The organism is Parabacteroides sp. AF18-52 (genome assembly GCF_003479145.1).
Classification (GTDB): Bacteria; Bacteroidota; Bacteroidia; order Bacteroidales; family Tannerellaceae; genus Parabacteroides; species Parabacteroides faecis.
In genome coordinates this window covers 57,672-115,342 of record NZ_QUGR01000013.1, presented here as the reverse complement: position 1 = coordinate 115,342, position 57,671 = coordinate 57,672, and the positions used below count along the sequence as shown (strand labels likewise).

The 57,671-nt window shown below is 40.1% G+C and carries 35 protein-coding genes and 1 tRNA gene (1 of these 36 only partly in view); 25 read left to right on the top strand and 11 right to left on the bottom strand.

Translation table 11 applies throughout. The features are described from left to right. Positions 1 to 11: 11 nt before the first annotated feature. From dinB to DWX23_RS18955, 12 genes are all read left to right on the top strand, one after another. Positions 12 to 1,103: a DNA polymerase IV gene (gene dinB / locus DWX23_RS19010; protein WP_370450107.1), complete on the top strand. Its 1,092-nt coding sequence runs from the start codon at positions 12 to 14 to the stop codon at positions 1,101 to 1,103. 38 nt (positions 1,104 to 1,141) lie between these two features. Continuing rightward, the gene (locus DWX23_RS19005; RefSeq protein ID WP_122375610.1) at positions 1,142 to 1,735 is read left to right on the top strand and encodes an RNA polymerase sigma factor; all 594 of its coding nucleotides are present in this window, start codon (positions 1,142 to 1,144) and stop codon (positions 1,733 to 1,735) included. Between the two features lie 74 nt (positions 1,736 to 1,809). Further along, positions 1,810 to 2,799 carry a FecR family protein gene (locus DWX23_RS19000; protein ID WP_122375609.1) on the top strand — a complete coding sequence of 330 codons (990 nt, stop codon included), beginning with the start codon at positions 1,810 to 1,812 and terminating at the stop codon, positions 2,797 to 2,799. A 283-nt stretch (positions 2,800 to 3,082) separates the two neighbouring features. Beyond that, positions 3,083 to 6,451 (top strand): TonB-dependent receptor, encoded by a 3,369-nt coding sequence (locus tag DWX23_RS18995; protein WP_158607099.1) that lies wholly within the window; start codon positions 3,083 to 3,085, stop codon positions 6,449 to 6,451. Positions 6,452 to 6,470: 19 nt separating this feature from the next. Beyond that, positions 6,471 to 8,183, top strand: coding sequence for a RagB/SusD family nutrient uptake outer membrane protein (locus DWX23_RS18990; RefSeq protein WP_158607098.1), 1,713 nt, complete (start codon positions 6,471 to 6,473; stop codon positions 8,181 to 8,183). A 106-nt stretch (positions 8,184 to 8,289) separates the two neighbouring features. After that, on the top strand, positions 8,290 to 9,639 hold the full coding sequence (locus tag DWX23_RS18985; protein WP_122375606.1) for an alpha-L-fucosidase: 1,350 nt from the start codon (positions 8,290 to 8,292) through the stop codon (positions 9,637 to 9,639). A gap of 16 nt (positions 9,640 to 9,655) precedes the next feature. Continuing rightward, on the top strand, positions 9,656 to 12,721 hold the full coding sequence (locus tag DWX23_RS18980) for a glycoside hydrolase family 2 TIM barrel-domain containing protein (protein ID WP_122375605.1): 3,066 nt from the start codon (positions 9,656 to 9,658) through the stop codon (positions 12,719 to 12,721). A 191-nt stretch (positions 12,722 to 12,912) separates the two neighbouring features. Then, on the top strand, positions 12,913 to 13,506 hold the full coding sequence (locus DWX23_RS18975) for an RNA polymerase sigma-70 factor (protein ID WP_122356087.1): 594 nt from the start codon (positions 12,913 to 12,915) through the stop codon (positions 13,504 to 13,506). 70 nt (positions 13,507 to 13,576) lie between these two features. Further along, the gene (locus tag DWX23_RS18970) at positions 13,577 to 14,596 is read left to right on the top strand and encodes a FecR domain-containing protein (RefSeq protein WP_122375604.1); all 1,020 of its coding nucleotides are present in this window, start codon (positions 13,577 to 13,579) and stop codon (positions 14,594 to 14,596) included. Between the two features lie 351 nt (positions 14,597 to 14,947). Beyond that, complete coding sequence (locus DWX23_RS18965) at positions 14,948 to 18,052, top strand: TonB-dependent receptor (protein ID WP_158607097.1); 3,105 nt, start codon at positions 14,948 to 14,950, stop codon at positions 18,050 to 18,052. 29 nt (positions 18,053 to 18,081) lie between these two features. Further along, complete coding sequence (locus DWX23_RS18960; RefSeq protein WP_158607096.1) at positions 18,082 to 19,611, top strand: RagB/SusD family nutrient uptake outer membrane protein; 1,530 nt, start codon at positions 18,082 to 18,084, stop codon at positions 19,609 to 19,611. A gap of 71 nt (positions 19,612 to 19,682) precedes the next feature. Next, positions 19,683 to 22,052 carry a TIM-barrel domain-containing protein gene (locus tag DWX23_RS18955; RefSeq protein ID WP_122375601.1) on the top strand — a complete coding sequence of 790 codons (2,370 nt, stop codon included), beginning with the start codon at positions 19,683 to 19,685 and terminating at the stop codon, positions 22,050 to 22,052. Positions 22,053 to 22,168: 116 nt separating this feature from the next. Here the strand turns inward: DWX23_RS18955 and DWX23_RS18950 are convergent, their stop codons facing one another. Continuing rightward, entirely contained in the window at positions 22,169 to 26,482 is a 4,314-nt protein-coding gene (locus DWX23_RS18950; protein WP_158607095.1) for a cellulase family glycosylhydrolase, read from the bottom strand. A 251-nt stretch (positions 26,483 to 26,733) separates the two neighbouring features. Between DWX23_RS18950 and DWX23_RS18945 the strand changes: the two genes are divergently transcribed. The 11 genes from DWX23_RS18945 (at position 26,734) to DWX23_RS18890 (ending at position 40,525) form a co-directional block, all read left to right on the top strand. Beyond that, entirely contained in the window at positions 26,734 to 27,294 is a 561-nt protein-coding gene (locus DWX23_RS18945; RefSeq protein ID WP_122375599.1) for an RNA polymerase sigma-70 factor, read from the top strand. Positions 27,295 to 27,370: 76 nt separating this feature from the next. After that, positions 27,371 to 28,306, top strand: coding sequence for a FecR family protein (locus DWX23_RS18940; RefSeq protein WP_122375625.1), 936 nt, complete (start codon positions 27,371 to 27,373; stop codon positions 28,304 to 28,306). A gap of 202 nt (positions 28,307 to 28,508) precedes the next feature. Further along, complete coding sequence (locus DWX23_RS18935) at positions 28,509 to 31,748, top strand: TonB-dependent receptor (RefSeq protein ID WP_158607094.1); 3,240 nt, start codon at positions 28,509 to 28,511, stop codon at positions 31,746 to 31,748. A 13-nt stretch (positions 31,749 to 31,761) separates the two neighbouring features. After that, entirely contained in the window at positions 31,762 to 33,429 is a 1,668-nt protein-coding gene (locus DWX23_RS18930; protein ID WP_122375597.1) for a RagB/SusD family nutrient uptake outer membrane protein, read from the top strand. Positions 33,430 to 33,513: 84 nt separating this feature from the next. Beyond that, positions 33,514 to 35,307, top strand: a complete 1,794-nt coding sequence (locus DWX23_RS18925) for an FAD-dependent oxidoreductase (RefSeq protein ID WP_122375596.1) — start codon at positions 33,514 to 33,516, stop codon at positions 35,305 to 35,307. 255 nt (positions 35,308 to 35,562) lie between these two features. Next, on the top strand, positions 35,563 to 36,939 hold the full coding sequence (locus DWX23_RS18920) for a site-specific integrase (RefSeq protein ID WP_122375595.1): 1,377 nt from the start codon (positions 35,563 to 35,565) through the stop codon (positions 36,937 to 36,939). 208 nt (positions 36,940 to 37,147) lie between these two features. Then, positions 37,148 to 37,441, top strand: coding sequence for a helix-turn-helix domain-containing protein (locus tag DWX23_RS18915; protein ID WP_075559899.1), 294 nt, complete (start codon positions 37,148 to 37,150; stop codon positions 37,439 to 37,441). Beyond that, a complete protein-coding gene (locus tag DWX23_RS18910; RefSeq protein WP_158607093.1) occupies positions 37,434 to 38,441 on the top strand; it encodes an AAA family ATPase in 1,008 nt (335 codons plus the stop codon). The genes DWX23_RS18915 and DWX23_RS18910 overlap by 8 nt, the downstream gene beginning before the upstream one ends. Before the next feature lie 786 nt (positions 38,442 to 39,227). Then, positions 39,228 to 39,527: a hypothetical protein gene (locus tag DWX23_RS18900; RefSeq protein ID WP_075559896.1), complete on the top strand. Its 300-nt coding sequence runs from the start codon at positions 39,228 to 39,230 to the stop codon at positions 39,525 to 39,527. 377 nt (positions 39,528 to 39,904) lie between these two features. Beyond that, the gene (locus tag DWX23_RS18895; protein ID WP_122375592.1) at positions 39,905 to 40,264 is read left to right on the top strand and encodes a hypothetical protein; all 360 of its coding nucleotides are present in this window, start codon (positions 39,905 to 39,907) and stop codon (positions 40,262 to 40,264) included. Between the two features lie 12 nt (positions 40,265 to 40,276). Beyond that, positions 40,277 to 40,525, top strand: a complete 249-nt coding sequence (locus DWX23_RS18890; RefSeq protein ID WP_122375591.1) for a hypothetical protein — start codon at positions 40,277 to 40,279, stop codon at positions 40,523 to 40,525. Positions 40,526 to 41,018: 493 nt separating this feature from the next. On the opposite strand, the gene DWX23_RS18885 is transcribed toward DWX23_RS18890, so the two are convergent. The 9 genes from DWX23_RS18885 to DWX23_RS18845 form a co-directional block, all read right to left on the bottom strand. Beyond that, positions 41,019 to 41,092, bottom strand: a tRNA-Ile gene (locus DWX23_RS18885). Positions 41,093 to 41,172: 80 nt separating this feature from the next. Further along, positions 41,173 to 42,298, bottom strand: a protein-coding gene (prfB, locus tag DWX23_RS18880; protein ID WP_122356055.1) for a peptide chain release factor 2 whose coding sequence is annotated in 2 segments (ribosomal slippage) — positions 41,173 to 42,234 and positions 42,236 to 42,298 — 1,125 coding nt in all. Because the reading frame shifts where the segments join, the coding sequence is not laid out codon by codon here. Positions 42,299 to 42,350: 52 nt separating this feature from the next. Beyond that, positions 42,351 to 44,159 carry a long-chain fatty acid--CoA ligase gene (locus tag DWX23_RS18875; protein WP_122375590.1) on the bottom strand — a complete coding sequence of 603 codons (1,809 nt, stop codon included), beginning with the start codon at positions 44,157 to 44,159 and terminating at the stop codon, positions 42,351 to 42,353. Between the two features lie 307 nt (positions 44,160 to 44,466). Beyond that, the gene (locus tag DWX23_RS18870) at positions 44,467 to 47,277 is read right to left on the bottom strand and encodes a sugar-binding domain-containing protein (protein ID WP_122375589.1); all 2,811 of its coding nucleotides are present in this window, start codon (positions 47,275 to 47,277) and stop codon (positions 44,467 to 44,469) included. A gap of 39 nt (positions 47,278 to 47,316) precedes the next feature. Beyond that, a complete protein-coding gene (locus DWX23_RS18865; RefSeq protein WP_122375588.1) occupies positions 47,317 to 48,663 on the bottom strand; it encodes a DUF3863 domain-containing protein in 1,347 nt (448 codons plus the stop codon). Between the two features lie 82 nt (positions 48,664 to 48,745). After that, positions 48,746 to 50,410, bottom strand: coding sequence for a RagB/SusD family nutrient uptake outer membrane protein (locus tag DWX23_RS18860; protein ID WP_122375587.1), 1,665 nt, complete (start codon positions 50,408 to 50,410; stop codon positions 48,746 to 48,748). A gap of 11 nt (positions 50,411 to 50,421) precedes the next feature. Beyond that, on the bottom strand, positions 50,422 to 53,691 hold the full coding sequence (locus DWX23_RS18855; RefSeq protein WP_229801141.1) for a TonB-dependent receptor: 3,270 nt from the start codon (positions 53,689 to 53,691) through the stop codon (positions 50,422 to 50,424). A 314-nt stretch (positions 53,692 to 54,005) separates the two neighbouring features. Continuing rightward, positions 54,006 to 54,962 carry a FecR family protein gene (locus DWX23_RS18850; RefSeq protein WP_122375585.1) on the bottom strand — a complete coding sequence of 319 codons (957 nt, stop codon included), beginning with the start codon at positions 54,960 to 54,962 and terminating at the stop codon, positions 54,006 to 54,008. A 66-nt stretch (positions 54,963 to 55,028) separates the two neighbouring features. After that, complete coding sequence (locus tag DWX23_RS18845) at positions 55,029 to 55,595, bottom strand: RNA polymerase sigma-70 factor (protein ID WP_122375584.1); 567 nt, start codon at positions 55,593 to 55,595, stop codon at positions 55,029 to 55,031. Positions 55,596 to 55,847: 252 nt separating this feature from the next. Between DWX23_RS18845 and DWX23_RS18840 the strand changes: the two genes are divergently transcribed. Then, positions 55,848 to 56,174 carry a PadR family transcriptional regulator gene (locus DWX23_RS18840; RefSeq protein ID WP_122356051.1) on the top strand — a complete coding sequence of 109 codons (327 nt, stop codon included), beginning with the start codon at positions 55,848 to 55,850 and terminating at the stop codon, positions 56,172 to 56,174. Positions 56,175 to 56,186: 12 nt separating this feature from the next. Beyond that, positions 56,187 to 57,284, top strand: coding sequence for a PspC domain-containing protein (locus DWX23_RS18835; RefSeq protein ID WP_122356049.1), 1,098 nt, complete (start codon positions 56,187 to 56,189; stop codon positions 57,282 to 57,284). Between the two features lie 212 nt (positions 57,285 to 57,496). Here the strand turns inward: DWX23_RS18835 and DWX23_RS18830 are convergent, their stop codons facing one another. Next, positions 57,497 to 57,671 carry the 3' end of an HIT family protein gene (locus DWX23_RS18830; protein WP_122375583.1) on the bottom strand. Its footprint extends 221 nt past the window's final position, so only the last 175 of its 396 coding nucleotides appear in the window; its start codon lies beyond the right edge, outside the window; its stop codon occupies positions 57,497 to 57,499.

The window sequence follows — 57,671 nt, the reverse complement described above, 5'->3', positions numbered from 1 at the left end:
CGGAACGTAAAATCATACATATAGATATGGATGCATTCTATGCATCGGTTGAACAACGGGACAATCCGGAACTGCGTGGAAAAGCGTTGGCTGTCGGCTATTCGGAAGAACGAGGTGTGGTCGCCGCTGCCAGTTACGAAGCGCGTAAATACGGTGTCCGTTCCGCCATGTCTTCACAAAAAGCCAAACGGTTATGTCCGAACCTTATCTTTGTTCCGGGCAGAATGAGTGTGTACAAAGAAGTGTCGCATCAAATCCATGAGATCTTCCATGAATATACGGATATCATCGAACCCCTCTCGCTGGATGAAGCATTTCTCGATGTCACTGAAAACAAAAAGCAAATACCTTTGGCCGTCGATATCGCCAAAGAGATCAAACAACGGATACGACAGGAATTGAACCTGGTTGCTTCAGCAGGCGTATCTTACAATAAATTTCTGGCAAAAATAGCTTCCGACTACCGGAAGCCGGACGGCCTTTGTACGATCCATCCGGCACAGGCCCTCGACTTTATCGCCCGGCTACCGATCGAATCATTCTGGGGAGTCGGTCCGGTCACTGCCAAAAAGATGCATACGCTAGGTATTCATAACGGAGAAAAACTTAGGGAATGTTCACAGGAAATGCTTACCCGTCAATTTGGGAAAGCAGGTATCCTGTATTATGAATGTTCCCGTGGAATAGACCTGCGCCCGGTAGAAGCCATACGTATCCGTAAATCCGTAGGATGCGAACATACGCTGGAAAAAGATATTTCCCGCCAGTCGTCCGTCATTATCGAACTTTACCATGTAGCGACCGAACTGATCGGCCGCCTGCAACGAACAGGTTTCAAAGGGAACACACTGACATTAAAGATTAAATTCCACGATTTCACCCTAAAAACAAAAAGTATTACCCAATCTCGCGAACTGACTACTTTAAACGATATCCTCCCCCTTGCCAAGCAACTGCTGAAAGAAGTCGATTACGAAACAAACCCGATCCGGCTACTCGGCCTTTCTGTTTCAAACCCGCAGGAAGAACGGGAAGAAACCGTTAAAAAAGAACGGTGGGAACAATTAAGTTTAGAGTTTAGTGATTGGAAAGTTTCGTATTAAAGTTATATTTGCATAAAATCTAAAAGAGATACTATTATATGCACAAGCGGTTCCTCTCCATATCCGGGCAAACCGATGACGAGTTACTTATTCTTTTGCAAAAAGGAAATGAGAGGGCCTTTACTACGATCTATGAACGGTATCATAAATTGCTTTATGTCGTTGCTTTCAAATATTTAAAGGATAACGATACCGCCAAAGATGCCGTCCAGCAAATATTCCTGAAACTTTGGGAGTCGCGTACACTTCTCAACATTCAGATCAACCTAAGAAATTACCTGTACACCATGTTGAAAAACTATCTGTTGAACGAGATCAGGAATAACTATAGTGCGTTAGAAAAAAATTATGAACTGGCACAAGAGACAATCGAGTATGAAAACGAAATACTGGAGAGACTGGAAGAAAAAGAAATGAACGAACAGTTATACCGGGCTATCGGCGACCTGCCGGAACAGAAGAGAGCCGTCTGTCTGTACAAACTGAAAAAAGGATTATCCAATCAGGAGATTGCTGAAAAAATGCAGATATCGATACCGACAGTCAAAACCCATTATTCTCAGGCCATCAAACTGCTCAGGGAACATTTCGAGAAGTTGTTAATCCTATTACTCTTCTCCCTTTTCTCCTAAAAAAGAAAAAAGAATAATAGAGACTCATACCAACAGTCCAGTTATGTGTCAATTAAGAAAACAGGAATAAGAAAATGAAAACACCAGATAAACATATCATCGACAGAACACTCGACAATACCGCCACTCCGGAAGAAGCACGCCAGGTAATCCGCTGGTTCTCCACTCCCGAAGGCTCTCGATATTTGTCGTCGCTAATGGATGAAGATATGGAAAAGATACAGCCCGGCAACGAAGAACTGTATGCAGAACGGTCCATTCCTACAGACGAAATGTACCGGTTCATCATGAAGAAAATCCACCTGCAACAAAGAAAACGGATCATTTTCCGTGCAGCCGCCATTCTCATTCCATTACTGTTGTTCCTCGGGCAATTCTGGTACATAGATAAACGTATCGATCTTTTCACCGATTCTGGTTACGAAGAAATATATGTACCTAAAGGTGAACGCATGCAACTGATCTTCCAGGATGGTTCGCGAGCCACCCTCAATGCCGAAACACGTATTAAATATCCCCGGAAATTCGGCTTTTCCGAGCGTAAAGTGGAGTTGGAAGGGGAAGCATTCTTCGAGGTTTCCCCGAACAAGGACCGCCCGTTCATTGTCGATATGAAAGATGTCAATGTTAAAGTACTGGGTACCACATTCGATGTAAAGGCATACGCAACCGATCCGGATATCTTTGTTACTCTGGAAACAGGGAAAGTGGTACTGGCAAACAATTCCAGTTCATTAGCTCATATGAAACCGGGAGAGAAAGCAACGTACAACCGGAAAAGCGGCGTTTGTAAAATATCCCGCCCGGAAAACATAGAGCACACTTCTGCCTGGAAGAATAATCAGATTATATTCAATAATACTCCCTTATCTGAAGTCATAGCAACCTTGTCACGCTGGTATAATGTGGAATTCACAATTGCCGACTCATCGGTGCTCTATTACAACTATACATTAACCTCGACAGACCAGGATATCAAACAAATCTTTAAAGATCTCGAGAAAATAACTCCGGTACAATTCATTGAAGAAGAAGGTATTATAAGAATAGAACGAAAAAAATAAAACTTTTTACATTTTTCACTCATACTTTTTCTGCCACCGTGTGTCTACTATATAAAGAGAGATCATCAACTTGTTTAACCTTTAAAAATAGAGAGCATACATGAACGACACAACATAACAAACTCAAAAAATAACCGGAAATGTCCCCACATTCCCGGTTATCCGCGTACCGAAATTCAAATTAATTTCTAATACATAAATTCATTTCAAAAGTATGAAAAAAAATTGTTCGTGCCTCATCCCCAGGCACCTTTTAATATTAATTGAGAAAATCCCGAATGCAATGAAACTGACATTCTTATTTCTGGTCATCTCCTTGTTAACTTTTACAGCAGAAGCTTCTGCTCAGCGGGTTTCTATGTCACTCAACAACGTCAAGGTTGAGAAAGTGTTATCTGTCATCACCAAACAGACTGGCTTGAGCATAGCATACAGTAAGCAGATCGTCAATCTGGACAGAAAGGTAAGTATTCAGGTTGAAGATGCAGATGTTGCTTCGGTCCTAGAAAAACTGGTTGCTAATACCAATCTGAATTACGAGATCAAAAACAATAAAATCTATTTGTTCGAAAAACGGACTGTAACTGCAACACCTGCTGCTGCCCAACAAAAGAAACAGATAGCCGGAACTGTTACGGACAGTAGAGGTGAACCTATTATCGGCGCTAATGTCGTGATCAAAGGGACCACAACAGGTACGATCACGGATATCGATGGTCATTTCGACTTTGAAGTGCCTGACAATGCAGTACTACAGGTTTCATACATCGGCTACAAATCATCTGAAGTTCCTGTTAATAATCAGAATTTACTAGCCATTCAGTTGAAGGAAGACCAGCAGGCTCTTGAAGAGATCGTTGTGGTTGGTTATGGCGTACAAAAGAAAGTCAATCTGACCGGTGCTGTGACACAGGTTACAGCTAAAACATTGGATAGCCGTCCGATCACGAGCGTAGGTCAGGGGTTACAAGGCGTTGTTCCCAACCTGAACGTAGACCTGGGTGACGGTAGTCCGGGTAAAGCAGCAACATTCAACATCCGTGGTAAGGTTTCATTGAATGATTCCAATCCACTTTGCCTGGTCGACGGTGTACCTATGGATATAAACTTGTTAAATCCGGAAGACATCGAATCATTATCTGTCTTAAAAGATGCCGCTTCTGCCGCTATCTACGGCGCACGTGCCTCTGCCGGTGTCATTCTTGTTACCACCAAAAGTGGAAAAAACAATAAAGACGGAAAAGTCCGCGTTTCATACACCAACAATATCCAATGGAGTAAGCCGACTCGTATCCCAGATATGGTAAACACATTGGAATATATGGAGGCCAACAATGAATCATCCGAAAGAACAAATGGTATCGGTTCAAGACCATATCAGGATTTCTGGATGGAAGCTGTACGTAAAAGAATGGAAGATCCCGCCAATAATCCGTTGACGCTGAATATAGACGGCCTGCTTTATTACTGTGACAATGAAAATTACTATGACGCAGTATTGAGAAATGCATCTCCCAGACAAAAACATACACTAAGTGTTTCAAGAGGAACGGAAAAGACTAATTTCTATCTGTCTGCCGGATATATGAACGAGAACGGATTGATCAAACTGAATCCGGACGATTATAAACAATACAATATCAATATGAGCATTAACACCGAAATCAATAAATATTTATCCGTCGGTGGTTCATATAAACTGAATAAAGGTAATATCGACGAACCGCATGTCAGAGACAATATCGGCTCAATCTGGTATTCATTGCCCGGAACTCCTCCCTACCGCCCGATACAGCGCGAAGACGGTCACTATATGGGGCAGGTCACAGCCTATCTGGCCCAGGCAGGTCGTCGTCTGACAGATAAGATGGACAACTGGATCTCATTCAATGCTACATTGAATCTTATGCCGGGATGGTTTGTAAAATCAGACTTTTCCTATAACCGTTATTCAGAATTAAAGAAATCGCACCTGACCAAAGTAACGGAAGCTGCAGAAAGAGAGGATCAGTACTGGATCAAGGACGATACAGGTATCGATATGGAATCCAAACATAACGATCAATACATATTTAATGTATTTACCCAATACGATAAATCGATCCGTGACCATAATTTCACTGCATTATTAGGTTTCAACCAGGAATGGAAAGAAGATCAATACCACAAATCCACAAGAAAAGATCTGATCAGTGAAAATATCCCGGAAATCAACTTAGGAACCGGAAGTGAATACGCCACCGGCGAACATAGCCACGAAGCGATAAGAGGTGCATTCTTCCGTCTGGGATACAACTGGAAACAACGTTACTTGTTCGAAGTAAACGGACGCTATGACGGTTCATCCAAATTCCCCAAAGATTACCGATATAAATTCTTCCCTTCTTTCTCCGGTGCATGGAGAATTTCAGAAGAAGCATTTATGAGCAATACGAAAAGTGTTATCGACGATATGAAAATCAGATTATCTTACGGTACGCTCGGTAACCAGCAGGTTAGTAATACTTTATTCTATTCTTTGCTGAAAAGTGAAAAGATCGACTGGTTATTCGGCTCAGGGCAGAACATAGACCGTCCTACAGGTGTCAAAGTGGGTGACCTGGTAAACTTCACACCGACCTGGGAGAAAACAACGACTATCAACGTCGGCTTGGACATCGCCCTCTTCTCTAAATTAAGCGGAACTTTTGATGTCTACAACCGTAAAACAACTGACATGTTAACTGCCGGTCTGTCATTGCCGGATATCCTGGGAGCTACACCTCCTAAAACAAATGCGGCCGATCTTGAAACAAAAGGATGGGAATTATCCCTAACCTGGAGAGACGAGCTTAAAAACGGATTACGTTACGATATCAGTTTCAACCTGGCGGATAACTTCTCCAAGATCACTAAATTCTCCTCTAACGAGAAAAAACTGTTCGGTAAAGATAATGCCAACAACGAACGGTATTACGTAGGACAGACATTGGGTGAAATCTGGGGCTTTGACACAGACGGAATCTACCAGTCGGAAGAAGAAGTAAAAGCCGGCCCCGACCAAAGTGCTTTATATTCCGGAAAATGGGAACCGGGAGACGTCAGATATAAAGACCTGGACGGAGACGGCAAAATCACTTACGGAGAAGGAACTGCCACTAATCCCGGCGACCAGAAAGTAATCGGTAACAGAAACCCCAGATTCATGTATGGTATCAACGGTAACTTGGAATATAAGGGATTCGACCTGAACATCTTCTTCCAGGGTGTAGGAAAACGAGATATGGAATTTACCAACTTCCTATTCTGGGGCCCTATCAAACAAGGTAGTACTCAAATTACCAGGGAACTGTATGAAAACACATGGAGAGAAGATAGACGAGATGCTTATTATCCTTCTATCAAAAACGCAAGTTACAACTCACTGGTACAAAGCCGCTATATCCAGAATGCGGCTTATATCCGATTGAAAAACCTGACAGTCGGTTATACATTGCCTGCACAACTGACTAAAAAGATTCTATTCGACAAGATACGTCTTTACGTCAGCGGACAGAACCTGTTCGAATGCACACCGATGGTAAAAACATTTGACCCGGAAACAACAAAATCTGCCGGTGATGCATATCCGTTCTACAGAAGTTTCTCTTTTGGTATTCAAGTTAATTTGTAATTTTAGGAGATCACTATATATGAAAAAAAATATTCTGACATCAGTACTCAGTCTGTTACTGATAACAAGTTGTAACGATAGCTTTTTAGATAAAAGTCCTTTGGACAAATTAAGCGAAGACAAGTATTTCCAGACGGAAAACGATTTAAATACCTATAGCTTATCTTTCTATCCTTTACTGGAAGGATACGGGAAAAACTTTGAAAAGGCAGAAATGCTTTCCCGCGATGAGATGTCCGACAATATGGCTCCCAGCACAGCGAATAATGTTGCCGCCGGACTACACTTAGTCCCCAACTCCAATTCAGACGGCGATATAGGAAAGATCTGGCAGTGGGAAACACTCAGAAATGTAAACTATTTCCTGGCAAGATGCTCCAGAGCCGATGTCAGTCCGGAAGTCCTGGCCCAGTATCAGGCTGAAGCCCGTTTTTTCAGAGCTTATATTTACCTTCCTAAAATTAAGGCTTATGGTAATGTTCCCTGGATCAATAAGGATTTAACGGTCAATGACGAAGAGTTATTATACAGTAGCCAGATGCCGCGGTTCGATGTAGTCGATTCGGTACTTGCCGATATCAATTTTGCCATACAATACTTGCCGGAGAAAGGGAAAGAAGCCACTGCCAAAATAAACAAAGATGTTGCATTGGCATTCAAAGCCCGTTTTTGTCTGTATGAAGGTTCTTTCAGAAAATATCACGGCTTGGGACAGGAAGAAGAGATGTTACGTGAAGCACTTGCCGCAGCCAAAGAGCTGGTGGAATCCAAACGTTATGCGCTATACACTACCGGTAACCCGCAAAAGGATTATCAGGATCTTTTTATCCAGGATGATCTGGACGGTAATCCCGAAATGATCTTTTACCGCCATTATGTATTGGATAAACTGACTCACAACATGGTGTGTGCCACAGCCGGAAGCATGACAAAAAGCCTTATTGAAAGTTTCTTATGTGCAGACGGAACACCTGTTGCATTGAATAAAGACTATTCGGATGAAACAATGCAGGATGAACTGAAAGACCGCGACCCGCGTTTACAACAGATATGTATCTATCCGGGAACCACACAACATCAGGCGAATATCGGCAAACCGGGTATCCCGGGAACAGCCAGCAACAATACCTCTACGGGGTATCAGTTGCTGAAATACTACCGCGAAGACCAGGTGTTGATGAATGCACGCAACTATACGGATGCTCCAGTATTCCGCTATGCAGAAACATTATTGATCTATGCGGAAGCTGCTGCTGAATTAGGTTTGTGCGATCAGACTGTACTGGATAAAACAATCAATGTATTAAGAGATCGTGCCGGAATGCCTCATCTCTCCGTAAACGTAGGATTCGAGGACCCGGTTATCAAAGAGTTGTATCCTAATGTGTCGAACCTGATCCGTGAAATCCGTCGTGAACGCCGTGTCGAACTGGCATGTGAAGGATACCGCTATGACGACCTGATGCGTTGGAAATGCGGAAAGCTGTTGGAAAGACCTTTTCTGGGAATGCATTTCGTACAAAGCCAGTATCCGGAAGTAAAAGCACGGAAACACGGTGACACGTCGACAACCGATTTCAGTATTACCCTGGACAAAAATGGCTATATAGATGTTTATCAGTCTAAATACCCGCAAGGTTTCACTTTCAATGAAGAGAAACATTACTATATGCCGCTGCCGTTGGATCAAGTGACTATGAATACCAACCTGAAACAAAGTCCGGGATGGTAATTGTAAAATCATAACAGAATATGTTCGGGAGTATTTGGTTTCCTTATAAAAGAAAGATAAATACTCCCGATCTTTTTTAATAAAAGGCAAAGATTACAAAGGTCATATGAAAATAAAACATTTACTGGCACTTCTATTATGTTGTGCCGGATTACTGGCATTTGCCCAGACTGACGATGTTGCCGCTGCACAACATACGATCCTGGGACAAAATTCAGCCCAGGCCGGTGTATCTGTATCGACCAGAAATACGCACCCGGATGCACAATGGTTTCCGGAAGACGGATTCGGATTATTTATACATTTCGGTCTTGCTGCGGTTCACGGAGGAATAGACCTCTCCTGGGGTATGTATGCCAATAAATCCTGGGAAGACGGAGAAATAACACCTGCTGCTTACTGGGAACTTGCCGATCAATGGAATCCGACAAAATTCAATGCAGAAGAAATTGTTAGCAACGCAAAAAAGGCAGGTTTCAAATACATTGTATTCACCACCAAACATCACGACGGTTATACGCTGTGGCCCAGTAAATATGGGGAACTGGGGGTAAAACAAAAGATGAAAGGAAGAGACCTAGTGAAAGAGTTTACAGATGCCTGCCATAAATATGGATTAAAAGTAGGGTTATACTATTCGCCGCCCGATTGGTATTTTGACGCACCTTATATAAATTGGGATTACTCAGGAAAAACAGTAATGGACATCAATCATCAGGTAATCTCGCGGTTGCCAGCCAAACCTGCCGACCACGACCAGAAAAGAAGAACGATGGTTGCCAACCAAATGAGGGAATTACTTACTCAATACGGAAGGATCGACCTGTTCTGGTTTGACGGAGGAAGCGGAGAAATTTCAAACGATGAGGTCCGGAAATTACAACCGGGTATCGTCATCAACCGCCGAAACGGAGAACCCGGCGACTATGGAGACTCGGAAGGTTCTCTCCCCACCAAAAGATTTACAGGTTGGTTCGAAACGAACGATCCGTGCTGGCCCAGCCGCTGGTGGAGCTATTCTTCGAGCGACCGTATGGACAGCGGGGCCGATGTAATAGAAAAACTGATCATACTGCGTGCCTGGGGTGGTAATTTCCTGGCAAATATCGGACCTTGTGCAGACGGTTCCATACCTGACGAGGCATCACTCGCCTGGAAAGAGATCGGGAATTGGATGGCTCATTCCGGTGAGTCCGTTTATAATGTGACCGGTGGTTCCTTTCCGGAAAAAGCCAATCAGCCGACTACCTTGAAAAAAGGCATTGTCTATGTACATGCTTTCCCGAACTTCCACAAGAGAATTATCCTGAAAGATGTAAAGTCGTCTCCTGAACGAGCCATATTATTGCGTACAGGAGCTTCGGTCCCCTTTTCCTTCATCAACGGAGAAGTACACATACAAATTCCTCCAGCCATGCGTTCTCGTATGGTTGATACAGTAAAACTTATCTGGTAACCATTAATTATTCAATATGAAGAAAATACTTCTTTTTGTTGCAACTGTCCTTTACCCGTTAGCAAGTATGGGACAAAATTTTACCGAATGGAAAGACCCTTCTGTAAACAGCATAAACCGCGCACCGATGCATGCTTCTTATTTCGCTTACGAGAACAAAGAAAAAGCAATCGCCGGGATTAAAGATAAATCAGACAAATTCTTGTCTCTGAACGGTATGTGGCGTTTTCAATGGGTTCCGAACCTGACGGAGCGTCCTACGGACTTTTTCAGAACCAGCTACGATGACAAAGCATGGGATCAGATAGAAGTTCCGGGAATCTGGGAAATGCATGGATATGGCGATCCTCTATATGTGAATCAGCATTACGAATGGGATTATCTTATGAAACCCGAACCTCCCGTTACACCGGAAAAGAACAATCATGTCGGCTCCTACCGCCGTACAATCAATCTTCCCGAAAACTGGTCGGGACAGGAAGTGTTCCTGCACCTGGGAGCCGTATCCCCGAATATCTATGTCTGGATAAACGGTAAGTTTGTTGGATATAGTGAAGACAGTAAACTGGAAGCCGAATTTAACATTACTCCCTACATCAAAAAAGGAGAAAACCTGATCGCTTTCCAGATATTCCGTTGGTGTGACGGGAAATATGTCGAATGCCAGGATTTCTGGCGCTTTACGGGTATCTCCCGCGATGTTTACCTATATGCCAGGAATAAAGAATACATAAGGGATTTCCATGTTACGGCTACTTTGGGGGAAGATAACAAAAAAGGCTCCTTATCTGTAAAGACATCGTTATCCAGTCCTGTTTCCGGTTCCAAAATTCTTTTCGAATTAAAAAACAGGAATAATGATGTTCTATGGAAAGAAGAGAAAGATGCTCAAAAAAATCTTCTGGTAGAAACAACGCTGACGGAAGTCAATCCCTGGAGTGCCGAACAACCGGACTTATATACATTATATATATCTTTATATAATTCTAAAGGGACTCTTTTGGAATGTATACCGCAACGCATCGGATTCAAACGGGTGGAAATAAAAGAAGGCCAACTGCTGGTCAACGGAAAAGCCATCCTGATCAAAGGAGTAAACCGTCACGAAATGGATCCTGACGGCGGTTATCACGTATCCCGTAAACGGATGGAAGAGGATGTCAGGTTAATGAAAGAATATAATATCAATGCCGTTAGAACATCCCATTATCCCAATGATCCTTATCTATATGAACTTTGTGACCAGTATGGTATCTATGTATTGGATGAAGCGAATATCGAAGCACACGGTTATGAGAAAATAGCAGATATGAAAGAATGGATGAATACTCATATCGAACGTACGACCCGCATGGTAGAACGGGATAAAAATGTTCCTTCCATTATTATCTGGTCTATGGGAAATGAATCGGGAGATGGCATGAATTTCATTGAAAGTTACAAGGAGATGAAAAAAATCGACAGTTCACGTCCTATCCAATACCAACGGGCCGGACAGAAAGACCATACAGATATTTATTGTCCCTTCTACATAGACTACTGGACTTTGGAGAATTACGGCAAATCAGTTGAAAAAAAGCCTTTAATACAATGTGAATATGCACATGCAATGGGCAATTCCATGGGAGGATTCAAAGAGTATTGGGATCTGTACCGCAAATACGATAATTTACAGGGAGGATATATCTGGGACTTCGCCGATCAGGGTATCCGTTCATACCGGAATGGAAAAATGACCTATGCATACGGAGGTGATTTCGGGAAGGAGCTGCCATCAGATAATAACTTCAACTGTAACGGTTTGTTCAGTCCCGACCGTAATCCTAACCCTCATGCTGACGAGGTGCGTATGGTCCACCAATCCATCTGGTCTACGCCGGAAAATATACGGGAAGGAAAAATCAGCGTATTCAATGAAAACTTCTTCACCGATCTAAACAACGTATACCTGGAATGGCAAATACAGAAGGAAGGTGTGATCATCAAGCAGGGAGTAGTCACTAATCTGAATATTCAGCCACAGGAAAAGCAAATACTGGACTTGAACTATCGGATAGAAGATCATGGTAAGGAACAGTTTCTGAATCTTTACTACAAATTAAAAGAATCGAAATCATTGTTACAGGCAGGACATACCCTTGCTAAACAGCAGCTGGAAATAACCCCTTACGACTGGAATACAAATAATTCGATCCCAAACAGTTGCCAGCCGGAGTTATACGATACCAGATACGCATTAGAGGTTATATCTCCGACTACGGTCATCCGTTTCAATAAAAAGAACGGATTAGTAAGTGGTTATTCCTATAAAGGAAAGGAGTTTTTGAAAGATGGAACCTTCGTCAAACCGAACTTTTGGAGAGCCCCAACCGATAATGACTTCGGAGCCGGACTTCCTGCCAAGCTCAATATGTGGCGCGAACCTCAAATGGAGTTAACCTCTTTCCATCCGGAAGAAAAAAATGGCATTATTGAAGTCCAGACTGAGTATCACCTGCCGGAATGTGGTGCCGATCTGGCAATTAGTTATCGGATCAATTCTGCCGGAGAAATCGCCATTTCGCAATCTCTATCCATAAAAGAAAAAAAGGATGATTCATTCTTGCCACGGTTCGGCATGCAGATGATTCTATGTCCCGGATTTGAAAACATCGAGTTTTATGGCAGGGGTCCCATCGAAAATTATGCCGACAGAAAACTTAGTTCGTTTGTCAATGTATATGATCAAAAAGTCTGCGACCAGTATTATCCTTATATCCGTCCTCAGGAAACCGGAAATAAAAGTGACATCAGATGGTTCAAGCTAAAGCATCAAAACAACCAGGGTATCTGCCTGTATTCCGGCCAGCCGTTCAATGCCAGTGCTCTACATTCCACCACAAAGGATTTGGATGACAGTCCGGCAAAGAAACAACGTCATGGTCTGGAAATATCTCCCCGTCCGACAACGACCGTATCCATAGACCTGAAACAGATGGGATTAGGCTGTATAGATACCTGGGGATCTCTCCCGATGGATAAGTATCTGCTGAAAGAGAATCAATATGAACTGAACTTTATTATAAAACCTTTTAATCAGTAATTAAAAGGTACCTTCTCTTTTTTTAATTAGACGTACCTCCAAATTGATTTAGAGGTGCGTCTAATTTTGTTTACACCTAGGTCTAAATAAAAAAAGACCTACCTCTTTCTCCAAATACTAACTGAGATTTATATAAATCGTGTATATTTGCGACAACGCATCTTTCAGAAACAGGGAGAAAGAAGATCTATATGGAAAAAGAGAAAGAACTACATTTGATTCATTCCCTGAAATCAGGAGATAATCAAGCATATAAATACATATATGACCACCATTATGTATTGTTATGCAAGATTGCCTATGAGTTCCTGAAAGATGATTTTCTGGCTGAAAGTATTGTCGATGATATTATTTTTCATCTTTGGGAGAAAAGAGATACCATCGAGATTACCACTTCCCTGCGCAGCTATCTGGTCCAGGCTGTCCGCAATCGCTGTATAAACTATCTGAATCTGGAAAGAGAAAAAAGAGAAGTCCGTTTCTCTGTTATCGATCAACAGGGTGAGTGGATAAACTCCGTCTTTCCATCCGACGATTACCCGCTGGCACGATTGCTGGAAAACGAACTCGAACAAGAGATCAGGAATGCTATCGACAGACTTCCTGAAGAATGTAAAGTCGTATTCAAGAAAAGCAGGTTCGAAGAAAAACGGTATGAACAAATAGCCGAAGAACTGGGCATCTCTGTTAATACGGTAAAATACCATATCAAAAACGCAATATCCCGCTTAAATGCAGATTTAAGTAAGTATTTGCTTCTCCTCATATGCTGTTTTTGGAATTAAATTAAAAAATTTGTCCGAACACACTACCCTCTCTCCTTTTCTAACTGTCATATATACAAGAAGACGATAAATGAGACCTACAAACATACATACCAGGATAGAAGAACTGATCACAAATTACCTTTCAGGAAGTTTGGGAACAGAAGAATTAGCCGAGCTTGAGAATTGGCTCAAAGCCTCTCCGGAAAATCAAAAATATTTCCGACAGATGCGGGAAGTCTGGTTCTCGACGATCGGAGCCAACGAAGAGATACGATACGATAAAGAAAAGGCTTTTCGACGATTCCTTGCTAAAACCCAGGTGGCATCGGAGAAAAAAGTTGCCAAAAGGTATTCTCTTCATAGATATATGTATGGAGCAGCGGCAATTGCTCTTTTATGTATCATTTCCTTTGCCTCTTATTGGAGTGGCTCCGAACAAGTAAAGAAACAATTTGCCGAAATGGTAGTAGAAGCTCCTTTAGGCTCAAAAACTAAATTATACCTCCCGGACGGAACATTGGTGTGGCTGAATGCAGGTTCAAAAATCTCTTATTCACAAGGTTTCGGAGTTGCAGAAAGAAAGCTGCAACTAACAGGTGAAGGTTATTTTGAAGTCACTAAAAATGAACAATTACCTTTTGAAATCAGAACAAAAGAATTAGAACTGCGGGTGATGGGTACTAAATTCAATTTCAGAAACTACCCTGAAGATGAAGAAGTTTCAGTCAGTTTGCTGGAAGGAAAAGTCCGCCTGATAAATTACCTGAAAAACAATGACCTGTGTTATCTGGAACCCGATCAGAAGGCGATACTGAATAAAAAAGACGGCCAATTAAAGATCTCTCCGGCAGAAGCCCGGTATACCGCAGAATGGACAAACGGTTATCTTTTCTTCGATGAAGAATTATTGCCGGATATCATCAAGGAACTGGAAAGAAGCTATAACGTAAAGATCTATATAAAAGACGAGTCTTTAAAAACATTCCGTTTTTACGGAAACTTTATACGAAAAGAACAGACAATTCAGGAAATATTGGATATGTTGGCTTCGACCGGCAAACTCGAATATAAAATAAACGGAAAAGAAGTACAGCTGTACGCAAAATAAAAGCTTTTATCAATAACTGTATTATTAACTTTAAAATTGAATTTACATGAAAAGAAAAGACCCTGATTAATGGAGGAACAGAGTCTGAAATAAAAAAGAACCGGAAGATCTGCACAATCTTCCGATTCAAATTTCCGGACTTCATCTCTGCGAACTTCCGAAAGTATTGACAAATATAGTAAAACTTTACTTCCGGTATTAAGATTTCTTGTTTAAAACAATTAATTCTAATTACTTATGAAAATCAAAAAGAAGGCCATATATATGGTCCTGGCAGTGTTTTGCCTTAATTTAACAGCGTTTGCACAAAACATCAACCTCAAATTAAATAACGTGACAGTGAAAAAAGCCATGGAGACATTGAAGGAAGAAAATGGGTATTCCTTTGTTTTTGCTTCCGGCGATGTAGATACGAAAAAGGTCATTCAGGTAGATGTACATGATGGGACAATAGATCAGGTAGTAAAACAAATACTACATGACCAAAAAGTTTCATACGAGATCAAGAATAAGAACATCATCGTTCAGAAAGACGTACTTTCAAATCAACCGAAAGCCGATAAAAAGAAAATCACAGGAACCGTCACCGATCCCGACGGTTTACCTATCATCGGTGCCAACATCGTAGAAAAAGGGACGACCAATGGCATCATTACCGATATGGATGGTCGTTTTCAACTGGAAACAGCCGGTAACGCAATTCTACAGGTCTCTTATATAGGATATGTAGCTCAAAACATACCTGTAGGAAAACAGTCCGATCTGACAGTTATACTCAAAGAAGATTATCAAAATATAGAAGAGGTAGTCGTCGTCGGTTACGGTTCTGTTAAAAAATCAGACTTAACCGGTTCTATCTCGTCTATTTCTGCAAAAGACTTCAATAAAGGAATCTCACGCAGTCCGGATCAGTTGCTGGCTGGAAAAGTTCCTGGATTAATGGTAAACCGCAGCAGCGGCGACCCGAACAGTAGTGTGACAATGCAATTACGCGGTCCCTCGTCCTTAACAGCATCCACAGCTCCTTTTTATGTAATCGATGGAATACCCGGAGCGTCTATTAACTTAATATCTCCGGATGATATCGAGTCGATGAACGTTTTGAAAGATGCTTCCGCTACTGCCATTTACGGCTCCCGCGCGGCGAATGGAGTAATCATGGTTACCACGAGGAAAGGACGTACAGGAAAACCTCTGGTAACCTACAGCGGATATGCAGCATTGGAAAGTGTATCCGGCCGGGTGAACGTACTGAATGCCGATGAGCACCGTACATTCTTAGCAGAACATGGCATGTCGCTTGCCGCCAGCGATGAAGGGAATGGCGCCGGTACCGATTGGCAAAAAGAATTATTACGGAATGTCGGTTTCTCACACAATCATAATCTGAGCCTGGTCGGAGGTAGCGAGAATACCAAATACAATGCATCCGTCAACTATCTGTCTAACCAGGGTATTGTGAAACATAGTGATTACGACCGTCTGGTTGCCCGTATCGGTGTAGATCAGGAAGCATTGAACAACCGCCTTCATATAGGCCTGTCCGTATCCGGCAGTTTCGTCGGATCAGACCATGTGGACTATAGTATATTCAATTACGCAGCCCGCTGGTTACCCGAATCACCGGTCATGTCCGACGATCCTGCCAACCAACAATACGGAGGATACTTTCAGGTACCGGGACGTATGACCTATTATAACCCCGTCGCCATCCTGGAACAACGGAGCGACCATCGTTCTCGTAACATCCTGCAAGGAATAGGTAAGATCGGATTAGATATCATCGATGGTTTAAGGTTCGACATGTTGGCATCCATACAGAATGAAACATACGATCAGGCCTATTATCAAAAAACAACGGATATCTCCGTACTGGGTAAAGGAAATGCCATCCGTGAATTCCTGAAAAACACAGATAAGCTGATAGAGACAACCCTCAATTATTCCAAAACATTTGCCCAAAAACATGACATGAAATTAATGGCAGGTTATTCATACCAGAAAATCATCAACAACGATGGTATACGGGGAACCAATAACTACTTTACTTCGGATGCTACCGGAGCTGATAACCTATCGGTAGGTAACGGAGATAAAGCCATTCATTTCCAGAACTACCCGAATAAAACTCAATCGGTACTGGTGTCATTCTTCGGTAGAGTAAATTATGGATTTGATAACCGGTATTTATTAACGGCAACTTTACGTCGCGACGGTTCTTCCAAGTTCGGAGCCAATAACAAGTGGGCAATGTTCCCCTCTGTTTCCGTAGCATGGAAGATCACGGGAGAAAAGTTTATGGAAAACCAATCCTTCTTCCAGGATTTAAAACTGAGAGTCGGCTATGGTAAATCAGGTAATCAGAATATTGATCCTTACACATCACTTACACTTTACGGCCCGCAATCCAGCCAGTTCATCTACAATGACGAATGGATCAATAGTTATGGGGTAACCCAGAATCCGAATCCGGACCTGAAATGGGAAAGTACCTCCATGACAAACGTGGGGATCGATTATTCTATTTTCGGCGGCAGAGTTTCCGGTAGTCTGGAAGTATATAATAAAGAGACCAAGGACATGTTGTATAAATATAACGTTCCGTCTCCTCCTTACCAATACAACCAGTTGCTTGCCAACGGCGCAAGCATGACCAATAAAGGTATTGAATTCATGGCAAATGTAGTTGCCGTAGATACCCGGGATTTCAGTTGGATCAGTAACTTCAATATTTCTTCAAACAAAAATAAGATCGGATCGCTGGATAGCAATATCGAAAACTTATCCATCGCCGAACGATATGAAGGAACCATGACACTGGAAGGATGGACAGCCCAAACAGTCTCCCTGGTCAAACCGGGATTGCCTATCGGTACATTCTATACATTTAAATATGTCGGTTATGACGAAGAACAGCAGAAAACTTTGTACGAAAATGCCGCAGGCGAAATCGTGACAGTCGATAAACTGAAATCGCCGGATGATTATAAAGAAGTAGGAAAAGCTCTGCCTAAAGTTATTTTCGGTTGGAACAATACTTTTCGTTATAAACGTTGGGATCTGAATTTCTTCTTGCGGGGAATGGCCGGCAATAAAATCTTTAACGCCAGTCGTGCCGACCTTTCCAGACTGAACCAGGCAGCGACTTGTAACATCTCGCACGAAGCCGTAAAAGACGGTATCATGGAAGCTCCGCAACCCTCCAGCCGCTGGTTGGAAAACGGTTCTTTCCTGAAACTGGACAACCTGACACTAGGCTATCAGTTCAATATGGAGAACATAAAAGAGATCGGTCAGCTACGTCTTTACGTAACGGGGCAGAACCTGTTTACCATTACCAAGTACACAGGTGTAGATCCGGAAGTGAGTCTGAGCGGTTTGGCTCCGGGTATCGATAATCGTAACTACTATCCGAAGACACGTTCTTTCCTGTTAGGTGTAAATATTAGTTTTTAAAATTGTCTAATCACATGAAATCATTCGTTATGAAACTAAATTGCATATACATTGCCGGAGCACTGGCATTTACATTGAATTTTACAGGATGTACCAATCTGGACGAAAAGGTCTATTCATCTTATACAGATGAGAATTTCCCTTCTTCACCCGAACAGTATGCATCTATGACCGGCCCTATTTATGTGGCTGCACAGAAACTTTTCGATAACAATCTATACGAATTGCAGGAGATGGGGACAGATGAGATCATCGTTCCCACCCGAGGCGGCGACTGGTATGACGGAGGACGTTATGTCGATATGCACTATCACATCTGGACTCCTTCACATATCCTGATAAAAAATGCTTGGGACTCTGGTTTTAGCGGGATAGGAACCTGCAACCAGGTATTGAGCCAGTTTGAAGCGTTACCTGACAATGACGGGAAAATACAGACGATCTCAGAGATCAAAGTCATGAGAGCCTGGTTCTACTTTTATATGATGGATACTTTCGGTGGAGTCCCCATTGTGACAAAGTTCGATCAAAGCGTTGCCGCACCGTCTGCCAATACGCGTCAGGAAGTATTCGATTTTATCGCTAAAGACCTGGAAGAAAATGCCGAATACCTGAGTAGTGAAGCGAACAACCAGACTTACGGCCGTCCCACACAAGGTATGGCCTACACCCTGGCAGCCAAACTATACCTGAATGCAGAGACATATACCGGTAAGCCGCAATGGGAGAAAGCTGAATATTATTGTGACAAAGTCATTGCTTTAAATCAATATCAGCTCGGAGACTATTTCGATATGTTTAAACCGGATAATGGTGCAAAAGATAAAGAACCCATCTTCTCCGTTCCTTTTGATGCGAACAAAGCCAAAGGAAACCGTTGGTTCCTTCGCACATTGCATTTCAGTCATCAGAAAACATTTTCTTTGTCGCAGGCTCCTTACAACGGTTGGTGCGTAGCTCCGGATTTCTTCGACTTCTATACGGATGACGATATCCGGAAAAAGATATTCCTGTATGGTCAGCAATATGACGCTTCGGGAAATCCGATGATCTATAACGGAGTGAACGTTGTATTGGATCCTTATGGGTTCAATGCATTCGATGTTGGAGGAGCTGACGACAAAGGTCGTCTGGTCGGAGCACGTTGTATCAAATACTATCCGGATAAAGATGCCATCGGCGGTTGGGCAAACAATGACTTTGTTGTTTTCAGATACGCCGATGTATTGATGATGAAAGCGGAGGCTTTACTCCGTCAGGGGAAAGAGCTTTCTACCGCGGTTGAACTAATGAACCAGATCAGAAGCCGGGCCTTCCCGAACAATCCGGAAATGTTGTTCACTACAGCAACATTAAACCTGGAATCCCTGTATGAAGAACGTGGGCGTGAATTGATCTGGGAAATGCACCGCCGTGTCGATATGATCCGTTTTGGAAAATTTGAAGACCCTATGCTCTTTAAGCCATCCACAAAAGGAGAAGAATACAGACGGATATTCCCTATCCCAACTTCCGTATTGGCATCCAATCCGAATCTGGACCAGAATACCGGATACTAAATACTGCTAGTAAATAAGATCGTATGGGAGGATAGTTTTTTCTTATTCTCCCATACATAAACAAGATAATCATGAATAAAGCTTTATTCTTAGCAATCAGCTTCTTGCATATTACTATTTCTCACAGCGAGAATATCGACAAGGGATTCAGTGTAACGGATGATTCATTGCAGATATCCGTTTCATCTCCTCGGGACAAAATTATCCATGTACAAGTTGTACCTTTAGGTTCGCAACCAAGTAAATCGTTGATCATACCAGAAACATCAGATCCCGTTCCTGACTGTCAGATACAAAAGGGAGATAATTATATTTCACTGAGAACGGCGTCCGTTACAGCCACTTATTCCTATACGGATAAAAATATACGCTTTACTGATTCGAAAAGTGGGAAACAGCTGCTTCAGGAACAGGCACGCTCTTTCGAACAAAAAAAAGTGGCAGGCGAAACAGTATGGCAGATAAAACAGATATTCAAATTACATCCGGACGAAGCATTATACGGACTGGGACAGTATCAGGAAGGTATTATGAATTACCGGGGACAAAAGGCTAAACTCGTACAGGCCAATATGGAAATTGTCAATCCATTCCTGTTATCCACACAACCATATGGTATTTTATGGGATAATTACTCCAAGACGTTGTTCGAAGATAATGAAAAAGGAGCCTCCTTCTGGTCGGAAGTAGCCGATGCCATCGATTACTATTTCGTTTACGGCACCGATATGAAGGATGTTGTAGCCGGTTATCACCGACTGACAGGAAAAGTGCCCATGTTCCCCAAATCCGCATTCGGATATTGGCAATCCAAAGAACGCTACAAATCATTTGATGAACTTATTGATGTCGTAAAAGAATATCGCAAACGGCATATTCCACTCGATAACATCGTACAGGACTGGGAATACTGGGGAGACCGCGATCATTGGAACAGCCTTCGATTCGATACTGTCAATTTCAATCATCCCACAGATGTTATCCGTCAATTGCACGATCGATACAATGTGAGCCTGATGCTTTCCGTATGGCCTGGATTCGGAAAGAAAACGGACGTATACAAAGATATGGAGAAGATCGGAGCACTGTTCGACGAACCGACCTGGGCAGATTATAAAGTCATGGATATATACAATCCGCAAGCTCAAAAGATTTTCTGGGAACATCTTTATAAAGGACTATACCGCACAGGAGTGGACGCCTGGTGGATGGACGCCACAGAACCATCCTTCAGGGAAGGTTTTACCCAGGATAAACAAGAGGAAAAAACAAAGTCGGCCGGGCAAACTTATATAGGTTCATTCGACCGTTACCTCAATGTTTATTCCTTATTCTTATCCAAAGCCATGTACGAAAACATACGCAAGCAGGACAATAAACGAGTAACAATTTTAACCCGTTCCGCATTTGCCGGTCAACAGCAATATGGAACTGCCGTATGGTCGGGAGATATTACTGCCTCCTGGGATGTATTCAGAAAACAACTACCTGCCGGATTAAACCTCTGTATGAGTGGAATACCCTACTGGACAACAGATATCGGAGGTTTTTTTGTAACGACAAGGGGCAGCCAATATACCAAAGGTCTTGCCGATCCTTCTTATAAGGAACTTTATTTAAGATGGTTCCAGCAGGGAGTATTCTCCCCTATTTTCCGTGCTCACGGCAGTAATGTCCCGCGGGAAGTATGGCAATTCGGCGAACCGGGAGATCCTTTTTATGACGGGTTATTAAAGATGATCGACCTGCGGTACAGTTTGCTCTCCTATATATACTCATCGGCCTGGCAGGTAACAGCAAATTCCCGATTAATGATGCGCGGGTTGGTCATGGATTTTCCGGATGACCGGAATGTACATAACAGAGCAGATGCTTATATGTTCGGTCCCTCATTACTGGTCAAACCGATAACAAAGCCGATGTATTATACAACAGAGGGAGCTATCGGTACACCTGACACTAAAGAGTCTGTTTATCTGCCAGAACACACAGGTAAATATTGGTTCGATTTTAATTCCCGGCAGATCTATACGGGAGGTAAAACTATTTCATATCTAACTCCACTCGATGTCATACCGGTATTTGTAAAAGCCGGTTCTATTATTCCCATAAATAAAATAGTCCAATATGTCGGAGAACAAAAAGAAGAAGAGTTGGAACTAAGGATTTATGCTGGGGCAGATGCCGATTTTGAACTTTATGAAGACGACAATAAAACTTATGCTTATGAAAATGGCGTTTATTCACTTGTCCGGTTTCATTGGGATGATCAAAACAAGCAACTGAGTATATACGATAAAGAGGGGACATTTGTCAATTATCCGCAAAGAAGTTTCCGGATAAAACTTTATATAGCGGAAGAAAGCAGCTCAAACTATTCTGTACGGGAAAAGCTTATCCGATATGAAAATAAGCATATTACGGTCGATATGATCAAATGAATTAAAATCTCGTTTAAAACGAGATAAAATTCGCTTTAAACAAAGTTACAGTCCGTCTTAAACGAAAAAACTCCTTTTAAACGAACCTCAATATCGTTTAAAAGGAGTTTTTCACTTTATTTCTTCACAAATTTGAATGTCTTCCTGTTACCATTTGCACAGACTACCTGTGTAATATAGACACCCTTGCTTATTGAGCGAATATCAATGGTCACAATATTGGTCATCGGTGATTCTTTTCTAATAAAACGTCCCGAAACATCTAAGATATCTATATTACGAACAAGATCGGTTGCCTCAATGATCAGGTATCCGTTGGAAATTTTATAACTGATAGCATCATCACTGATATTCTCATTTCCTGTCGGTTGATCTTTAGAGAAATAGAGATTATCCAGGTAGAAGGTTCCTTTTGCATCACTTTCAAACCGAATATATTTAACAATATTCAAATCAGGTAAGAAAAATTGGAAGATCTGCCATTTTTCTTTTGCAACCGGTAATGTGGCAAACTCTATTTCATCTATTCCGTCCGACAGATAAATCTTCAAAGTTTCTTCATAAGGACTCCATACGTCCAGGTGTAGATATTCCATAGAAGAAACATCCAATAACCCTACGTTGACCGCCAACAGATTCGTGTTAGTCAGTTTCCATACGGGAACGCCTTTGATCGTAATAATTTCCACTTCCGTTTCTTGTCCATCCACCCTTTCAAAGATAGAATTAATATTCTCATAAGGATTGCTATGTACAGAGACCACATTTTCCTGATGGAGAGTAGGTGCAGAAGCAGGCCAGACTGGTGCAGGTTCCTCTGGATCGGGGTCAGGGTCGGGATCAGGATCAGGATCGGGGTCTGGATCAGGGTCTGGATCAGGTGTTACCGACTCTTGGTATAGGTAGACATGATCCATATATATCCTGCGCTCTTCACCGGCCCCACCTGAAAAGTTGATACTTTTAAGTTTTCCTCCCGTCCGGGATAGAAAGTCGGCTAAGTCTATATCAATGCTATTCCATGCATGTGGTTTCAATGTATAACTTTTTTTAGATGAAGTTATTCCATTTCCAGTAGCAGTAATAGTTATATCAAACCAGCTTCCCGGATATATTTCCAGATGAAGTTTCGTTTTATTTTCCGGAAATATTTCATTGAAAGAAAGTGCTTCCGATGCAAAATTCGAGAATAAGATTATTTTTTGGTTCTTCGTATCCAATGCGGAATCATCATCCGGCAAATCATACAAATTCACTTTATATTGTGAGCTGAAAATACTTGACACATTTTCAACACTTTTGGATGGAACAGGAGCCTTGGGAATTATTTCAGAACCCTTTTTTATAGTTATATCTTTTAAAGTTACCTTCGCTTCCCCTCCATTACCCAACTCAAATGCTATACGAGCGGAATTATCCGTTTCGTGATGCATGGTAAAGGTATAGGAGAACGTTTGCTCATTCAATCTCGGAGTAAAATAAAAACTTCCATATTTAGTATAAGGCTCATCATTAAATCCGATGTAACTCGAATAAATATCGCCGTTATTACTCGCTGTCTTAGCAATAAAGGAAATCTCATAAGTTGCATTTTTTTCTATGGTGAAGCCTGATAATAATGTCATAACCGAATAAGTTACATTGCCTCCATCGGTTATTTCTATTGTTAAAGATCCTTCGCCTTTATTCAATTTAGCATTTCCTCCCTGATTTTGAAGCAATGCCCAGACTTTGCCTTTCGGATCATTGATATCATAAACAACTTCTTTAGAAAGGAACTGTATTTCTGCCGCTTTATCAGGGATATCATAAGTCTGCAATGCATCGGGTAAATAAGGATATTCCCCTACCGATTCGTTGTATATACTCGACGTCAGATGCCAGTAAGCAGAACTAAAGCCGTATTTCTCAATTGTCCGAGCTATATGATTGGTCCACAGGAGGCGTGAATCGATATCCGCTTTATAATGAACACCGAACTCTCCGATATGGATAGGAACATCGTTGCTGTCACTAAAAGCTTTTATCTTGTCAAAATCAGCGGTAACAGCATCTCGCTCGCTCTGAGTATCGCTCCACCTTAACCCGACGGGGTACATAGGATTTACCCATTCAGCTCCCTGATGGGTAAAAGGTAATGGATTGTAATAATGGATTGTTACGATCAGATGATCATCATTTTCCGGCAGTACTAAAGCATTCGCACCTTCCAGGCCATAAATCGTACCCCAATTGGTCGTACCGACCATGATGGCGCGATTTTTATTATTATCGTTCCTGAAATCGTATGTTTGCCTTATCGTTTTGATAGCCTCCGGAAAAACATGATTCCATTCACTATCCATCTTATCCCTGGGCTCATTCAATATTTCAAATACCAGTCTTTCATCATAGTTCTGAAAATAGTCAGCCAACTGCTCCCAAAGAGTCATGAAGCGCTTGATCTCACCAGTCTGGGCTTCACCCGACAAGTCCATCAACGGGTCATAATGGTGCATATTGAGAATAACTTTCAGATCGGCAGCCAAAAGTTTATCAACGACTTTCTGTATCTCAACCAGAAATTCCGCTTTTATATTATAAGGAGCCTTATCCATACTCCTAGGATCTCCCTCCGGATAATCATCCCAACGGACAGGGAGACGTACATGTTTAAAGCCTTTTTCTTTTATCTTTTCAATATATGTATCACTCCACGGATAGTCGGCCTGTTGTTCAAAAGTGGCACCGATGTTAACACCACGACCTAACTGATTGTTAAATACGGCAACAGGAGTTGGGGTAAAAGATGCTTGTTTGTTATAAAAATATATATTGTCGATAAAGAAGGTTTTAGTGCCTTGATGACTATTAATTGACAGATATATGCCATACAAAGGACCTGATAATCCATTCGTTACATCTATCCGTGTCCATTCATTGGCAGTAAGTTTCTGAGCCGGAATTTCATAACTATCATCTCCTATCAAAGTAATAGTTAATTGTGTCTCTACCTCTGAATATACATCTATATGGAAAAATTCCATAGCACTAATGTCGGTTCCCGGAACATTTATTGGAATATGATTCATCTTGGCTAATGCCTTTACTTCACGATCTCCAATAGATGTAGGCAGTGGTACTGTTGTCTGATGTTTATTATCTGTAACAAAAGTAAGCTCACCCTCAATTCTGGAATCAAGGTATGAATCACCAAATAAAGAAACCACATCTTCGGTATTACGCACAGGAGGAAGATAAGCGGTGAAATCGGGCGTACCTTCAACAATTATTTGTTTGCTGTCATAAAAATAGATATGATCTAGGTATACAGTTGAACCTCCGGACGAAGGCTGAATAACACTTACATATTGATTATCCTCTGTTTCTACGTAATATTCAGAAAGTTCTACCTCAATAGAATTCCATTTACCGCCAGTAAGATTCTCAAATGTGAATTCCTTTGAAACCTCATCCGAAATACCCTCCACTCTGTCTTTATAAAGAATGAGCTTTACAGCAAATGAGATATTGGTTTCAGGATATACTTCCAAATGCAATCTATCTTTTCCACTAATATTCAATAGATTTTTATCCGGATTATATTGTATACCCATCCATCCCAAATTCGAGAATTTGAGAATGTTTTTTTCATTTTCATCCTTTACTACGGATTTTACAGTCTGAGAACCCCATTGTTGATATTCCAAACTAATCCCTGTTCCATATTTTGTGCTGTAAAAGTTTTTGACATTAGAACTTTGACGTATTGGAACAGGTGCAGCTTTGATAGATGTCGGAGAAGGATTCTTTTCTTTATAGAAAAAAATATTATCTAAATAGACTGTTACTTGCCCCTTAGCAGAACTATCCGACTTATCCACAACCGTTAATTCTATAGAATTTATTTGCTCCAATTGATTCGTACCTGTCACATATTCAAATTCACTTAAAGGAATCCTCAGTGTATGCCAACTATCTGGAAGCAATTCACTGCCCACATTATCCATTGAAACAGTATATCCATAGACTGGTTTTGAACTGGGAGCATGCAATTTTATATTAAGCTCATCTATTTTCTCACTTAAATAAATATCGATATTGATACAGTTAATAGATGATGTTTCTATCTTAATATTAGGTCCACTCGTCTCCTCACTATAAAAGGCTATAAACTGGTTATCAAATGTAGAAAACTTAATTATATCTTGATCATTCCCGTTTTTCTCAATGGACTGTACTGTCGTATGATTTGGCTCCCAAGATACAAATTGTAAATCAGTACGCTTTCCATAGTAATTACTATAAATAAATTTTATACCATCATCTATTCTTTCAAATCCGGGATCATTTGCAGCCGGAATAGTTTCCGCCCATACATTCTGTATCCCTGTAATCCCCGTTAATAAATACCAGATAATAAATAACTTTGAAAAAAAACTTGTTCTCATACTTGTGTACATACTACTCCTCATACACTGAATATCTTCGCCTGTAGGAAAAGCGAAAGAAACCCAGTAACAAATTGGTTTTTAACTCATTATACTCAAATACAAATATCGCTATATTTATTAATATAACAGATATACATTAAGTTTATTTGTAATTTAATAAAGAATAGACTTCCTCATTTAGACAAAAGAGATTCCTGAAAAACCATTATCCATATTTTTATTTATCTTTACCCTATCAATCATTCGATATGGAGAATATTTCAGAGATAAAGGAATTTAACAAACTGTTTTCAAACTATCAGGGAATTTTCATCCGTTTTGCTCATACCTATATTCAGGATAAAGAGACGGCAGAAGATATAGTAGTTGACAGTTTAGTATATTATTGGGAAAACCGACATTCTCTCTCCTCCAATTCAAACATTCCCGCCTATATCATGGAAGTTGTCAAACACAAAAGCCTCAACTACCTGCGCAATCAACGGATACGGGAAGACATTGAACAAAATCTATGGAGTCATATGGAAAGAGTCAGAAAATTGAAAATTACTACACTGGAAGCCTGTGATCCGGAAGAATTATTCAGTTCCGAAGCACAACGTCTGATAGATGAAGCATTAGACCATCTGCCCGAAAAAACACGGGTGATCTTCATTATGAGCCGATATGAAAATAAAACACATAAAGAGATAGCCGATCATTTTGGCTTGTCCACCAAAAGTATTGAATTCCATATCACTAAAGCTTTAAATGTATTAAGAAATAGGTTAAAAGATTATCTCCCGCTCTTTATCTTATTTTTAAATTAGCAGTTCATCTTTTACTCTTTTCTTAAAAAATAAGTTTTTTCATTAGGGATACCTTCCATCTATGTGCTTATTAAGTATGGAAAAGAAAATACTATATCGTTTTTTTGAAGGAAAAGCATCCTACAAAGAAGAAGAAGAGGTTTGCAACTGGACTGAAGCTTCAGAAAAGAATATGCAGGAATATCTGAAAGAGCGTAAATACTTCGACCTCCTGATCGTCCAGAACAGGAAAAATCGTATACAGCCAACCTCATCTGGTAATGTATTCTATCTGAATAATATAATCAAATATGCAGCTGCAATCGCAATATTTATCATCTGCGGTATACAAATTTACAATCATACAAAACCAGATGTAAGCCACCTGGAAATGAACACAATATCAGTCCCTGTAGGACAGAGAGTAAATATATTGCTGTCCGACGGAACAAATGTATGGCTTAACTCTGGTTCAAAAATGAAATATCCGGCATCATTCACCAAAGGGAAAAGAGAAATCACATTGAATGGAGAAGGTTATTTTGAAGTCACAAAAGATACCAAAAGACCATTCGTTGTGCAAACTGACAAATATAATATAAAAGTACTGGGAACAAAGTTCAACGTAGATGCTTATGATAAAACATCCTTTTTTTCTGCGGCATTAATGGAAGGTTCCATACAAATTTCAGAGAAAGAAGAACCCAGTAACAGTATTGTATTACATCCTTTGGAAAAAGCAGATCAGGTAGATGGGAAACTGGTAATTGAAAAGATACAGAACTATGACATTTATCGCTGGAAAGAAGGCTTGATTTGTTTTGAAAATACCACATTCAACGACTTGATGAAAGAGTTTGAAAAAACATACGATATACAAATCATCAATGGGAATAAGAATCTGGACAATTATATCTGCAGTGGGAAATTTCGTATTTCAGATGGCATAGACTTTATATTACAAGTTCTCCAGCGAGATATCAGTTTCCGCTTCCAAAGAAATGAAAACAACACTATTATTTATATAAAATGACATGTTAAACCTTTAAATCATATTGCCTATGATATAATATCCAAAGAAAAAAGCGATAAATGCGGGAACATCTATCGCCTTATGACTAACACAATTATCAAAAACTGTATTAATCTCTAATAATTACAAAGTTATGAATAAAGTATCTTTGTCGGGACCCTATTATCTAAAAAAATCACGACATAAACATTTTTTCAGAATTATGAGAATCTCCTCATTCCTTTTGTTTGTACTGATATTTTCATTACATGCAATCAATTCAAACTCACAAAATGCACGGATTACCGTTCGAACCAGTAATACAACTTTAAAGGATGTATTGAATACCATCGAAAAGCAAACAGATTATTTGTTTGTATATAATATTAATGTAGATACAAATCAAAAAGTAGCTTTAAACACGGTCAATCAACCGGTAAAACAAGTATTGGATAATCTGTTTAAAGAAATCGGACTAAGCTATGTATTGGAAGGATCCTATATTGTCGTATCCAAATCGGAAACAGAACAACAGAAAAAATTTGTAACCGGAACAGTCCTTGATATGAACGGTGAGCCAATTATTGGTGCGAACATCATAGAAAAAGGGACCACGAACGGTATAATCACAGACATAAACGGAAAATTTTCTTTACAAGTTCCTTCTGATGCAGTACTACAAATATCGTATATTGGGTATAATACCCGTGAAGTTGCGGTTAATGACCAATCTTCGATCACTATAAAACTGACAGAAGATACTCAAACGATCGAGGAAGTCGTTGTCGTTGGCTACGGAGTTCAAAAAAGAGAGAACTTAACAGGAGCCGTCTCTGCCATTATGGGAGACGATCTGATGAAAAGACCTGTCGGACAAACATCTGTCGCCTTACAAGGAATTGCTCCGGGAGTAACTATTACACAACAATCCGGACAACCGGGCCAAGATGCCGGAACAATCCGGATCAGAGGAATAGGAACCCTGAACGATTCCAACCCGTTGGTTTTAGTAGACGGAACTGCAATGGACCTGAATAGTGTCGACCCTAATATCATTGAATCGATTTCCGTTTTAAAAGATGCAGCCTCATCTTCCATCTATGGTTCACGTGCTGCCAACGGAGTGATACTGATCACTACCAAAAGAGCTAAAAACAAAGAATTTTCTGTTTCTTACAATGGATATGCCGGATGGCAAACACCAACCGACTTGCCTGATAAAGTAAATGCCATCGACCATATGGTCATGTTGAACGAAGCATACAAGAATGTCGGGAGAAGTCCGCTATACACAGATCAGTATATTCAGGAATATAGAGAAAAAGGTCCTTCCGACCGTGATCATTATCCGGATGTAGATTGGCAAAAAGCAGTTTACAATAAATATGCATTCCAACAAAACCACTTTTTCACTCTCAATGGAGGAACAGAAAAAATGAAACTTCTTGCAGCAATCGGTTATTATGATCAGCAAGGTATTACTCCAAATACGGATTATAACCGATTTACGGTCAGATTAAATTCAGATATGCAGTTTACCCGACGTTTTTCTGCTAAATTAGATATGTATTTAAAATACAATACCCAAAAGACTCCTGGTAGAGGTATATATGACGTTATATACTGGATAAACCGAACACCTTCCATTTATCCGGATGTTTTATCCAACGGGAAATATGCAGTCGGTTGGGATGGAGATAATGTGTTAGCTTTTGCCAAAGACGGAGGATTCGCTAAAACAAAAACGCCCTCGGCCTCCATCAATATGGCTTTAAGCTACCAGTTTACAGATTTTCTGAAAGCCGATGTTAGCTATACTCCCATCTATAACAACAATATAACCAGCACCTACAACAAAAGTGTAAATACTTATTATGCCGATGGAGAGCTTGCTTACAGTAAACCGAGTAAAAGTGCACTATATGAACACCGGGGCTGGGGTTTATCGCATGACTTCAAAGCACTAATAAATTTCGACAAAGCATTTGGACAACACAATCTGAAAGCTTTGGCTGGTTTCCAATGGGAAAGTGGAACTGATGATTATATCGATGCTTCCCGGGATACCTTCATATTCCCTCAATATCCTAAATTGAATGCAGGAGGTAGTGACAATCAAAAAGCATCCGGTTCTGGTTCTGAATATGCGCTTGCCTCTTTCTTCGGACGTATCAATTACGATTATCAGGGGAAATATTTATTTGAAGCGAATGTTCGTTACGATGGTTCCTCTCGTTTCGACCTGGGACATAAATGGGGAGTGTTCCCTTCATTTTCAGGCGGATGGAGAATTTCAGAAGAAAGTTTTTGGGAACCTATACGGGATATTGTCGACAATGCTAAATTCAGAGTTTCCTGGGGGCAACTGGGAAATCAGAATATAGGGAATTATGCTTTTGCCTCTGTTGTCAGCTATAGTTCTTATATTATCGGTGGACAACCGGTTACCAGCGGTGCGATCAACGATATGTCGAATTCTGCCATTTCATGGGAAAAAACAGAAATGCTTGACTTTGGGGTTGACCTGCAATTTTTCTCTAAGCTCTCTGCGTCATTCGATTATTACAATAAGAAAACAAGCGATATTTTATGGAAACTCAACGTTCCATTAATCATCGGTCTAAATCCAACCTATCAAAACGCGGCAAAAGTTTCCAATAAAGGATGGGATCTGGAATTAAGATGGAATGACCGGATCAATGATTTCAGATACGGTGCTTCTTTCATATTATCTGACGTAAAAAATAAGGTGATCGATCTAAAAGGCATCAGTATGACTGGATTGACCGTGAACCGGGAAGGATATCCTATCAATTCAATCTATGGACTTGAGGCAATAGGTTACATATCTAAAGAAGACTATAATGCCGACGGTTCCTACAAACATGCTACTCAATTCGGTGCATTTGCTCCTGGTGATATCAAATATAAAGACCAGAATAACGATGGGATAATTAATAATGAGGATGAAGTAATCATCGGTAATACTGTTCCACGCTTTACTTACGGATTAAATCTAGATGCAGGCTGGAAAGGATTCGATTTCAGCATGTTCTGGCAAGGGGTAGGAAAAGCGGATGGATATTTGAATAAACAAGCAACAATGCCATTCTACTGGGGAGCCTCCGCTCTGGAAATGCACAAAGCCCACTGGACGGAAGAGAATCCTAATGCCCGTTTCCCGCGTTTGGCTTTCAATGAAACAAACAATGAACAGAATTCTAGTTTCTGGATGGCAAATGCAGCCTATTTAAGGCTAAAGAATGTAACTTTAGGGTATACGCTTCCCAAAGCGTTAACTGAAAAAATTAAGTTCTCTCACGTCCGGCTTTATGTCAGCGGACAAAATCTTTTATCCATTGACAAGTTCTGGGATGGATTTGATGCAGAAGCACCTGTCGGAGACGGAGCTTATTATCCTCAGGTGAAAGTGTTCACTGTCGGACTGGATGTAAAATTCTAAATGTAAAATCATTATGAAAAATCTTTTATACACATGCCTGATAATAACAGGTCTATCTTTTTTCTCTTGTGACAGTTCACTGGAAAAGTATCCTTTGGATAAACCCTCCTCAAGCACGTACCCCAGTAATGAGACAGAACTGGAAATGGCTTTGTGGGGATGTTATGGTTCTCTATGGTTAAGTACGAACTATGGAATGGTTATGCCTGCGCTCTTAGATATAACAACAGATATAGCCTGGGAAAGAGCCGAAGTTCCTATGCAATCGATCGGAAACGGATCTCATGATGCCAATAATTCATGGTCCGAACAACTTTGGAAAAACTATTATATCAGTGTAGCTCGTTGTAATTACTTGCTGGACAATATGGAACGAGCTAAATCAGAAACAACTCCGTCTGTTTATGAAAGAATAAAAGGGGAAGTTAAGTTCTTAAGAGCTTACTTTTATCTGATGCTGACAGAAACATGGGGAGATGTTCCGTTAGTAACAAAAACCCTAACTCTGGCAGAAGCTCAAATCAATCAGACACCCAAATCTGAAATAGTCGATTTTATACTAAAGGAACTGGATGAGGCCATTCCAGTTCTTCCAGTACATATCGATGCCAATGAGTGGGGACGCATCAGCCAGGGAGCTGCTCTTGCCATAAAAGCCAGGACTGCTTTATATAACAACATGTACGATATTGCAGCTAAAGCAGCTAAAGAGGTTATAGACTCTGGCGAATACCAGATAGACGACAGCTTTGAGAATTTATTCAAATCTGCCACTCAATCGAATAGTAAAGAAATGATGTTCTTCATTACTTATAAGGAAGGTTACCGTACTCCTGGGGTAGTAAGGGGGTGTACTTCAAGAATGGGTGGAGGCTACAGTAGTAAAATACCAGTTCAGGCAACTGTCGATTCATACGAATGTATCGATGGGCTACCCATAGATAAATCTCCCCTTTATGATCCTCTAAAGCCATTCGAGAATCGAGATCCCCGTTTGGGATATACGATTGTCCTACCTGGTTCCGAATATATGGGATTTCAATTTGAAACTCATAAAGACAGTGTGGAATGCTGGAACTATAAGACTTCCCCGGTAAGCCGGGTAGCCAACCAGGATGCATTAAATCCTTATGCCACTTTCTCCGGTTATATTTGGAGAAAATATAATGAAATATCCAAACCGAATGAGTTGGACAACAGTGAAACAGCATTCATCATCATCCGTTATGCAGATGTACTGCTCATGTATGCGGAAGCGAAGACCGAATTGGGAGAAATAGATAATTCCGTTTACCAAGCGATCAATGAGGTCCGGCAAAGAAAAAGCGTAAATATGCCTCCTGTTGCAAATAAAAATCAGTCAGAACTACGTTCAATCATTAGAAAAGAACGAAAATGCGAGTTTGCATGGGAAGGATTACGGTGGTCGGATATTCGCCGGTGGGGAATTGCTGAAAATGTCATGAATAAAGTTCTATACGGCAGACCACCAAGGGACTACCTACACTCTGCTCCTAAAATTGACGAAAATGGGACACCGGATTATAGTGTTGTCCCCAATAAAAACGATATGCGTGTGATCGAACTTCGTTCATTCAATAAAGACAGAGATTATGTACTTCCTATTCCCAGAATAGAAATAGAAACAAATACGGCATTAAAACAGAATCCTAATTACTAATAGGATTTATCAGTTTTCTACTACTTCAACAGAGATTGCCCTTGCCTCAATAAAGGCAAGAGCAATCTCAAAAATCAATGATATATGAAAGAAAAGTACTTACTCACAGTAATTATAATACTCTTTTTTCTGCCTGTCACATCTGCCCACGGACAAATATGGGTGGAAGCAGAGCAATTTCAGGAAAAAGGAGGATGGATCGTCGATCCTCAATTTATAGATCAGATGGGATCTGCTTACCTTCTGGCTCATGGATTGGGAGAACCTGTCCAGCCAGCAAGAACAATCTTACAAATAAAAAAAACCGGAAATTATCATCTATGGGTTCGCACAAAAGACTGGGCCCCCTATCCTACAGGTCCCGGAAAATTTACTATTTCGATTGATAGCGATACATTATCAACAGTCTTAGGGCAAGACGGCAATTCCTCATGGCATTGGGTATATGCAGGTGTCTCTATGATTAAACAACCAGAGGTCACCCTGTCAATAAACGATTTATCCGGATTTGAAGGGCGGATAGATGCCATCTATCTAACTCAAAAAAACAATGATCAACCACCAACATCTAAAGATACCCTGGAGTTGTTCAGACGAGAAATGTTACATTTACCAAAGGATCCCAAAGAAGCCGGGACATATGACCTCGTGATCGCAGGAGGAGGAGTAGCCGGTACGTGTGCTGCCATTCAGGCTGCCAGATTAGGATTGAAAGTCGCTCTTATCCAAAACCGGCCGGTTTTAGGAGGTAATAACAGCTCGGAAATCCGTCTCCCTATGTCCGGAGATATCTATCATAACCTCTATCCTAAACTGGGACGTATTGTGAGGGAACTGAATACAGGAACTACCAGTGAAATAGCCTCCGCCGACCAATATGGGGATAAAAGAAAACTGAACATTGTAAAAAATGAGAAGAACATTACTTTATTTCTTTCCACCCATGTTTATAAAGTAGAAAAGACTGATAATCGCATAACGACAGTTATTGCCAGACATGTTGAAACCAATCAAGAACTCCGCTTCATCTCTCCTCTTTTTGCAGATTGTACCGGGGATGCAACTCTCGGTGTTGCCGCAGGAGCAGACTACAGAAGTGGCAGGGAAAGTTTTTCTCTTACCAGAGAGCCTAAAGCTCCGCAGATAAGTGACAGTTTAACAATGGGTACAACTAATCATTGGTTTGCCCGTTTCGAGGAAAAATCTTCGGAATTTCCTTTATGTCCGTGGGCTGTTCAATTCAGTGATAACTATCATTTAGAAAACACAGCAAGTGCCTGGTTCTGGGAATCCGGCTTTTATAAAGATAAAGTTGAACAGGCAGAAGAAGTTAGAGATTACAATTTCCGGGTTGTCTATGGGCATTGGTCTTACCTTAAAAATCAGAAAAGAAAACAATATTCAAACTGGAAACTGGAATGGATATCATTCATTGCCGGGAAACGAGAATCTCGCCGATTAATCGGTGATCTGATCCTTTCAGAATTGGATATAAATAATCAGGTACAATATCCGGACGCATGCGTCACAACAACGTGGGGAATCGATCTTCACTACCCAGACCCCCAAAACAGTCAATATTATCCGAGAAATGAGTTTTTAGGCATAGCCGATCATAACCGGGATTTCGAACCTTATCATATACCATACAGATGCTTTTACTCAAAAGACATCAACAACCTATTTATGGCAGGCCGTAATATCAGCGTTACTCATATTGCTTTAGGGACAGTCAGAGTTATGCAAACCACAGGAATGATGGGAGAAGTGGTCGGGATGGCGGCTTTCCTATGTAAAAAATATAACTGTTCACCCCGCGATATATATACACAACATCTGGATAAATTGATCCAACTGCTAACAGCAGAGCATAATTAAGATTAGAACCGGGTAATAAAAAAGCGAATTATCTAATAATTAGATAATTCGCTTCATTTTTGTGGTCCCACTTGGGCTTGAACCAAGGACTCCCTGATTATGAGTAACACAAACAATGTTTTTTCTTATTATCCCTTGTTCTTTTTTGCCCTGAATAATATTATATATATTTGTATTTCAACAACTTGCAAAACACAATTGTTTTTTCTAACTTTGTCCTGTTATGAAATTCAATAACACCTAAATAACACCACAATGAACAAAGTAGACCATTTTCTAAAACCCATTTTTACAAAGAAAATTGAAACTATCTCTATCGGATTGATACTCGACCAACGCAAACATGTCGACTACATCAAGAGTTTAAAAGAAACCGAAATACTTAATGATATAAACGAATTAAAAAATGAGGTAACAGTACTACCTGCCGCCATACGAGTCTCATTCTCTTCAGATAAATTCCACCTTTACTTTTATCGTACAGGCGGAACTTTTACTATTTATGAATGGGAGAAGCTAAGACACGCAACAGGTTCCAGCAACTTTGCCAAACACCGTAAAGAGCAGGAAAAGGTATTTGATAAAGTGTGCGCCACTATTAGAGAACTTCATGAAATTAAAGCCTTTAACATTGAAAATTTAAAAAAGAAACTCACCGGTAGATTAGACCTAAACTTCTCTGAATTTTGGAAACAAACAATAGAAAAGCTTCGCCATGAAGGTAGAGCAGGAACAGCGGACAGCTATAACAATGCATTCAATAGCTTTTCCAAAAGCGTAGGGTTCAATATATCATTCAGTAATATTGGTTTTGACATTGTAGATAGATGGACAAGCAAAATGACCGATTGCGGTTTATCTCAAACTACAATAGGAATATATCATAGAGGAATGAGAGTTGTTATAAATGAGGCTATGAGATTAGGCTACATAGAACTAAATCAGTATCCTTTTGGCAAAGGGACAGATAAAGTTACTATTAAAAAAGGCAGAAGTAAGACAGAAGCTTATCTACCTATATCTGACATACTTAAATTAAAAAAATACGACGCCCCTGACAAACGGGAAAAGCATCAAACAAAATGGATTTGTGAGGCCATAAATATGTTTCTCTTTTCTTATCTTGCCAATGGAATGAATCTAATGGATATTTGTTTACTCACATATAACGACCACTATTTTAACAGCATGGGCAAAGAATTGATGTTTGTTCGTAAAAAGACAGAAGCAACATCAGATTCAGAAATTCAGATTATTATACCTATAATACCCGAACTGGAAGAGATACTCAATCACTACGCCTCAACTCCTTCAAAAGATAATTTTGTTTTTCCGAATTTACTAAAAGGAGAAACTAACCCAATCAAAATAAAGGCTATTGTAAAGGATTTAAATGCAGATTTTGGTTTCCGTCTAAAAAAGGCGGCTAAAGAAGTAGGATTATCAATCCCCATTTCAATGACCTATGCAAGGCACAGTTTTGCAACCAATTTGACACACGCTGGCGTCTCAGAACGATATATTTCTCAAGCCATGGGACATAGCAATAAAAATATTACAGGAGGTTATATAGCTCCTTTTTCACCACAAAAAAGAATTATGTTCAACTCTATGTTACTAATTCCGGAATAAATACGGCAATAGTAAACATTGCCGAATCTTGATCGTATAACACTGTAAATCAGACGTGTAACAAATTATGTAAGATTCTTGATTTAACCAATAACAGTAGCTTACTTTGCACTATGAAACTGTAGTCAACAGATATAACTATTTAACAACAGTTTCACTTCATGCTAGAGAACGCATATTGCGGGGCAAGCAAAAAAATCAAAGAAATATGACATATCACGAAATTATTTTAACAATAGATTACGAACAGATATCCTCTATTGTTGCTAAAAAGGTTGTGGAAAAGCTAAACAGTCAATGCTTACTCCAACATCAACCATCCCCAAAAAGAATAAGTGGAATCAGAGAACTGGCGAAACATTTGGGCTGCTCTGTATCGAAGGCTCAGGACCTAAAAAACAAAGAAATAATTCCATTTTACACGATCGGGAAACGTGTTTTTTTCGATCCTGATAAAATAGATGAGGCCATTAAAGAGAGAAAGGATACAGGTCATGGATAATGAAGGAAGAAACTTTCAGTCCCAAGAGAATGAGAATGAGGATAAATATCTGAATTGCCGAGTAATAATAACAGAGCAATTCACCGAACCTGATCCTATAATTAAGCAAGGAGATAGAACAATTGTTTCAAAGGGAAATATAGCAACTATCATAGGTAAGCCTAAAGCTTTCAAAACATTCTTAACATCTTCCATCGTAGCAGCCTTCCTAGAAGACGATGTATTTAGTATAAGTGGAGTAGGAGACACTTGTCTTTTCATTGACACAGAACAAAGTCGAAGCCATGTCAATATGGTACAGAAACGCATTTATAGACTTTGTGATTGGAAATTAGAGAAATCCAACGACAGACTAATAATGTTATCCCTACGTGAATTTGAGGCCGAAGAACGTCTAAAAATCAGCCTACAGGCTATTGAACAACTGAAACCTGATTTGATTATTATCGATGGCATCCGCGACATGATACGAGATTTTAATGATTTGAAAGAATCTGCTTATATCACTAGTTGTTTAATGGCAATCTCAACAAATCACCAGTGCGGAATAATCACTGTCCTGCATCAAAATAAAGCTGACAACAATGCTCGTGGACATTTAGGATCAGAATTATGTAACAAATCTGAAACTGTTCTACAGGTTGTAAATAGTAGTGGAACAGCTACAGTTTCATCTATTCACAGCCGCAATAAAGGAATAGAACCCTTCTCATTTTCTATTGATAACACAGGATTGCCAATTGCTTGTAAGATACCCAAAATAGAAGAGGAGTACAAAGAGCTTTATAACCTAATGAAACAGGCTATGAAAGATCGTCTTTGGTGGCCCCGTAATGAACTTAAGAGGCAAATTATGCAAATAATAGCCCCCAAAGGTTACAGAACTGCTGAGAGGAGGATTAAAGCGGCATCTGATTTGGGTATATTAAAAAAGAATCAGGCAAAAATGTATATTCTTCAGGAACAAGAAGCTACTACTGAACAGGAACTTGACATTTGACAAGACGACACACCTATATATAGGTGTGTGTCGCTTTATCTTAAAGACTTGTCAAAAAGGAGACAATATAAACCACTATCATTCAATATATTATGTTTTGTTTTGTCTAAATTGTCAAATACCTGTCCAAACTAGGACAAACTATCTTTGTCTTACAACAACAACAACGAGTTTATTTTGAAAAAGCGGCTCTTGTGGTTTAATATATAAGCTTTTTCATCATTTAATTACTGTAAAAGAACAGTATTAATTATCATGTATAAATATAAATCATTTTATCCTGTTTATGGGTCGAATAAAAAGTATTATAAGATCTTAAACAAAGAAGTCAGTAAACAAATCTGGCGAGTAGTCAATCGATATAAAGACGATGAAGACTCTTTAGACAAAGTGCTAAAGGCGACTATAGATGAGGTGCTTACTAAGTATATTCATTTCTATAACCCGTATATCTTATTAGAAAAAATGATAATATCGTATGACAAAGTGCATCCCAATATCCAAGATGACAAGATTAAACTTCGATTTCATTGGTTTTGGATTGGTAATAACAAAAAATTAGAGGAACATAGAGCCCTCTTTAGGTCATCTATCGATCAAAAAGGATCTCTTGTATGCCCTTGATTAATTTACTGCCTCAAGCAGAACACCGGCACAGTACTCCCCAATACTCGTGCCGGAACTGCCACAAATGGGAGCGCTGTAAACTAGGGGAGAATAGACCGGCATCATTAACTGCTGATTATGGCCTTTACGGTTGTATTGAGCACCAATTAAATAGTAACGATGAGAAGAAAAAAGTATAAAAAGTGGGGCGAGCAAAGGCCTATAAGATCAGGTTGGACACTTGTAAAAAACCAAATTGATCTCCAAACACGAACCGCATTGGTTCTTTATGTAATGGGGTGTTACCCCATGTCCGAAGCATACAGGTTTGCTTTCAATTTTCAAGGAAAACCATCATCCCTTGGACCTATAGCTTCCAGATGGTGGAATGATCCTCAAATACAAGAGTATGTCCGTATCTTTGCCCGTTGTTTAGCTTATGAAGGATATGAAGTTAATTTAAAGATAAAGCAGTATTAATCTCTTAGCATATACAAATTAAGTTATAGTATTGACAGAACATTCCTACCCCTTGTATAAAGGGAACAATATTTATTATTAATCTTTGGTCAGTATTCTAACGTTTTGTATATTTGTGCACCATTCGAATTGTACGAATGATTTTTTTACATAAGCCTAATCGTCATCGAACTCCTACATCGACCAATAACAGGCTTTCAGACTTACTCATTGGGTTAGTGTATCTATGCCATAGGCGTAGAGCTGCACCATTGAGTAAGTAGGCTGTAGGAGGCCTAGATGACGTATGGCGGTAGCTCTACGTTTTTTTATCTAAGATTATGTAGTTTGTTGCTAACAGGATAATTTCATTAGTATAAACTATAAAAATCAGAGGAATGAGAAAAGAGTTATTTCTACTATTAATTTTTGCGTTGTTGCTTTCTTGTAATAACCAAGAGAAAAAGACATCCAGTAAATGTATTACTAATTCAAGTGGTTTGTATTGGATACAGTCGCAAATAGTGTTTGTTGAATATCCAAACGGAGAAGAAAAACCGTACTGGAGTGGACTATGGGTAACTGATGGGGAAACAGTTGAGGTTGAAACAGACCTTGATTATTTCTATGTTAAATTTTTGGATGAAGAGTATTATTATCGCCAAACAAAACTTATTCCTTTTATCAAAGGGAAAGGGACTGTTAAGTATGATGATATTTTAGAAGAGAAGGTACACCAATCACAATCTAATAAGTAAGAAAGGTGCATCATGGGTATTGACAGAAAAGCAGTAAGAGATTTAAAAATGTATATCTTTGCCATTTCTTGTTGGTTGCTAGTACTTTCTCCATTGTTTATTATGATATATTCATGCAACAGGGACAAGAAGGATGATAACAGATATGATGGTGCTTATTGGCGTTCGATCGAAAGAGAAAAGCAATTTAAGGATGCAGGGCTGGATGATTTTGCCAAAAGAGAAAAGAGAGAGAGAAGAAAAAAGCTACAAAACCGATAGCGTGATGTTGTGCATAGGCGCAATGTCGTAAGGGGACGTATCATCTTCACCCCCTTTTCTTGTCTCTCAATGTTGCTGTAAAGTCGTATGTAGTCACCTAAATAAAAACAAATGCACCAATTACAAACAGAACAACTACCGTAGCATACAAATTTCAAGAGATGATTATGAAAAAGAACACTATATCTATTTGAGGGAATGAATCAGAAAGGGTCAAAATTAATTTCTTGACCCTTTTCCGTTATCCAAGTTTAATGCAAAATATGCAGAAAATAATCGACGAAAAAAATTTTTAGGATCAGAAACGTATATATTACCAGTAGGCCAAGTACCCCTCCCCCCCCTTCACTGGAAAGTTCCTCGATCAGACAGCCATATAATAATCCTGCATATCCAGCCATTAAAACAGAAGCAAGCGTAATTCAATAACACCTGCATAACACTGCATGCAAAAAAAGCAGCTACTTATTCAGTAACTGCTTAATTTCGAAGGTGGTCCCACTTGGGCTTGAACCAAGGACTCCCTGATTATGAGTCAGGTGCTCTAACCAACTGAGCTATAGGACCGGTATTTCAGAGGGTTACTCTGAAATCGGGTGCAATATTACGACTTTTAATCGGATTTTGCAAGTATTCTATTAAAAACTTTACTTTTCAGAAGTTTCCTCACCACCAAACTCCATCAGATAAGCTTTAATGAACTCATCGATCTTACCATCCATGACGCCATTCACATCGGATGTCTGGTAATTTGTACGATGGTCTTTTACGCGGCGGTCATCGAAAACATAACTACGGATCTGTGATCCCCATTCGATCTTCTTCTTACCGGCCTCGATCTTTGCCTGCTCTGCTAAACGATGCTTCAATTCCTTATCGTACAAGATCGAACGCAACTGGCGCATCGCATTTTCACGGTTCTTCGGCTGGTCACGCGTTTCGGTATTTTCAATCAGAATCTCTTCCTCCTCACCTGTATAAGGATCTTTAAACTGATAGCGTAAGCGTACCCCTGATTCTACCTTATTTACGTTCTGTCCACCTGCACCGCCTGACCGGAAAGTATCCCATGAAATAGCAGCCGTTTCAACCTTTACTTCGATCGTATCATCCACTAGTGGAGTAACGAACACAGAAGCAAAAGAAGTCATTCGTTTACCCTGTGCATTATACGGAGAAACACGGACCAAACGATGTACACCATTCTCACTTTTCAGATAACCGAAAGCATAGTCGCCTTCAATATTAATAGTGACAGTCTTAATACCTGCTTCATCACCTTCCTGCAGGTTGGCAATAGATACTTTATAATTATGTGATTCTGCATAACGCAGATACATACGCATCAGCATAGAAGCCCAATCCTGACTTTCAGTTCCCCCTGCTCCGGAATTTATCTTGAGCACGCAACTCATCTGGTCGGCCTCATCACGAAGCATATTCCGGAATTCCAGGTTCTCTACCAACTCCAAAGCCTTGGCATAAGCAGAATCGACTTCTTCTTCAGTAATAACTTCTTCCTTTACATATTCATAAGACAACTGCAATTCCTCTGCTGCTGCATTCACCTCATTATAAAGTTCAATCCACTTTTTCAGCTCTCTTACTTTTTTCATCTGAGTTTCCGCCCGTTTGGCATCTTCCCAGAAACCAGGATCCTGCGTACGCAATTCTTCTTCTTCTAACTGGATGGTCTTACCATCTATGTCAAAGATACCCCCTCAGCGCTTGCTCGCGCTCCAACACGTTCTGTAGTTGGTCTGATGTTATCATACTCTTGTTCTTGTTTTAAATTTTGTGCAAAGATAAGAAATTAATCACCAGTTCACTCAGCATACATCGCTTCAATCTCATCTGCATATTTTTGCAGGACGACCGGACGACGTAATTTCAATGTATCTGTTAGTTCACGTCCCTCCATCGTAAACGGCTGGGGCAATAAAGTGAACCGCTTGATCTTTTCATACGAAGCCAGATTTTTCTGATGTTCTTCAATATGCGACTCTATGAGGCGAATTATTTCATAATTGGTCATAAGCTCCTCACGACTATTATAAACAATCCCTTTTTTCGCAGCATACTCTTCCAGAAGAGGATAAGACGGCACGATCAGAGCACTGACAAACTTACGCTGGTCACCGATAACGGCGATCTGCTCGATATATTTATCGCTACTCATTTCCATCTCGATAGCTTGCGGAGCTATATATTTCCCATTTGAAGTCTTATAAAGATCTTTAATACGTTCTGTAAAAAATAATACATTTCCTTCCAGGCGCCCGGCATCTCCCGTACGGAAAAAACCGTCTTCAGTAAAGGAACGGGCATTTTCTTCCGGTTTGTTGTAATAACCGGTAGTAACAGTCTTCCCTTTTACAAGGATTTCTCCGTTACTTTCATCGATCTTCACTTCCACCCCAGGCATTGTTTCGCCGATAGAACCGAACTGGAAACCTATTTCCGGATAGAAACAAACAGTAGCCGTCGTTTCACTCAAACCATAACCATATACTATCGGAATATTGACAGACTGTAAAAATTCATTGACAGTATCAGACAATGGCGCACCTGCAACCGGGAATAAACGACCTCTCTCGATACCCAGAACCTTTTTCAGGAGTGTAAATACCGTTTTATCATAAAATTCAAATTTGGCTTTCAGACATAATGGCGCCTTGACACCTTTATTCTTGTATTCCAAATTATATAAACGTCCGGTTTCAATTGCGTTCAGGAATATTTTCTTCAGGAAAGGTGACGAAGAGTTTATTTTCTCATGAACGCCGACATATACTTTTTCCCAAAAACGCGGCACATTACACATTAAAGTAGGATGAACCTCCGGTAATGTCTTTTGTATCATCTTCGGATCCTGGTTGATAGCGATCTTCACTCCTTTATGAAGACAATAGTAAGTCCATGCCTTCTCAAAAATATGAGTCAACGGAAGAAAACACATCGATAAATCTTTATCGTTTACCATCGGCAGACGAATATCATGGATACGCATCGCCTCCAAGTAATTAAAGTGATGAAGAACCACTCCTTTCGATTCACCGGTCGTACCTGACGTATACATTATAGTAGCAACATCGTCAGGATTTGCTTCGTTGGTACGGATCTTTACCGTCGTTTCTGCATGCGCATTATCACCCAAACGCAGGAAATCATCAAAATAAATGGAAGTCTTATCGTCTGGGTTCAGTTTAACGGCCGGATCAAAAACAATCAGACGCTTTAGCACAGTCGATTCTTTCTGTACTTTAAATGCATTGTTATACTGAAGTTGTTCACCGACAAACAAAATATGTATCTCCGCATCATTAATAATATACTCAATCTGCGCCGGAGAATTTGTAGCGTACATAGGAATCGAGATCACCCGGTTTCCATAAGCCCCGAAATCAGTAAACAAACACTGAGGCATGTTCTGAGAATAGATACCAATCTTCTCCTGCACCTCTATTCCAAACTCAGCCATTGCTTTGGCTGTAAGCATTACTTTCTCAGAAAACTCTCTCCACGAGATCTTCAACCATTTTCCGCTCGCATTATCGCGGTATTTTAAAGCTGTACGCGAACCATATTTTTCAGCCTGTCGGTGAATTAGCTCTGCATAGTGGTAATATACCATAATTCTTCGTTTTGAATTGATACAACAAAAGTACGGCTTTCCTACTGAATAGCAACACATTCCTTTCTTTTTTTACACACTATTGCACTTTTTGTGCAAAAAAACAGATTCGATAATGTAGTCTTTTACACAGAACAACAGATTTACAAGGCCAGATATCGGAACAGACTTTAATGGCTAACTAAATATATCTGTAAAGGGAAGGAAACGGCCTCATTCCGGTTGGTTCCTTCCCTCATCCATTTATTAATCAGGTTATTTATTTTCCTAATTATAATTTTTACTTATTAAAATGACCATCACAAACTTATTTGATCAATCCTTTTATAACATCCGGTTCTATTTCATAAGCAGGATCAAATTCTTCCGAGGACATATATTTTTCTATACTGTACCGAAATTGACGGGCAGAGAGCCGCTTATCCAAATTATGCATAATGTCGGCTCCACATACCATCATTTTCCCTTTTCCCATCTTAGTTTCGAAAAGTAAACCCAATTTCCGATTGGTAAACCAATCATCTATATGATGTACTAATGGTCTATAGTCCGCAGGAAAGTCATCCATTACAATCGCTGCACTTCCTGTTACTATATCCCACCATTGGTAGTCGCTATATCCGTCATTTGGGAAAGCATTAAAAACAGGATGTGTCGGATCACAATAGATACCAAGTGTATGCGGTGCTTGCTTTCCGGACCATGCCGTATTCCAGAAAATAGGAGAAAAACCGACCTTAATAGCTCCTCCTTTATCCTCCTTCAAAGCCATCTTCGATAAACAATACAATACGTTTCCCCCTGCTTTCACATGTGTTATCGCATCATTGAAATCAGAAGTTACATAAGGTTTTTCCGACGGTAGATCCAATAGGGAAGGATATACCCAAAAGTTCCATCGATTACAAACCTTTGTTCCTGCAACCCTTACAGTAAGGGTTAGTTTTGAAGGTTCTTTGATTTCAGACAACTGGAATTCCACCGATGAAATAGGAATACAATTATCCTGTTGAAGATCCTTAATGGCTTTTCCGGAAACCAGTACTTTTTTAGAAGCATCAGTGATATCCCATTCAATAGAGGCATTTTTTAACGGCTGCTTATCAAAATAGGACATTTCAAGAGAAGCCCTGAACACTTCATTATTACTCCAGATCATTTGACTCATCCGCGCCAATGGAACGATACGGTTACAGAACATGCTGTATTCTTTACCATCGACATATCCCTTTGGATCCCAAAATGCATCGAGAACTCCGACCAGAGCCGAGCCCTGTCCCGGAAAATCATGGAGATCGAGTAACTGAAATCCACCGAAACCGGGTGTCCGCAGAGCAGCTTCTATCTCTTCCTTGTAACAAAGAGTCTGTAATCGCCCGGAAGCAAACAGGAACTTCTCTGCTAAATCGCCCAGATGATGATCTTCCAAAGTTTCCTGGAAAATTTCAAAATTCCGGGCTTTCAACAGACCTGTATATTTAGGTATTTCTTTAAAATTCGGATAGACACACCATTGTCCGATCTCGTGACTTACGCTTGGCATAGGTGCGACACGAGCAGTAGCCTCCCTGTAATCAAAATCCGACCTTGGCGCTTCCCTATTGATAATGCTATTCAGTTCGCCACCGAAAATCCCAAAATTGAGACGTGGATCATAGGCACTCCAAAAATCCGAATTTGGCGTGTATGGCCATCCGGCTCCTGCTATATAAATCCGGCGTTTATCTTTGGATTTCCAATGATCTACAAAACTTGACAGATATTCGACCTGCTTCCCTCCAGCCGGTTCATTTCCATATGTCAGTACACAGAAAGACGGATGATTTCCAAACTCTTTAACGATTCGTTCACTTTCCTCCATAAACCACTTGTCTGCAGGCCCTCCGTCACCGACTAATCCCCAACCACCAGCTTCTACTTGCAGATAAATACCTTCACGGTCTGCCACTTCAAAAGCGACTCGTGGTGGACACCAGGAATGGAAACGCACATGGTTCAACCCAAATTCCTTACAGCGTCTATATATCTTTCCCCAATAGGCAGTATCCATTGATGCGTATCCTGTTAACGGAAAGATTGCGCACTCAAGGGTTCCCCTAAGAAACACAGGAGTTCCATTGATACTAAAACGCGTTCCGTCTACTTTGAACTCCCGCATACCGAAAGTAGTATTTTTCACTTCTTTCCCTTCCTCTGTATTTATCTCTACCGAAAGTTGATACAGGTTAGGCTCAAATTCAGACCAGGTAAGCATGTCATCTCCCATATCCAGCGTACAACTGAATTGCAGATTTTTACAATCAACCAAAGCATTAACAGGAGTCAACTCTTTTACGACTTCACTGTTGAAACTTTTTCCTTTGACTTGGATTTGTGCAGATTTTCCTGCAGACGTTCCTGCAAACGAAACAACGACTTTAGCTTTTTGACCTTTTACATCGGGATAAACCTGTATGTTATCAATATGAAATGTCGGACGTGCCGTAAGGGTAATATTTCCCACGATACCATTCCAGTTACTTTGGGTATGGTCCGAAACACTGTGGGCATTGATTCCTATTGGGATATTCAACCTATTGTCGACACGGATGCTTAACAGCAGTTTTCCTGTTTTATTTATCATATAGCGATGCGGTGTCTGCAATGCGTTATTATCGCCCACCTTCTCACCGTTCACAAATAAGGTAGTTTCCCAATGCGTACGTTCCAATTCTAATTCGACGTACTTTTTCTCCCATGAAGAAGGGACTTGAACTTCACACTGGTACCAAGCTACTCCTACATAATGTTTGTCCGGTTGTAACCAGAAAGGTATTTTGATATTACCCGGTTGGCGATACTTTTCGTATGTGTCGCTCGTATACCACGATCGGTCAGCGATTTGTCCTGTCCACGGCGTGTTAATGTCAACGTCATTTCCGAACCCCTGTTCCTGCAACGAGCCGGGTAGTTTAATCTTTTCTGCCAATGGATTCTCATACCACTTTTCAGTAATACCAACATCATTGGAATCTAAAGCGAAAAACCATTCGCCCGACAGATCGATCTGCTGCGTTGATTTATTGCTGCATGAGCAAAATATCACACAGATGATGAATAATAAAAATCTGTTGTTCATGCGATTCTTTTTATCATGTGTACGAATCAGTAGTCGAGATCATTTCTTGTCAAGTAAATAGGGATAATATTTTTTTATCAAAGAAGTTGCTTCAGGAGAAAGTTCTTTAATTGGCCTGGGTTTATCCTGAGGTCGGCTCTGTTTCTGGTTAATTTCACCAAGCAAGCTCCATTTACGGGTCATATCCTTCGGTTCTGAAGCTTTCAGGGTGTAGTTAGTGAAATCGATCACATTTTCCCTTCCATTTCTTTGCCAATCTCTTGTTATAGCCAGTCGGAAATCTTTATTCATAAACCAGCTTATCTTTAAATTATAGTCGGAACCACCGATACCCGAACCTTTCTGTTCGAAGCGATAATTGAAAGAATTATCTTTGTAATGTTCCCGCCATAACAGACCGAATTCTCCCTGGGTGATGAACTTTACATCAGGCCAATTTCTTTTTATTTCATTAAGCCAGTCCTTTAGTCCGGATACATCTATAGGCAATGACAATTCCCAACAGTTAGTAACCCACGCAAAACCATTCAACTCGAACCCTCTATCATAATGCATGGCTGTCGTATGCATCATCTGGGTAAGTCCAACGAGTTTCCCGTAAGTGTACAACGTCTCTATCGGACCGACTCCCATACGGCTGTTAAATCCATCGGCAAAACCATCTCTGCGAGCTGCAAGAAAATCCATTGTCCAACCATCCAGATTTACACAATCAATAAAGTCATCTTTACCCTGTGCCGGTTTACAGAAATGCTCTTTTGATGGATAAAAAGGGTAAGAGACAGCTCCGTCACCGTCCTGATTATCAATAGAGAACTGACTCCATATATTACCCTGACAAACATGTATACCTTCCTTCTCTGCCAAATATTGCTGATTTTCGGCAGCCATAAATCCTGCAAGAACACTTTTAGGGCGAAATCCATTACCAACTATTTCGCTCACCTTAGCCAAACCTTCATGCAAATCTTTATTCACCTGTTCTCTGGTGTTATACGCATTCGCAAAATAGGCTCCTGGAATGAATGTTACATCATCCCCGTATTTATAATGATATTCGGCTACCAATTTCCTGATCTTTTTATAATTATCCGACATATCGTGCAATGCGAGCCAACTGAAAGCCCAAGTAATTCTGGCTTCCGGAAATTCTGACGAAATGGCTTCGCGAAAAGCAATAACTCTTTCCGGAGTATGCATGGAACGCTCATCTAAACCTTCATTTCTATCACGGGATACTTCTATCTGGTTGACACGAATGATAGTATTGAACGTTAGAAAACGATTACCCATTAATTTATCTGGGGATGACAACGGTGATTGTCCTTGTACCGGGACGGAGATACTTGTACAAATCAAAAGAATAATTACGAAAATCTGTTTCATTTTTTTTATTTAAGTGATTCATATTGTTTATATATAACCGTGGGCCTATAACCCACGGTTATTAATCCTTAGTGGATATCATTTAATACCAACCGGGATTATTGGGTTTCAGATTAGGATTGATAATAAGCTGGGATAATGGTAATGGATAATAGTAATGTTTAGGGTCTTCAAATCTTCTGTTAGCCTGTTGTTCCACAATCAAAAAACCGTCTTCATCCACCAAACCCGGATTACCTTGATTCAATGCCTCCAACTCTTCATACTCAGTTCCCCGGTAATTAATACCTTTAATCGGCTGTTCCAATTCCTCTTTAGCTGTTTTCCAACGGCGGATATCATCGCGACGAAAACCTTCGAACGCCAATTCTATGGTTCTTTCACGACGAATTTCCGTTTGCATGTCCAGGCCGTTAGCCATTACAAACGCATTTGTGAGCCGAGGCATTTCCACGCCTTTACGACCACGTACCACGTTGATGGTTTGATTTAACAGATCATCGCTGATTCTACCGTCTTTTTCAAAAGTTGCTTCAGCCAGTACAAGCAGCACTTCTGCATAACGGAAAATATGATAATCATATTCTGCTTTATCCGATCCAGCGATTATTTCACCCATAAATTTCCATAATTTATAGCCTGTACGTGTTTCCGGGCGTATAGTAAAGCCAGGTGAACAGGTAAGGCCATGCTGCTCATTATTGTCATAAGTACGTCCGGGTATAATAAATGTTTGTGCCATACGCGGGTCACGATCTGCAAATTCGTCTTCGATCTTTTTATAACCTTTAAAACCTGAGTTCGGATTGTTTATAGGCAACCCGGTACTTTTACACAAATACATTTCTGCTAATTTCTTGGTTGGTGTCCCCCACCATCCCCAGGCAATTTGACTGGCAGTCCCATGTGTACGGATGTCTTTATAATAACGGTTTGACAATATATCCTCCTGCGAATTATCTCCGGCATCGATGAACAAGTATCGGTAACTATTATCGCCCGAGCCTTCATACAAGGCATATTGTCCGCTTGTTCTTATTTGTTCCGCAGCAGTGATTGCCTGATCGAGCAACTGCTGGTAATCCTGACGGTGCTGATGGTATTTTGCCCAGGTACCGGCGAACAATGCTACTCGTGCTTTCAACGCTAATGCAGCTCCCTGTGTTATCCTTCCGTTTTCCTCAGCTTTCAGTTCCTTCTGAAGCGGTAGTTCCCTATAAATGGCTTCCAGTTCCGACAAGATAAAATCTTCGACTTCCGTCTGTGAATTCCTTTTAGCCGTTAGTTCTTCCGAGTCTACGGTAAGTACCCTTTTAATAATAGGAACCGAATTAAACTTTCTCATAAGAAGCCAGTGGTGATAAGCTCTGAAAAAACGAGCTTCGGCAACATAACGTTCTATTTCCTTTGGATCTCCGGAATAGGATTCCGCTTTCTCAATAATCATATTGCTTTGACGAAGATATGCATACAAATTATTCCAATCGTTATCATTTTCAGATGCGATCCACGAACCGTTACTTACATCGTTATATCCCAATCCGAAAGCAATATCACTATCACAATCCGTTTTTCCCGACGAGAAAGTTTCCATTGAAGAGTCATAGAGATTATTCAACTCTAACACAAAATCATTAGGTGTTTTCCAGAACAAAGGGTCTGACAGATCGTCCTTTGGTGTCAGATCCATATCCTGACAACTCGAAAAACTCAGAAGAATACAAGATATTATAATTAAATATTTCATGACTTTTTGTTTTAAAAGATAACATTGATACCAAATGATAAATTACGAGTGAAAGGATAGGAATTCGCTCCTCCATCACTCTCCGGATCCCATCCGCCCGGAACATTATGAATTTCAAACAAGTCTTCGCCGCTGAAATAGAATCTTACTTTTTCGATTTTTATCTTTTCAGTAATTTTTCCAGGGATAGTATAACCCACCTGTAGATTTTTCAGCCTCATATATGCTGCATTATGCTTAGTATTCGAAGAATATTGATAATTATAATACCGTTTATCCTGAAGAGTAATAGCAGGATACCTGGCATCAGTACGTTCTGGTGTCCACGTTTTACCATACCAATATTCGAGAGGATCCCAGAACCACTCCTGAAATGGCAATCGAGCTGAACCTTCCAGGAAAGTAGTACGCTTGGCAACTCCTTGCAGGAAGAAACCCAAATCAAAACCTTTGTATGAAGCATTAAAATTGAATCCGAAACTGTAACGGGGATTTCTATCTCCTAAATAGACAGCATCGCCCGATCCCGGAGTACCATCTCCCGAAATCGACAATATACCGTCCCCATCCAGATCCTTATACATGGCATCACCTACCTGGATATTACCAGGAATACCTCCTTTGGAAAAACGGGCTTTATATTCAGCCAACTGCGCTTCGTTCTGAATAATACCATCAAACATATAACCCAGATACGAGTCCAGCGGATAACCATTGAGATACCCATTATCTTTATAGTTCAATCCTAAAGCGGGATTATCCTTTCCTCCCTTTTCCACGATTTTATTTCTCGCATCACTTAAACTGGCTCTTATTGAATAATCAAACTCTCCGATCTTATCTCTCCAACCCAATACGACTTCCCAACCTTTTATTTCGAGGCGTCCGTTATTAGTGGCCGGCGCATCCGTTCCCAATACGGTTGGATAGGTGATGGGGATCAACATATTCTTATTCGTTTTCCAGAAATAGTCGAACGATCCATACAAGCGGTTCTGCAATATACCGAAGTCCATACCGATGTCGGTAGATACGATAGTTTCCCATGTACGTGTGGTCGATACCATATTACCGGGTTTGGCCAATTGTCCTTTCGTTCCGTCTCCGAACGGATAGTTTTTAGCACCTTCGATTTTGACAAGTTGGATGTAATCATAATAACCGATACCCGACTGGTTCCCCATCTCACCATACGAAGCACGCAATTTCAAATCATCGAATATGTTCGCTTCCTTTATGAATTTTTCTTCACTCAAACGCCACGCAGCTGATACTCCGGGGAAATACCCCCAACGATAACCTTTCGCAAAACGAGAACTGGCATCAGCACGTAGTACACCATCGATGATATATTTGTCGGCAAAAGTGTAACTCAATCTAGAAAATACGGAATTAATCGTCCATGCATACCCTTCGCTTAATGCTTGTTGGTTTTCAGTACTTCCCAAAGGCAGTGACATTATTTCCTGTTGTGTGTAATTGATACGCTGGGCTGAAAATTTATCAAAATCAGTCGATTCGTTAGCAGCCCCCACCATTATCCCGATATCATGTAATTCACGAAACCTTTTTTTATACTCAGCATATAAAGTAAAATTCTTATACAATGTCTTTTGATACCGACGCTGATTCCAGTTAGGAAAATATGTGCCACGCATTATTTCGTTGTCCCAGTCCCGTACATATACTATCTTATTTTCCTCATTTTCATCACCATCGTTTTTACTTACTATGGCCCGGCCAATAAGATTCAAGCCGTCGATCACTTCCCATTTCAGACTGTTATTAAAAGTAAAGTTACCAGTTGTTTTAGTTGTATTCCCATGTTCTTCTGCAGCCTGTGCAGGATTAGTGTAACCCTGGAAAGTATAATAACCACCTGCCGGATTGTACATAGGTTGCCAGCAACGAGCTTTATACATCAGTTCCCATAAATTATCAGTGCCCTGGTTAATACCACTTGAAACCAGCCTGTCGCTTGCTCCGTAAGAAAGGTTTAATTCGTAATCAAGCCCTTTTACAATCTGAATATTCGATTTGGCCCGTATAAAATAGCGGTCTTCTTTGTCTACACCGAATTTGGGCAACCCCTGTTCATTCTGGTAAGCCAACGAAATCATATAAGAATATTTATCACCACCTCCTGTGAGATTTAAGTTATAATTCTGGAGATGGCCGTTACCGACAGTCAGGTCGCGCCAGTTCTGGGACTTATACCATTTTGGATAAGCTCCCCATATACCATTGAGAACAACCTGGTCACTAGCTGCAGCAATCAAAGGAAGGTCTTCAGCGGAATACTCCGGCGTCCAGGAACCGTCGGTAATCTCCAGCCCCATAGAGGCATATTGATACAGATTGACTGTCTTTTTCATCAAAGCCGGTGTTTTCACAGAATAAAATGCGTCTAACGTCACTTTCAACGGTTGATTTTTCTTTCCGCTTTTAGTAGTAATAAGTATTACGCCATCCGCGGCACGTGCTCCATAGATGGCAGCTGTACCATCCTTCAGTACCGATACGGATTCAATATCGGCAGGATTGATCAAATCCAAATCACCTTCTGCACCGTCAATCAGCATTAACGGTTTCCCGTCATTAAGCGAAGATATATCACGAATACGTATTTTAGCCGTGCTACCCGGAGCCCCACTACTTCGGGTAATAGTTAAACCGGGAACCTGACCTTGCAAAGCTGTCGTCGCATTTTGTACGGGACGGGATTGGAAGGTAGTTGCGTCGGCTGTAGAAACTCCTCCTGTCAGATTCGTCCTTTTGGTCGTACCATAACCAACTACTACAACTTCATTCAATTGCAGCATGTCTTCCTGTAGAGTTACATTTATTGTACTTTTATTACCTACATTGATCTCTTGGGGAACAAATCCCAGAAAAGCAAATTGTAGGATTGCTTTATTATCAGGAACGCTTAATGAATAATTACCATCCAAATCTGTAACCGAACCTTGCTTAGTTCCCTTAACCGAGATGGTGACTCCTAATAAAGGTTCTCCTCTGTTATCAACAACTTTACCCTTTATTATCTTTTCATTTTGCTCTACACCACTTGTATTCACCTGAGATGTTTTATTGGCAGATAAAACGATATAGGAACCTTCCACTTCATATCTTAAGTCTGTCCCATCTAAAAGCTTATGTAAAGTCTCTGATATGGATTTTTCTTTCACATCAATTGAAACCTTTTTATTCACGTTGATATTCTTGTTGTAGACAAACAGAAAATCAGATTGTTTTTCTATTTCACTAAAGATCTGTTCCAACTGAACATTGTTCTTTTTAATTGTGAAGAGCACATTTTGAGAATGAATTTTTTCTGCAAACAGACAGAAAACGGGTACGAATAATAACAAAGTAGTAATTCGCATAATATTAAAAAAGTGTTTACTGCGTGGCCATTTTTGCAAATGAGCCTCCGACAAAGAATTTTTATTCATATCTTTGTAATTCTTGAGATTAATACAGTTAATAATAATTGTGTTAGTCGATGCCGATAAGTGTTGGCCCACTTGTCGGCATTTTCTTAAGGTCAATAAAGCAGTTCTTATATCATAGGCATCTTGTTTTTAAGTTTCTACTATTTTATATAAATCACTGAATCGTCTGTATTCTTTCTGAAAGTATACGGAGCTTCTTTCTGTAATATCTTAAGTGCATTATCTATTCCGTCCGAGACCCTGAACTTACCGGTAAAGCCATATTCCAGCCATCTGTCATTTTCAATAACGATCTTCACCCCGTAGCATTTTTCAAAACGATGCATCAATTGTTCAAACCCAACATCTTTAAAGCAAACCAACCCGTCCCGCCATCGGTAATAGTCATAATCTGTTATATCTTTAGCTATGAGTTTTCCGTTCTTGAAAACAACCAGTTGATCGGGAGATAATATGAGCGAATTTTTATCTTGCTTGTTGTCCGATACTTTCACAGATCCCTCCATCAAAGCTGTAGAGAAGTCTTTAGAATCGGCATAGTCTTCAACATTGAACTTGGTACCTAATACTTCTATGGAACATTTATTTGTATGGACAATAAAAGGTTGCTGGGCGTTATGGCTCACTTCAAAATAAGCTTCACCATTTAATCTGATTTCTCTTTTTGATTTTGAAAACACACCGGGATATTGTATTTCAGTTCTTGCGTTCATCCACACTTTCGTTCCGTCCGGTAAAGTCAGGTTAGCTCGTTGTCCCGAAGGGACAGTAATGGTATGCAGTGCATCTCCTCCTTCACTTCTCTGTAAGAAAAACAATCCAGTGGTAACGGTTATGGCAATGACAGCGGCAATCTTACCTAGTTCGCGAAGTATGGTTTTATATCGGAATGTCGTTTTACCTTGCTTTCTGCTATCTTTAACAAGATCTTCTTTTTCCCGAAGTTTTCCCGACAAGATCATAGCAGCAAAAAATTCGCGTTCGGCAACAAGCTTCTCTCTATTTTCCTGAGATTCTTCCAACCATTGTTCGATTTCTTTTTTTTCAGCCGTTGTAGCACGCCTGTCAAAAAATTTATATAGAATTTCTTTATCCATTGCTTTTCATGTGTATATAATAAAAACAGATAAAGTCGGGGTATCCCTAACGAAAAAATAAACTTTTTAAAAAAGTTTCAACAGAAGAAGAAATCCCGGAAAATAATCTTTCAAGGCTATCCGGAGAACCTTCAATGCTTTTGTTATATGAAACTCAATACTTTTAGTGGATAATCCCATTTGTTCAGCTATTTCCTTATGACTCAGATTGTCATAACGGCTTTTCATAAAGATAATGCGTGTCTGCTCGGGGAGAGTGATTAAAGTTTCATCAACGATCTTTTGGATTTCATCGGAAAATATCTTTCCCGGATTTATGGCCTCCAATGTTGATATATGCAAATTCAACTCCCAGGTATCACTCGCCTGAATATAAGATTCAGCTTCTTCCCGTGTTCGTTGGTGTTGCAGGTAATTTAAACATTTATTCTTTATTACAGTGAGAATGTATGCACGAATATTAGAATCCGGAGCCAGCTTACTTCTGTTTTCCCAGTAATTCATCAGACTTTCCAACACAATATCTTCAGCAGCCATTTGATCCCCAATAAAGGAATAGGCAAAATAGATAAACCCTTTCTTGTAATTGGAAAGCAGGTCGGCAAACTCTTGTATTTCTGATTTATCGCTCATGGTTTTCTCCTAAGAAACTGTTCAATTTCATGTTATCCGATTATAACACATTAAATAACTATCCAACGCACCTAATAGATTAACAACAGATTGCAATATTAAATATAATTGGCGACAATCGCAAACGAAATCCATGCTATTCCCTATCTCATCTTATAGTGGCACGAGAGATGTTAAAATAGAATAAATATAGTAGTATGTATTGCATGGTACATAGGCAATACATATATTTGCAACATAAAATAATAAAAGATGAATGCAGAGAACGTAAAATCACAGATGAGGAAAGGGACACTGGAATATTGTATCCTCTTACTTCTCAAAAAAGAACCGGCTTACACCTCTGACATTATTCAGAAGTTACAGGAAGCAAAACTGATTGTAGTAGAAGGTACACTATATCCTCTCTTAACCCGGTTAAAGAACAGTGAGTTGTTAAGTTATCAGTGGATAGAATCGACTCAGGGGCCGCCCCGCAAGTATTATCAACTCACTCCAAAGGGAGAAGAATTTCTTGGAGAACTGGAAAACTCGTGGCAGGAACTAAATGATACAATAAACCACATTAGGAACAATTAAAATTTGAAGACAATGAAGAAGACGCTTACAGTTAATTTGGGAGGAACAGTTTTCCACATTGACGAAGATGCATACCAGCTGTTGGATAAATATCTTTCTAATTTACGTATACATTTCCGTAAAGAGGAAGGATCCGAAGAGATCATGAATGATTTCGAAATGCGCATTTCCGAATTGTTCGGCGAACGTGTACGTTTAGGACATGAAGTGATCACGATCGAACATGTGGAAGAAGTGATCAATCGCATGGGGAAACCGGAAGAGATTTTTGAAGAGGAAGAAACTGAAGAAGAAAAAGAGAACGCTAAAAAACGCGTTTTCCAGGAACAGGTTATCACCGGCAAGAAGAAACTGATGCGTGATCCGGACAACCGTGTAATCGGTGGTGTTGCCGCAGGTATCGCCGCCTATATGGGCTGGGACACTACTGCTGTCAGATTAGCCATGATCTTGTTGTTGTTCATCCCGTTCGTGCACTGGATGGCTCTGCTGTACATTATACTCTGGATGGTTATGCCAGTAGCAAGAACAGCAGCCGACCGTCTGATCATGCGAGGAAAGAGTGTCACACTCGAAACGATTGGACAAACAGTCACAGACGGTTTCGAAAAAGTATCCAGTAATGTAAATGATTATATCAGTTCTGACAAACCTCGAAATTTTTTTCAGAAACTAGCTGATCTGTTTGTTACAGTATTCGGCTTCCTACTAAAATTCGGAGCTGTCTTAGCCGGAATTATCCTGCTACCTCCTCTTTTGCTCATCGTTTTTATATTGTTCATTGTGACTGTAGCCTTAGTCGGAGGCGGAGCAAGCGTTTTATATCAGCTTTCACCTTTCGGATGGGATCTGTATAGCGGAGTACCTGTTTACATGGCTGTAATCGGCTGTATCGGCGTAATTTTATTAATAGGTATTCCTGCAATCGCATTACTTTATGCAGTATGCGGACAACTATTCAATTTAAAACCATTACCCACCTCAGCCAAATGGACATTGTTAGTTTTATGGTTAATCGCAGTTGCAGGATGTATCATTTATTTTGTAAACGTAGGATTACCTGCACTCAGCCCATACCTCTGGCATAACACCTACTCAATACATATATAAAAGATTAGATAAAAAACTTGTTTATAATTTGTGTGTTTAAAAAAAGAAGGCCGCTCTGTCTCAGAGGGGCCTTTCTTCTAAGGTTAACAAATTTATGAGTAAAAACCACTAATGAATCATTTAAAAAACCACTATCACTGCCGTTTTGAGACTTGCAGTAATAGTGGTTACAAATATAGGTATAATTTTCAATAAAAAAAGACTTTATCGAATTATTTGTAAGCTTTTCTTATCAAGGCAGCAACCTCCGCCAACTCATCCTGAGTTATTGTCATTTTTTCTCCACCAAAATACATATCCGATTCCTTGGTTATAGGGATTAGATGAATATGTGCATGAGGCACTTCCAACCCCATCACAGCTACCCCTACACGCTTACAGGGGATA

Coding starts and splice junctions, on each gene's coding strand:
- DWX23_RS18895 (WP_122375592.1), top strand. CDS start 39,905: ATGAGAAAAGAGTTATTTCTACTATTAATTTTTGCGTTGTTGCTTTCT.
- DWX23_RS18955 (WP_122375601.1), top strand. CDS start 19,683: ATGAATAAAGCTTTATTCTTAGCAATCAGCTTCTTGCATATTACTATT.
- DWX23_RS18860 (WP_122375587.1), bottom strand. CDS start 50,410: ATGAAATATTTAATTATAATATCTTGTATTCTTCTGAGTTTTTCGAGT.
- DWX23_RS18925 (WP_122375596.1), top strand. CDS start 33,514: ATGAAAGAAAAGTACTTACTCACAGTAATTATAATACTCTTTTTTCTG.
- DWX23_RS18870 (WP_122375589.1), bottom strand. CDS start 47,277: ATGAACAACAGATTTTTATTATTCATCATCTGTGTGATATTTTGCTCA.
- DWX23_RS18865 (WP_122375588.1), bottom strand. CDS start 48,663: ATGAAACAGATTTTCGTAATTATTCTTTTGATTTGTACAAGTATCTCC.
- DWX23_RS18875 (WP_122375590.1), bottom strand. CDS start 44,159: ATGGTATATTACCACTATGCAGAGCTAATTCACCGACAGGCTGAAAAA.
- DWX23_RS18840 (WP_122356051.1), top strand. CDS start 55,848: ATGAATGCAGAGAACGTAAAATCACAGATGAGGAAAGGGACACTGGAA.
- DWX23_RS18990 (WP_158607098.1), top strand. CDS start 6,471: ATGAAAAAAAATATTCTGACATCAGTACTCAGTCTGTTACTGATAACA.
- DWX23_RS18975 (WP_122356087.1), top strand. CDS start 12,913: ATGGAAAAAGAGAAAGAACTACATTTGATTCATTCCCTGAAATCAGGA.
- DWX23_RS18900 (WP_075559896.1), top strand. CDS start 39,228: ATGAGAAGAAAAAAGTATAAAAAGTGGGGCGAGCAAAGGCCTATAAGA.
- DWX23_RS18960 (WP_158607096.1), top strand. CDS start 18,082: ATGAAACTAAATTGCATATACATTGCCGGAGCACTGGCATTTACATTG.
- DWX23_RS18845 (WP_122375584.1), bottom strand. CDS start 55,595: ATGAGCGATAAATCAGAAATACAAGAGTTTGCCGACCTGCTTTCCAAT.
- DWX23_RS18850 (WP_122375585.1), bottom strand. CDS start 54,962: ATGGATAAAGAAATTCTATATAAATTTTTTGACAGGCGTGCTACAACG.
- DWX23_RS18940 (WP_122375625.1), top strand. CDS start 27,371: ATGGAAAAGAAAATACTATATCGTTTTTTTGAAGGAAAAGCATCCTAC.
- DWX23_RS18910 (WP_158607093.1), top strand. CDS start 37,434: ATGGATAATGAAGGAAGAAACTTTCAGTCCCAAGAGAATGAGAATGAG.
- DWX23_RS18835 (WP_122356049.1), top strand. CDS start 56,187: ATGAAGAAGACGCTTACAGTTAATTTGGGAGGAACAGTTTTCCACATT.
- DWX23_RS18985 (WP_122375606.1), top strand. CDS start 8,290: ATGAAAATAAAACATTTACTGGCACTTCTATTATGTTGTGCCGGATTA.
- DWX23_RS18945 (WP_122375599.1), top strand. CDS start 26,734: ATGGAGAATATTTCAGAGATAAAGGAATTTAACAAACTGTTTTCAAAC.
- DWX23_RS18950 (WP_158607095.1), bottom strand. CDS start 26,482: ATGAGAACAAGTTTTTTTTCAAAGTTATTTATTATCTGGTATTTATTA.
- DWX23_RS19005 (WP_122375610.1), top strand. CDS start 1,142: ATGCACAAGCGGTTCCTCTCCATATCCGGGCAAACCGATGACGAGTTA.
- DWX23_RS19000 (WP_122375609.1), top strand. CDS start 1,810: ATGAAAACACCAGATAAACATATCATCGACAGAACACTCGACAATACC.
- DWX23_RS18920 (WP_122375595.1), top strand. CDS start 35,563: ATGAACAAAGTAGACCATTTTCTAAAACCCATTTTTACAAAGAAAATT.
- DWX23_RS18965 (WP_158607097.1), top strand. CDS start 14,948: ATGGAGACATTGAAGGAAGAAAATGGGTATTCCTTTGTTTTTGCTTCC.
- DWX23_RS18935 (WP_158607094.1), top strand. CDS start 28,509: ATGAGAATCTCCTCATTCCTTTTGTTTGTACTGATATTTTCATTACAT.
- DWX23_RS18930 (WP_122375597.1), top strand. CDS start 31,762: ATGAAAAATCTTTTATACACATGCCTGATAATAACAGGTCTATCTTTT.
- DWX23_RS18970 (WP_122375604.1), top strand. CDS start 13,577: ATGAGACCTACAAACATACATACCAGGATAGAAGAACTGATCACAAAT.
- DWX23_RS18890 (WP_122375591.1), top strand. CDS start 40,277: ATGGGTATTGACAGAAAAGCAGTAAGAGATTTAAAAATGTATATCTTT.
- DWX23_RS18980 (WP_122375605.1), top strand. CDS start 9,656: ATGAAGAAAATACTTCTTTTTGTTGCAACTGTCCTTTACCCGTTAGCA.
- DWX23_RS18995 (WP_158607099.1), top strand. CDS start 3,083: ATGAAACTGACATTCTTATTTCTGGTCATCTCCTTGTTAACTTTTACA.
- DWX23_RS18915 (WP_075559899.1), top strand. CDS start 37,148: ATGACATATCACGAAATTATTTTAACAATAGATTACGAACAGATATCC.